This is a genomic window from Streptomyces sp. IMTB 2501 (assembly GCF_001953885.1).
Classification (GTDB): Bacteria; Actinomycetota; Actinomycetes; order Streptomycetales; family Streptomycetaceae; genus Streptomyces.
In genome coordinates this window covers 171,908-228,291 of the sequence record NZ_MQUS01000006.1, presented here as the reverse complement: position 1 = coordinate 228,291, position 56,384 = coordinate 171,908, and the positions used below count along the sequence as shown (strand labels likewise).

Sequence of the window (56,384 nt, the reverse complement as noted above, 5' to 3'; positions counted from 1 at the left end):
GAGCGTGCTGGGGGCCTCGAAGTCCTGGACGAAGAAGTATCCGCTGTCGTGCTGGAGGATGTAGCGCCCGGAGGCGGCCACCACCGCGCCGGTCGCGTAGAGGTGCTGGGAGGATCCGCCGGCGACCGGCGAAACGATGCCGTCGGATGTCTGGTAGGCCACTTGCCCGTTGCCGCGCGCGATGACCCCAGTGCCGTGCTGCGTGACGATGGTACGCGGCCCGACCTGCAGGGAGGAGCTGACGTCGCGCTCGTACACGGGGTCGGGCAGCGCCGAGTTGGACACCCAGTCGTCATTGGCCAACGTGCCCGCGCCCAGGGAAAGATCCCGCACCTGTGCGGGAAGCGGCGGCACCCGTTGTACGACGGAGCTTGTCGGCACCTGGCCGGAAGCCGCGCTGATCCTGCGGACCGCCCAGTCCTCGGAGCTGGTTCCGGCGGTGACCAGCACACTGCCGTCAGGCGCCGTCACCAAGTCCGGCTGTGCCCAGGGGAACAGCTTCTGAGCGGCCCCGCCACCGATCGGCACCGCCTGCAAGGCATCGCCGGGGGCCGTGTAGGTCGTGGTGATCAGGTGGTTCACGAGGATCCAGCCACCGGTCACGGCGATGTCGGCAACCCCTGCGTCATTGTTCGCGACGGCGGCCGGCAGGGGCGTCCGCGTCGGCGTCGCGCCGGGGTCGTCCCGGGGGACGGTGTCGACGTACGTGGGCCAGGAGTTCGGATAGGCGTACACGTGGCCCGCCGAAAGACCGATCTTCACCGAGGTGATGTCCGTCCCCGCGAAGATCTCGTGCACGGTCGCGGCAGCGTAGTCCACCAGGAACGGCAGCTCTCCGGAGGCGGTGCGCAGATACAGCACGGCGCCGGCGTCGTCCTGGGTCAGCACTCCGGCGAAACCGGTCACCTCCGGCGGGCACGGGATGGGCGTGTCGGTGACCTGGCCGTTCGCGGACCGCACCAGGTGCAGCACCTGCGGGCCGCTCTGCTGTGCGTGGGTGAGGACGGACGAGCCGGTGTAGGCGTGCGTCCACACCTGTCCCGCGGGCGGCTGGATGGAGGTGGTGGCCCGGGTCGCCAGGTCCTCGATGTGTACGACTGGGCTTCCCGGCTCCGGCACGATGCCCAGGCCGTCGTGGGGGGATTCGACCGCGGGCGTGACGGTGTAGGACTGCCCCGAGGCGTCGTCGGTCCACTGCGTCCCGGACGTGCCCTGCTGTGTGTGCAGATATCCGGTGTCACCCGCCGCCTTCACCGTGTCCTCGGGCGGCACGTATGCGGCATCGGCCGGTAGCACGACCTCGCCGGAGGTGTCCGCCTGCGCGGGCCCTGCTGCGAACCCGAGGCCCGGAACCAGGCTGAATGCTGCGGACGCGGCCAACAAGCCGCGTCTGAGGGCGCGTTGAGCCACCCATTCCTCCCCAAAGAGCAGCGCATGGCTGGATCACAGTGGCCCATACAGTCACAAGCAGCGCAAAGCGCGACCGTGAAAAGCGAATCAGAAAACCCCGGCTGGAGCCCCACCCATGCAAGTGGCTGGATCTTAGCGCTGCGCACTTGCTCCTGCGCGGAGTCCATCGCGGCAATCGACTTCTTCCTAGCCCTTCAGCGGAAGCCGGACGACCTCCGATGCATAGCGGGGCGGCAAAGTGGAGGCGACGCCCGCCTGGTGGCGACCCCCGTGCGTCACCAGGCGGGCAGGAGCGCGGTTGATCTCTCCGATACCGGAACTTACGATACATGCGACGCGGTATCAAGTGAGAGGTTAAAGTTCCCCTGTTCCCTTCCCGAGGTCAATCAGTGGCAGGAGTCCCGCATGCCCCCACGCCTCTTCGACGGCAGGCGCGTGCGCGCTGCACGTCGGGGGAAGGACCTCACCCAGAAGCAGTTGGGCGCGGCAGTTGGCGTCACCGGCACGGCAGTTGCGCGATGGGAGAGCGGCGAGGACTTTCCTCCGGGTGAGAAGCTGCCCGCCCTGGCCGCGGTACTGGGGGAGCCGATCGATGTCTTGTTCCCCCGGGACGGAATGCCGGACCTGGCGGACCTGCGGTGTGATGCCGGTCTGAGCCAGAGGGAAGCCGCTGAGGCCATCGGCGCCAGTCGCGTGCCGTTGAGCAATGCCGAGCGCGGCAAGCGCAAGCTCAACGACGCGTACATCGAACCTCTGGCGAACGCGTACAAGGCGACCACCGAGGAACTGCTGGCGGCGCAGGAGCGCTCCTTCGGCAACCTGGCGCCGGACGAGCCGTCGGCCGAGCAGCGGCCGATCCCGCGGACCCTCGCCGAGAAGATCACCTACATGATGACAACCTACCCGCCGGGCAACCAGCCCCCACAGGACGCGGAGATCGCCCAGGCCATCAACGCGAAGGCCGGACGGGATCTGGTCACGGTGGATGTTGTCCTGGCGCTGCGGACCGGCGCGCAGACCGTCGTCGGCCCGCAAAACCCCGCGGTACTCGAAGGCCTGGCCGAGGTGTTCGGCGTGCCGGTGATGTATTTCCAGCCAAACGAACAGGCGGCCCGACAGATCACCGAGGTCGCCGAGCTGCTGAAGGCGATCAACGATCGAAAGATCCTCGCTCTCGCCGCGCGCGGCAACGAGGACGGCCTGTCGCCGGACATGATCAGCATCGTGGCCGATCTGGCCGCTGGAATCCGCACGGGCACCATCCCGGGCGACGACCGGTAGCACCCCGGCGGCTCGGTCACCTCAGCAACACGCCCGCGTCAAGGCATCCCGAACAGGCGGCAGCCACGGTCTGCGTCACCGAGTCCAGGCCGGCGCCACGCGGCTCCAGCGGACGGCCGCGACCAGGGCATGGTCCAGCAGCCACCACGGCGAGCCGAACGCCGCGGCGGGATCCGGGCCATGCCCGGACAGTGCCGAGGCGAGGGCGGCTGTCACTCCCGTACAGTCCGTCGTGCCAGCGCTCCGTCAGCGGTTTACCAGGAGAAGAACCATGGACACCGAAGCCGGTCTCGGCTCCCTGCCCTACGTCCCTGGAACGGGGCGGCCGGTCCCAGAAGCCGAGCCTGGACTCGTGGAGCGGTGGCGTTCGCAGGGAGGCGAACTGGTCGAGCTGCTGACCCAGGTGCGTGAGCGGCTCGGCGGGATCGCCGCCTTCCGCCTCGGGCCGACTCCCACCGTTCTCGTCACCGACCCGCATGCGGTCCAGCACGTACTCGCCCGGCATCCGGAGCGGTACGTCAAGCGCTCCCACCGCGCCCGCCTGCTGATCGGCGACGGCGTCCTCTCCGCCACCGGTGCGGCCTGGAAGCAGCAACGCCGCCTGCTGCAGGGCCAGTTCACCGGTACCGGTATGCGCCGCTACGAACAGCGGATCACCGAGGCCGCCCGGACCACTGCCGAGCGCTGGGCCGGATACGCCCGGACCGGGCAGACCCTCGATGTCGGGCAGGAGATGCGCCGCTTCGCCCTGGACTCCATCTGGCGCTCCCTTACCGGGCATCCCCTCGATGATGAGACCGAGCGCCAACTGGCCGCAGTGGCAGCCGTGGCGGCCGCCCTTCCGACCCTGCCCGCTGATGTCAGCGACGCCCGGGACGCCGTTGCCGCCGATCTCGCCCGGATCGACGCGGTCGCCCTGCACGCCATCGAGGCCGCCCGCAGCGGGGCGGCCGGCCCCGACGGTCCCGGCTTGCTGCAGGTCCTGATCGACGCCGCCACCGAACACCCCGAGTACACCGACCAGCTGATCCGCGACGAGCTGGTCACGTTGCTCGTGGCCGGGCACGAAACCACCGCTACCACATTGACCTGGCTCTACCTGCTCCTCGACCGGTACCCCGCCGCCCGCGAACAAGCTCTCGCCGCCGGCGGCGAAGGCTCACCACAACGCCGCCAGGGCATTCAGGCCCTGGTCCACGAGACGCTCCGGTTCTACCCGTCCGCCTGGATCCTGCCCCGCTACGCCACCGAGGACGACACCCTCGGCGGCTACGCCATCGAGGCGGGCACCGACGTGCTGATCTGCCCGTACCTCACGCACCGCGATTCCGAACTGTGGCCGGCACCCGAGGACTTCGATCCACGGCGCTTCATCACCCCGGACGGCCGGCCTGCTCACCCGGGCGCCTACCTCCCCTTCGGCATCGGTCCCCGCGCCTGCCTCGGTATGCAATTCGCGCTCCGCGAATCGACCGTCCTGCTCGAACGCCTGCTGCCGGCCCACACCCTCGCCTTCCAATCCACCCCCACGAAGGCGGCGTACGGCATCACCGTCCGCCCCGACGGCCCCACTCCGGCAACCTTGGAACCGCAGCTCACCTGAAGCGTGCCTTCGCGCTGCCGCAGCACATCGCTGACAGTTCGAGCGACGTTCACACGGCGGGCTCCTGCTCGGCCTCGGCAAGCAACTGCCCGGCTTGGGCCGCTGTGATCGAGGCGTAGGCCTTCCGCACGCGCAGAAGCCACGATTCCTGGGCCCTGGTGTCCACGATCGGCTTGGTGGGCAGCGCGGCGGAGGCGACCTCCAGTCGCCGCCCGGCAGCCGCGGCCTGCAGCGCCGCCTTGATCCAGTAGGCCTCGGCGGCAGGCTCAGGGTCCGGGTGGCGCTCCGCGGCATCCTCAGCCACCGACAGCAACTCCGGCGGCGCGTAGTGGCGCAGCTTGTCCTCCACGTCGGTGATGTCCGCGACCCAGCGGTCGAGGCGGACGTCGACCGGCAGCGAGAAACGGGTGAGCTCGCGCAGCCGGGGGGCCGGCGGGGCGAAGGATGTGCCCGGAAAGGTCGTCACCAGATCGCGCCACAGCGGGTAGAGGCAGCGCAACGCGTTCCAGGCGCGCCAACGTGCCGCGACCGCACGGGTGGCGGGAACGCTTGTTCCCAGGGCGAGCATCAGGAAGAACACCTGGAACCACACCGCGGTCCACGTGACCACCTGCTGATCGGTGGCGTGACTCAGCGGAGCGGCTACGTCGATCCAGATCAACGCGATGCGGGCCGCCGTGTAGATGACACCCATCCACATGGAGACGGCCATCAGCAGCAGGCCCGTGCGCAGCAGCCTGGTCTCCGCGCGGCGGAAGGCGCCGGTCCACTGGTAGCCGGATGCCGTCGCGACAGCGATCGTGTAGAAGTAGAAGACGCTCAGGTAGGCCGCCGCTCCCCATTGACCAGTGTGGTCGGTCACGAAGTCGGCGCTCGGGCTCTTCCGGTCGACCACGGTGAAGAAGAACACGGTCATCAGGACCATGACGATCAGCGCGCCCTTGGGGGCGAAACGGGCCATCCAGCGCGAGGCGGCGATGTGCCGGGGGACCACAGGTTCGCTGGTTTTGCCGTAGCTGGTCGCGACGTACGTCACCATGGACATGAGCGCCACGGCGCCGACCAGGTGCTTGAGCAGGACCGACAGATCGACAACTGGCACAGCGTTCAGCAGGTGCATCACGCCTGGTGTACTGAGCCACAAGGTCACGGCGAAACCCGCGTAAATGCCCCACAGCGACCGTCGGTAGGCGTCGCCGTAACGGACAGCGGGGGCCCGCCACACGGCAACAACCGTCAACACCAGCGCAGCAAGATACTCAAGCAGGGCAAGCACGGCGAAGGACTCCTGACGAGGGGGGTTGTCCCAGCTCAGCTGGGGCGCGAAAGCAGTTACCGCGTCCCGCGGAGCCGCGGAGGGGCGACAGGGTGGGACAGGGAGTGCTCAAGAAGGCTGACCATGTCCTCGCCCACCGAGGGCCGTTGGCGGGCGATCCGCTTGATGAGCGAGGCCGAAAGCTCCGCCTCCTGCTCTTCGGGGGTGTCGTAGCGGGCCCGCGCCTGGACCACCGCACCGGGACCGAGACGGCCGAGGAGCCCTTGGTAGAGATCACCCGGGACGTACCGCTCGATCTCCTGCCGGCTCAAGGTGGTGCCGTGGTCGAACCACTCATGGCAGAGCTCATGGAGGATCGTGTGCTCGGTCCCCGTCTGCGTCGGCCGGCGCCGGTACAACACGTACGTGACCTGGTCGGTCCTGACGCGCAGACCGCACGCGGCGCGAGGCCCGCCCTCGGGCTCGGCAAGCTCGACCAGGTGGATGGAGCGGCCCCGCGCATCCTCCATGTTCCGCACCAGCGCGTCCACACGGAAAGGGCTGGGCATGGGCAAATCAGCAAGAAGCCGCACACACCGCTTGTGCAACGCGCGAGGCGACAACGGCGCTTTGCTGCGCCACCACATGTGCTCCTCCTGCGAGGCCCTGGGACACGGGCCAGCCGTCAGCGCGGCCGCACCCACGCAGTACCCGGGCTGACGTGTCGGTTTCGCGCCGGAGCTGGCGAAGAGGACAGTACACAGTCGGAATGACGACCCTCCTCCGGTTGGTCGCCTCACGTGAGACGCTCCATCACCTGCCGCTTCATGTTGATCACTGCAGTGACCTGGTCTTTTCGCGTCGCCACGCGACTACGAGACAGCAGCTGTTGATTACTCGGTGATGGCCAGGAGGTGACACACGGCCAAGACGTTATCGAAACGTTTTGTTGCCTGCAGTGACATATTCGGCCGGTCGGTGACCGGGCCCTCCCCGTCCACCGGGACAGAGAGGTCGGCCGCAGGTGGCTAGGCCCGCATCAGAGCCTGGATGGCGGTGGCGCTGGGACGAGGCTCGCGGTTGTGGTCGAACAGCCCGAAGGGGACGGAGAATCCGTCCAGCCACTCGTAGTTGTCCACCGCTGTCCACAAGTGGACACCAGCGATGTCCATACCGTCGGTGAGCGCATCGGCGACCTGGCGAAGCGCAGCGGTCAGGTAGGCGATGCGCTGGGTGTCGTCCTCGCCGCCGTAGCCGATCTCGGCCACCAAGTAGCGCTTGCCTGGCAGTTCTGCGCGCAGGCGGGTGAGGACCTGGCCCAGCCCCTCCGGCCAGACGACATAGCCTTGCGGGCCGACAGGTTCTCCGGCCGGATAGGGGATGATCTTCCCTTGAGCGGTGATGGCCGGGGCGTAGTAGTAGCTGAAGCCGTAGAGATCAAATGCGCTTTCGTACCGCGTCATGCGTGCGAGGGAGAGCCACGAGTCCCACACGGCCGCGTCCAGATCAGCAGTCGCCGCCGCAGCGGCCGCGCTGTCGTCGGCCGGGTGCAGCACGGCCAGCGACTCATTCGTGGCGGTGGGCCGACCGCCCTGGCGCAGGCGCAGGGCCGCCTCGAAGTCGGCCTGGTGGATGGCCTGAAGGACCGTGCGGAACTCGTCGCGCGAAGTGTGTCCTGGCGGGAACGTGCCGGCCAGGTACCCCTTCAGCGCGTAGCTGAAGGGGTTGTTGACCGGCATCCAGCCGTCGGCCAAGTCGCCGAAGGTCTCGCCGATGAAGTCGACGTGGCGGGCCCACGTGGCGCGAGCCGAGGGCGCGAGGAATCCGCCGTCGGCGGCGAACCACTTCGGCAAGGCGGTATGCAGGAGACAGACCCATATGCTCAGCCCCGACTGGCGGCCGGCCTGCAGGATCTGCCGGTAGTGCTCGATGGCCCGGGCGTCGTGCCGGCCTGGTTGCGGTTCGAGCCGAGCCCAGTCCAACGACAGCCGGTAGTCGCCGAATCCCCAGTCGGCCAGCAGGGCGAAGTCGGCCGCGTACCGGTCGTCGAAGCCGCTTCCGTCGCCGCTGGCGGGCGCCTTGCCGGCTTGCTCCCAGCCCCACCAGTTGTCTGCCGGAGTCGCGCCCTGAGTCTGGGTGGCCGAGCTGGAGGTGCCCCAGCGGAACCCGGTGGGGAAGCGCACAAGGCCGGCGGTAGGCGTCGTCAAAGCTACGGTCTCCTGATCGAGGCTGGCAGGGCGATCCGCAGAGCGTGACCGTGAGAGGCCCTGCGCCAGGACGGGCATCATCGCCGCGCACCCGAGCATGAAGGTCCGCCGGGTAGTTAAGTTGGCCTTCGACATGTGCAGCTTCAACCAGTTGCAGAACGCGCCACGGTCTTCTCCTTGCTGAGCGGTGCTCAGGGATGAGGTTACCTGGCGGAGATCTTGCAGAGCACGCCAGGCCCGTGCCGCGAGGACAACCTTCGCCATCGTCGGATCCGACGTTCAAGCCGGCACCAACGACGGCTGTCGGCCCATCCAGGCGATCCGGGGAAGCAAGCGCCCGAACGCATCACCAAGGCATCACTTGATCGAACCGGGCCAACACGCCAGGTCAGCAGCCCCCCGTACACCCGGTGCCGTCGCGGATGGAGTGGATGGAGGTGATGGCGGCTTGGCGGACGAGTCTGGTGAGGCTTCCGATGCGGCCGGCGCCGCTCGACGTGACGGCACGGTCTCCCGACGTGGCAGGCCCGGATGCTTGCACGAGAGCGGATACATGTTCCGCGGAGGCGTGATCAGGCCCGGAGGGCCGCGGGACGCCGGCCGGGTCAGCGCCCGATGGTCTTCCACCAGGGAGCGGCTGAACCGCCCCGAGAAGTTCCGCATCCACGACCTGGACGCGGGGGAGGACCCCGGGGAGGTCTCGGTCAATGTGACACGTCACACGTCGGATGGCCCAGCATGGCAAGCGCCGGGTCGAAGGGGCCCGCAGGCCGGCGTCCGGGGCGGCTCGGCGCATCGTGCTGGAAAGGATCACATGAGCCGTCTGGCCGGTTGGTCACGCGTTGGCCGCATTGGCACCGATTCCGCGCATCGTCCCAGGTAAGAGCAGAAAACCGAAGCAACGGCCGGGGCCGCCACCCCCCACAGGAGAGGCCCCGGCCGTCGCGCTTACGGGCCGCGCGCGGCCCGTACTTCCTTCAGCGCCGTGAGTGCGTTTTCTGTCACACCCCGGCCACGCTCGGCCCTTACCCTGCGCACACCCGCACCTTGTCACGAGTTAGTTGCATCTTCTACGGACGTGGACGAGGCGCGGTTTCACGCCGTAACGTGCCTTTCGCGCCGGACCGGAAACAGGCGTAAAGGGAGTCAGGTGCTGGGGGACGACGCGGAGCTGACCGCCGCGGTGCGTGCGGCACAGGACGGAGACGAGACCGCGTTCCGTACGGTGTACCGCGCCGTGCAGCCGCGGCTGCTCGGATACGTACGTACGCTGGTCGGTGATCCGGACGCCGAGGACGTCGCGTCCGAGGCCTGGCTGCAGATCGCCCGCGACCTCGACCGGTTCAGCGGGGACGCCGACCGCTTTCGCGGCTGGGCCGCCCGGATCGCCCGCAACCGTGCCCTGGACCACATACGGATGCGCGGCCGCCGCCCCGCCATAGGCGGCGACGAGACGGAACTGACCGGCCGGGCCGCCGAGTCCGACACGGCCGGCGAGGCCATCGAGGCCCTGGCCACCGACGGCGCCCTCTCCCTCATCGCGCGGCTTCCGCAGGACCAGGCCGAGGCGGTCGTCCTGCGGGTCGTGGTCGGCCTCGACGCCAAGAGCGCCGCCGAGACGCTCGGCAAACGCGCCGGTGCCGTACGCACCGCGGCGCACCGCGGACTGAAACGGCTCGCGGAGCTGCTCCGCGAGGATCCGGAATCGCCGGGCGCGCTGGACGCGCTCCCACCCCAGAGAGAACCGCGTGGTCGCGCGGTGTCGTCCGCAACTGTGACGGATATGCGTGCGCGGACGCAGAAGGACATGTGATGGCCGACGAGCAAGGCAAGTGGCTGAACCGTGAGACGGCGGAACGTCTGCTGCGCGGTGAGTCGCTGGAAGCCGTCGACGCCTCCGCATGTGACCAGGCCGAACGCCTCTCCCAGGTGCTCGGCGCGCTGTCCGCGGAGGCGGCCCCCGCCACCGGTGAACTCCCCGGCGAACAGGCCGCCCTGGCCGCGTTCCGCAAGGCCCGCGAGGCCGCCGACGCCGAACGGACCCTCGCCGTCCGCGCCGCCGGCACCTCCGCCCTGCCCAGACCCGGCGGCGACGCCGGTCTGGTCCGCATCGGCGCCCCGGCCCGTACCGGAATCCAGGACCGGCGGCCCCGCTGGGCCCGGCCGGTGCGCCTGGCGCTCGCCGCCGCGCTGGCCGTGGGCACGCTGGGCGGGGTCGCCATGGCCGCCGGCACCGGGATGCTGCCCACGCCGTTCGGGCCCGCGCATCCCCACCCAGCCGTCTCCGTCTCCGCCGGCGGACCCTCCGCAGGGCCGCCCGCCTCCGACTCGCCGCAGGGCACCACGAGCCCGACTCCGGGCCCCGGCACCCCGAGCGGCAGCGCGGGCACGCGCGGCGGCGCATCCGGCCAAGCCTCCGGACCGGACGGCCGCCCGAGCGGCAGCGCCTCTCCGGGCGCCGGCGACCTCTCCGGCACGCCCGGCAGCTGGTGGAAGGACGCGGCCGCTTCCTGCCGCGACATCCAGGGCGGCAAGAGCCTGGACACCGGGCGCCGGCGCGCGCTGGAGAACCTGGCGGGCGGCAGCGCCCGGGTGAGCGGGTTCTGCAAGGTCGTCCTGACCGCCGTCGGCTCGGCCGACGGCCAGGGGAACGGCGGCCAGGGTGACGGGAACGGCGACAGCGGCGGCAACGGCAAGGGCAAGGACAAGGGCGGCAAGGGCGACGGGAACGGCCAGGGCGGCGACGGCGGCGGCCAGTTCGGCGAGGGCAACGGAAAGGGCAATTCCGGCGGCGGCGGCAAGGGCTCGCACGGCGACGGTGCCGCGCCCCTTCCCTCGGCCCTCGCTCCGGTTCCCCCGGCCCTCGCTCCGGCGCACCCCGCCCGCACGACCGGCGCCGGGCCCGTCCCGGCACCAAGCCCGACGTACACCGCGCTCTGAGCCCGCGGCGCCGGAAGTGCGCCCCCCTCCCACCCATCTGACCTGCGGTTTCGTGGCCCGCGAAAAATAGTCCGCGCGGGGTGTGACGTTTTTGGCGCCCCGTACGCAGTACTGAGTGAGCCGACTGGTCATCGGCCGTCGCACTGAGCCGGGGTTCCCCCCGTACCCACGGCTCGTGCACCTGGCGCGGGCGGGACACGTTCCCCCGGTCCCGCCCGCGCCCCGCAGCCCGTCTCCCCGGTGGACGACGATTCTCACCGGACGGCTCTCACCAATGGACGACGACCTTGTCGCCCACCCGCACCTGCGCGAACAGCTGCTGGATCGCGGCCTGGTCCCGGACGTTGACGCACCCGTGCGAGCCTCCCGCGTATCCGCGCGCCGCGAAGTCGTACGAATAGTGCACGGCCTGGCCGCGGCTGAAGAACATCGCGTACGGCATCGGCGAGTGGTAGAGCGTCGACACCCAGTTCCGCGCCTTCCAGTAGATGTGGAAGACGCCCTCCCGGGTCGGGGTGTACTGCGTCCCGAACCGCACAGCCGTCGTCGTCACGGTCCGGCCGTCGACCATCCAGCGCAGGGTCCGTGTCGTCTTGTCGATGCACAGCACGCGGCCGGTCAGACAGCGCGGGTCGGGCGGGCCGGCCGGCTGACCGCCCATCAGATACAGCTCCCAGGTGCCGGGTGCGTGGGTCATGGCCACCAGCCGCTGCCAGGTGACGGTGTCCGTCCGCCCGGTCTGCGGCAGCCCGCGCTTGCCCTGGAAGCCCCGGACACCCTGCTCGGTCAGCTCGCCGTACGACCCCGTCGGCCCCTCGGACAGCCAGTCCAGCTGGCGCAGCCGCGCCTGCAGCTCCCGTACGGCGGGCCCGCTGTCGCCGCGCGACCACAGGACGCGGGGAGCGGACGCGGGCGCGGGCGCGGACAGTGACGGTTGGGCCGTTCGGGTGGGATCCGTGGGCAGGCTCTCCGGGGTCTGGGGCACGCTTTCCGGGGTCTGGATGTGCAGCGGAGCCCTGGCTTTGCCATCGGCGTCCGTGGGCTGCACGGTGCAGCCGCAGAGGGCGGCGAGGGCGGCGGCCGAGGCGAGTACGGCGGCAGGTCTTCCCGAGTTCCTCATGCCGGGGATGTTTCCCAGCGTGACCGCCGTCGAACGACGGGGCATGGTGAGGGTGACAGGACGTAGTGCGGAGGCATCCATGGCGCGTGAGTCGGAGTCGGGGCTGCCGATCGAGCCGGTCTACGGACCCCAGGCGCTGGACGGCTGGAACCCGGCCGGGAAACTGGGCGAACCGGGCGCGTACCCCTTCACCCGCGGGGTGTACCCCACCATGTACACCGGCCGCCCCTGGACCATGCGGCAGTACGCCGGCTTCGGTACGGCCGCCGAGTCCAACGCCCGGTACCGGCAGCTGATCGCCCACGGCACCACCGGCCTCTCGGTCGCCTTCGACCTGCCCACCCAGATGGGCCACGACTCGGACGCCCCGCTCGCCCACGGCGAGGTCGGCAAGGTGGGCGTGGCGATCGACTCGATCGAGGACATGCGGGTGCTGTTCGACGGCATCCCGCTCGACCAGGTCTCGACATCGATGACGATCAACGCCCCGGCGGCCCTGCTCCTCCTGCTCTACCAGCTGGTGGCGGAGGAGCAGGGGGCGCGGCCCGACCAGCTGACGGGCACGATCCAGAACGACGTGCTGAAGGAGTACATCGCACGGGGGACGTACATCTTCCCGCCGAAACCGTCCCTGCGCCTGACGGCGGACATCTTCAGGTACTGCACCGCCGAGATCCCGAAGTGGAACACGATCTCGATCTCCGGCTACCACATGGCCGAGGCGGGAGCGTCACCCGTTCAGGAGATCGCTTTCACCCTGGCGGACGGCATCGAGTACGTCCGTACGGCGGTCGCGGCCGGCATGGACGTCGACGGCTTCGCCCCCCGCCTGTCCTTCTTCTTCGTGGCCCGTACGACGCTGCTGGAGGAGGTCGCCAAGTTCCGCGCGGCGAGGAGGATCTGGGCGCGGGTGATGCGCGAGGAGTTCGGGGCCCGGAACCCCAAGTCCCTGATGCTCCGTTTCCACACCCAGACGGCCGGCGTCCAGCTGACGGCCCAGCAGCCCGAGGTGAACCTGGTCCGGGTCGCCGTCCAGGCCCTGGCCGCGGTGTTCGGCGGCACGCAGTCGCTGCACACCAACTCCTTCGACGAGGCGATCGCCCTGCCGACGGACAAGAGCGCACGGCTGGCGCTGCGCACCCAGCAGGTGCTGGCGCACGAGACGGACGTGACCGCGACGGTCGACCCCTTCGCGGGCTCGTACGCGATGGAGCGGATGACGGACGACGTCGAGGAGGCGGCCGTCGACCTGATGCGCAGGGTCGAGGACCTGGGCGGAGCGGTGGCGGCGATCGAACGGGGATTCCAGAAGGCCGAGATCGAACGCAACGCCTACCGGATCGCCCAGGAGACGGACTCCGGAGAGCGGGTGGTCGTGGGTGTCAACCGCTTCCAGCTCGACGAGGAGGAACCGTACGAGCCGTTGCGGGTCGACCCGGCGATCGAGGCCCGGCAGGCGGGCCGCTTGGCCAAGCTGCGGGCCGGACGGGACCAGGGCGCGGTGGACACGGCACTGGACGCGCTGAAGAAGGCGGCCGAGGGAGAGGAGAACGTGCTGTATCCGATGAAGGAGGCGCTGCGGGGGAGGGCGACGGTGGGGGAGGTGTGCAACGCGCTGCGGGGGGTTTGGGGGGCTTACGAGCCTTCGGAGGTGTTCTGAGCTGGGCGGTTACTCCGTATGAGCGATCACGAGCGGAAGCGGCACGTACCCGGTTACGCTCGTGAAAAGTGGGCCCCGAAGAGGAGGACGCCATGGCCGTACTGCAGCAGGAGCTGACCCTGGGCGAGGCTGCCGACCAGCTTGCCCGTGCACTGCCTGGCCACCGCGTGGAGATTCTCCAGGGGAGGCTCACTGTGACACCGCCGCCGGATGGTTCGCACGCTCTGTCGCTGACGAAACTGGGCAGGGCTTTCGATCGGGCGGGGCTCGTTGAGGCGGGGTATGAGTACGTCCAGGGCGTCGGGCTCTGGTTGCCCACCTTGCCCGAAGACTTCGCGATCCCTGACTTCTCCGTCGTCGACCCGGACTTCCGCGACGCCCATGTCAAGAAGAACTACTACGCACCGAACGTCTTCCGCATGGTCGTGGAAGTGACGTCCTCGAACTGGTCCGACGACCTCGGTCCCAAGGTCGAGTGCTACGCCCAGGCCGGCCTCCCCGTCTACCTCATCGCGGACCGCAAGCACGAGGAGGTCCTGCTGTACACCGGCCCAACCGACGGGAAGTACCCCGACCCCGTCCGCTTCAAGCGTGGCCAGACCGTCCCCGTCCCCGAATCCGTCGGCGTCACCCTGGACCTCTCCGTCGACACCCTCCTCGACGGCGACGACTGACCGTCTCACCCCGAGAAGTGCCCGAGATACTCCCTGGCCCCATCCGACGAGTCGCCCGCCCAGCCCACATACCCGTCCGGGCGGATCAGGAAGACGCCCGGGCCGTAGGACTCCGGGGCCGCCGGGAGGGCTCGGACGCCGGGGAGGGAGGTTTCCGCGCCCAGGAGGGTCCAGTGCGGGCCCCGGAGCGCGTCGAAGAGGCGAATGCCGGACACCATGCCGTCAGGGGCGCGGTCGCCCGCCTGGACGGCTGGCGGGTTCTTCCGCGTCTCCGCGCTCAGGGACGACTCCCGGTAGCCCAGGCCCAGCTGTACCGTCGCCTTTCCGCGGCGTACCTCGCCGCGGTGCACCCCCGTCGACAGGTCGAGCATGGCCGCCGCGTTCACCCGGCGCTCCTCCTCGTAGGTGTCGAGGAGCGAGTCAGGCGCTCCGGCGCGCAGCACCGCGCCCAGCTTCCAGCCCAGGTTGTAGGCGTCCTGGACGCTGGTGTTCAGGCCCTGGCCGCCGGCCGGTGAGTGGATGTGTGCCGCGTCGCCCGCGAGGAGGACCCGGCCCACCCGGAAGCGGTCCGCCAGCGCCGCGCGGGGCCGGAAGTCCGAGACCCAGCGCAGCTCCGTGACGTCCTCTGCGCCGAGGTGCGTGTAGGCGGCGACCAGCTTGCGGATGCCGTCCAGGGACAGGTCGGGTTCCGTGCCCTCCGCGAGGCGCACCTGCATCTGGAAGGCGTCGGTGCCGGCCAGCGGGCACAGGGCCACGGCGCTGCCGTCGTCCTTGGGGAACTCGTGCCAGTAGTCCCGGTCGAGCCCGTTCACCCGCACGTCCGCCACCAGGAACGGCGCCGGATCGACCGTCTCCCCGGCCATGCCGACGCCCAGCGCACGCCGGACGGCCGACCGGCCGCCGTCGGCGGCGACGACGTACGCCGCGCGCGCGGTCGTACCGTCGGCGAAGTGTGCGGTCACGCCCTCCGCGTCCTGTCCCAGACCCGTCACCTCGCGCCCGAAGGCCACCTCGCCCCCCAGCTCCGTCAGCCGGGCGTGGAGGACCTCCTGCGTGCGCCACTGCGCGACCATCAGCGGCTCGGTGTACGGCGCGCCCTCGTCCGCCTCCACCGGCTCGAACAGCGGCTGCTCTCCGACCCGCTCGCCGTCCTTCCAGATCATCCGGTGCGGGTAGGGGCCGCCGGCCGCCCGGATCGCCTGCAGTACGCCGAGGTCGTCGAAGACCTCCTGGGTACGCGGCTGGATCCCCTTGCCGCGCGAGCCGGGGAACAGCCTCTCCGCCCGCTCCACGACCAGCGCGTCCACGCCGCGCCGGGCGAGGTCGATGCCGAGGGCCAGGCCGGTGGGGCCCGCGCCCACGATCAGGACATCCATGACTTATCTCCTTAACGTCGTTAAGTGCCGTCGCTCATGAGCGTGCCCTTAACGCTGTTAAGCTGTCAAGTGTGAGCCCCGAGAAACGCGTCCCCCTGGACCGCCGCCGCGTCGCCGACACCGCCCTGCGGCTGCTGAACGAGGTCGGTCTGGACGGCCTGACCCTGCGTGCCATCGCCAAGGAACTGGACGTCAAGGCGCCCGCGCTGTACTGGCACTTCAAGGACAAGCAGGCGCTGCTGGACGAGATGGCGACGGAGATGTACCGGCGGATGGTCGCCGGTGCCGCGCTCGATCCCGCCGACACCTGGCAGGAACGGCTGCTGAAGTCGAACCGCGGACTGCGGGCCGCGCTGCTCGGCTACCGCGACGGGGCGAAGGTCTTCAGCGGTTCACGTTTCACGGGCACGGAGCACGCCCCCGCGCTGGAGGCGAACCTGCGGCTGCTGACGCAGGCCGGGTTCACCCTCGCCCAGGCCGTCCACGCGGGCCGTACGAGCAGCGCGTACACCGTCGGCTTCGTCATCGAGGAACAGGGCGTGCAGCCCCTCCCGGGCGAGCGCCGGGAGGGGTACGACATCGCTGACCGCGCCCGGCGGCTGGCCGAGTACCCGCTGGCCGCCGAGGCCGGGCAGCTGCTCTTCGACGGCTATGACGCGCAGTTCGAGGAGGGGCTGGCGATCGTCGTCGCGGGTGTCGGGGCGCGGTACGGGATCGGCTGAGCCGTAGAGCCTGTGTCACATCCCGCGCGCTGGTCCGGCCGGGGATGTGACACAGGCTCTCACTTCCGGGCGGCGCGGGCGTTGCGGATCGCCCTCGTGACCACCGGCGGGAGGAGATCGACGGCGACCTTGCGGGCCCGGCTCGTGCTCCGGCGCGGTGCGGGCCGGGCCGGAGACGGCGCGGGAGCGGGCTTTGGTGCCGCCGGCTCCTGCGGCACCGGCTCCTCGGTGGCCTCCGCGTGCTTGGCGGGCGGGAAATCCGGTGCCCGCATGCCCTTCGACTTCAGCCGGACGATCCGGTGCCCGGCGGCCTCCTGGACGCTCAGATGGCAGTCGGACCGCTCCCGCACCATCGCCAGCAGCTCTTCCTGGACCGGCTCCGGGTCGCCCCAGGTGCCGTACAGCTTCTGGGTGCTCAGACAGACGGGGCGCAGGCCGCGGTTGAGCACGGCCTCCCAGGTCGCTATCGAGACTCCGGGGGTGTGCTCGGAGCGGAAGTCGTCCAGGACGACGATGCCGTCCGGGAGCAGCAGATCGTGCGCGGCCCCGATGTCGCCGTGCACATGCTCGTACAGGTGAGAGGCGTCGATGTGCACGAACCGGCAGGAGCGGGGCGCGACTTCGGTGGGGACCACGGAACTGGGCCCCTGGAGCACCCGGGGCAGCTCGTCGTGGAACGAGCGGTAGTTCTCCTCGAAGACGCGCCGGGTCAGCGCGCTGTACGACTTCGTCGACTCGGCCCGGTTGGCGTCGTCCGGGGCGTCGCCCTCGAAGAGGTCGCACACGGTGTACCGCTCGGCGGGCTGCTGGTGCCGCCCTATGAAGATCGCGCTCTTGCCCATGTAGACGCCGACTTCCAGCAGATCACCCCGCATCCCGGCGGTTTCCTGCCGGTTCAGGAACCAGTCGAAGAGCAACTGGTCGAGCACCGGGAACCAGCCGGGGACGTCATCGAGACATCGGGGCGGTCGCGTCGTTTCCTGGATGGTGGCCATGCGGAGTGGGCACTCCCTTGTACGGCGTCTGTGGGATCCCTGCGGGGGGCCTGTGAGGGCGTGGGCTCTACGGTGCCTGCCCGCAGGGTCCCTTCAAAACCCAAGCCCGGATGAACGACTGGCCAACTTCCGCCCCTTCAGCGCCCTCTTCAGACGCGGGCCGAACGGACGCTCCACGAACCGGTGGATCAGCCACGCCAGCCCCAGCATCCCGAGCACGGTCACGGCGAGCGTCGGCCACGCGGGCAGGCCGAGACTCCGGTGCAGCACCCGGATCGCGAACCAGCCCAGGTGCTCGTGGATCAGGTAGAAGGGGTACGTCAGCGCGCCGGCCGTGACCAGCCAGGACCAGGAGGCCCACCGCGTCCAGCCCAGCGCCACGACGGCGACGGCCGCGAAGGCGACGGTGACGATCAGGATGACGACGTACGGGTCGCGGTGCGGATGCGGGCCCCACAGGCCGAGGGTGGCCTCCCGCTGCGCGAGCAGCCAGGACATGGCGACGATGCCCCACGTCAGCAGGTCGCTGCCGAAGCGGTGGATCAGATACAGCGCCAGACCGCCGATGAAGAATGGGGCGTACTGGGGCATGACCACCTGGTTCAGCAGGTTGTTGTTCGTGCTGTGGCAGAGCACCGACGCCAGTGTCCAGACGCAGGCGAACAGCACCACCCGGCGGTAGGTCACCCCGCGCAGGACGACGAGCAGCGCGAACAGCACATAGAAACGGACCTCGACCCAGAGCGTCCAGCACACGCCGAGGACCCGGGTCGCGCCCATCGGCTGCTGGAGCATCGTCAGGTTGACCAGGAACTCGTCCAGCCGGACCGCGTGGACCACGACGGGCAGGGCGAGGGACGCGCCCGTGACCAGGACCAGCGCGACCCAGTAGGCCGGGTAGAGGCGCGCGACGCGGGAGCGGAAGAAGTCGCCGAGGGTGCGGCCCCAACTGCTCATGCAGATCACGAAACCGCTGATGACGAAGAACAGTTCCACGCCGAAATTGCCGTAGACGGCCGCCCCGGACAGGGTCGGGAAGAGGTGGGCCGGACTCCCGTGCCAGGACGCGGAGACCACACCGCCGCGCCCGACGTAGTGGTAGAGGCAGACCATCAGCGCGGCGACGAGCCGCAGACCGTCCAGGGCGAGCAGACGGCTCCCGCGCCCGCCGGCCGCGGGGCCGGGCGCCGCTTGGGGTATGAGGGGACCGGGTGCGGTGGCGAGGCCGGGAGATGATGCAGCAGCCATGTGCGGTTTCCTTCCTGGTTCGGGTCTTCACGGCGCAGCCGCTGATGGCTCCTGCCGCGGCAACGCTTCCCGCCCGGCTAGCCGCGTACGCGCTGACGCAGGCTGCGCGCCGTGCGGGCCACCCGGCGGACCGTCGCGTTGCGCGGGATGAACGCCAGCTGGGCGGGGACCCCACCTGGCAGGGCCAGCGAGGACAGCCGCCGGCGCTTGAAGTAGCGCACGGTGCGCCCGTTCAGGTTCTTGGCGAGCCAGGTCTCGGCGTGCTCGCGCAGGCCCGGGTAGATCTTCGGCTGCATCGCGAAGCCCACCGCACGGATCAGCTCACCGAGCACCTCGACGTCCATGCCGGCGCGCTGCTCGGTCACCCCGGCGTGGTCGCCGAGTTCGGGCAGCAGCGCGTCGACGATGGTCACCGGGACCCGGTTGCTGTTCTCGTACGGCGCCAGATGCTCCAGCAGCGGCTCGGTGCCGATCCGGGCGACAGGCAGGCCGTAGAGCGCCCTCGCCGTGAGCAGGGCGGTGGAGAAGCAGCCGACGACCAGCGCGGGACGCATCCGCTGGAACAGCACCTCGGCGAGGACCGGCGTGTCCACCACGGTCAGCTCGACCTTCAGCTTCTCCGCCTCCTGCTCCAGGGAGCGGGTGAAGCTGGGCGGGGCGGACGGGTGCGGCTTGAACACCACCTTGCTGTGCCCGAGTGCGGCCGCGCCCCTCAGCATCCGCAGATGCAGGTTCTCCTCCTGCTCGGCGGTGAGGATGTCCAGCGCCGACAGATACTGGCCGAGCAGCAGCGCGGGCTCCTCGACCTCAGGCAACTCGGCACCGGAGGGCGCGAGCGCGGCGAGCACCTTGGTGAACGCGGCCGTCGGCACGATCTCGCCCGGCACGTCGAACTCGGTGAGCAGCAGCGGCTTCAGGCCCGGCACCAGGTCCAGGTGCAGCACCCGGTCCACCCGGGTGCCGACCAGCGGGTCGATCTTGTTGCGGGTGGGGCCGTAGCTCATCAGGCCGTCGGCGTAGACCGTGACCGGTGCGCCGGTGAAGATCTGGCCGAGCGCCAGGGACGGGTTGACCTGGATCGACTCGACGGCCAACTCCACGTCGTCGTCGCCCAGTTGCCACTCGTGCCGCAGGAAGCGTTCCCACAGCGGCATGTCGTCCACGCGGGGTGCCCAGCCGCCCGGGTGGAACGGGAAGATGGTCTCGTTGTACGAGATCACCTCGTCGAAGCGGTCGCGGAGCTTCTCGAAGCCTGGCGCCTCGTCCAGCGCCGGCGTGGTCTCGGGCGAGGCCGCGTTGTTGCAGACCAGCAGGATCCGCCGGTCGGCCGGGCCGAAGCAGCCGGAGTCCAGGGCGGCGGCGAGGGTGGCCGTGCCGTACAGGGTGGACGCCTGGAAGATCTGAGTGGTCACGCGGCGGCCCCGGCGGAGGCGGGACGGCGGCGCAGCCGGCGCAGCTTGCCGGCGCGCTGGATGTCCATCGAGTCCAGCGCGTCGTCCAGCACGTCCTGCGGCATGCGCCGCAGGGCCGCGGCACTCATGGATTTCAGTTTTCTCGCCACCGGGGGCTCGAACCTTTCGATGGATCCCAGATGATGGGAAATGATGGCGCAATAGGTGCGGACCGCCTTCGGCAGCAGTTCGTCCGCATCCCGGTCCTGAGCGGTTTCCGCGACGACCTGATCGAATGCCCGAATGAAATCGAGTTGCCGGACATCACCGATCTGGGTGAGTGACGAGGCGACCCCGCGCCGGTAGAAAACACCCAGCATGCTCACCGCGGCGAAGGATTCCGCCTCCCGGTGCAGCTTCCAGATCCACGGCCGGTCCTCGGCCGTGCGCAGCCCGTCGGTGAAGTGCAGCAGGCCCTTGTCCACCAGCCGCCGGTGGTAGATGCCCGCCCAGGCGTACGCGTAGTCCACGGACGTCGACCGGTCGGCGGGCAGGATCGCCTCGCGCGGGCTCAGCACCACGCCCCGCCGGCCGACCGGCACCCGGAACACCTGGCGCGAGCGCGCGGTGCACTGCACATGGTCGGTGCGGATGAAGTCGCAGCCCAGCTCGTCTATGGCGGAGACCAGTTGCGGGAAGTAGCCGGGCGCGAGCCAGTCGTCGCCGTCCAGGAAGGTCAGGTACTCGCCGCGCGCTCGGTCGATACCGGTGTTGCGCGCGGTCGCCAGCCCCCCGTTCTGCTCGTGCCGGACGAAGACGGCCCCGGGCAGCTCGCGCTCCGCGCGCGCGAGAATCTCCGGTGTCCCGTCGCGGGAACAGTCGTCGACGAGAATGAATTCGAAGTCCTCACGCGCGTTCGCCACAAGGCTTCTGAGCGTGTCGGGCGCGTATTGCTGCACGTTGTAGAACGGCACGATGACGGAGAGCTTGACCACCTCAGGGACGTTAGGGGGAAGCCCGTCATTCGTCTTGACTGTCTGCTTGATGCTGGGTGAACGGCACGTGGCGAAGCTGTGAACCAGCCTCTTTTCCCATGCCTTGACGGCCCGATTCGCCATTCGGCGATGTGCTGTTAACCGTTTGTTGCATCCGGGTTGGGCGGAACCTCGGAATGGCTTTCTAGCGTCTTCGGCGTGCCAGCAAGTGCTACGAAGTCCCTGCGGGTCGCCGTCCTCGCCGATTCGGACACCCGGTGGAAGTGGGGTGCGCTCACCGCCAGTCGCCTCGCTCCCACGGACGCCGAGATCCGGCTCGACGGCTACCTCCTGCGGGGGCGCGCCACCCCGACAGCCCGCCAGCTGAAGGAGGTCGGCGTCCGGTCCGACTCCCTGCGTGAGGTCACCGGCGTCGAGTTCCTGCGTGCCATGGGTGGAACCGGCGAAGACCCGTACGACGTACTCATCCTCGCGCTCGTAGGCGGCGGCGTCCAGGCCATGCTGCACGGCCTGCGCGCCACCTGGGCCGGTGCCGGCAGGCGTCCCGCCGTCGTCACCGGCTATGTCGGTGTCGTCTACGAGAAGCTCGCCGACGGACTGCTGCTGCGGCACGGCGCGGACCTCGTCCTCGCCAACTCCCGGCACGACGCGGACCGGTTCCGGGCCGTGTACGAGGGCGTGGGCGCCGACGCCTCCTCGGTCACCGAGGTCGCCCTGCCCTTCCTCGGCGGGGCGCCGTACAGCGGTGAACACAGGCCGTACACCGTGGTGTTCGCGGCCCAGCCGTCCGTCCCGGAGAGCCGCAAGGACCGCACGTACCTGCTGAACCGGCTCATCCAGCACGCCCGTAAGCACCCCGAGCGCGAGGTGCTGCTGAAGCTGCGCTCCAAGCCGGGTGAACACACCACCCACATCGAGGAGTTGCCGTACCAGAAGCTGGTCCAGGGCAGGAACCTGCCCGCCAACTTCCGTCTGGTGTACGGCCATATGGGCGGGGTGCTGGACCGCACCGACCTGCTGGTCACAGTCAGCTCCACGGCCGCCCTGGAAGCCCTGCACCGCCGTATCCCCACGGTCGTCCTCACCGACCTGGGCGTGCGCGAGGTGCTCGGCAACCACCACTTCACCGGCTCCGGCTGCCTCGCCTCCTGGGACCAGCTCGACGCCGGGCACCGGCCGGCGCCGGACGCGGAGTGGGTGTCCCGGCAGGGCGTCGCCGCTGGGGGTACCCCCTCCGGGGGAGGCACCTACGCCACCGCGTTCGACACCGCCCGTGAACGCATCGCCAAGCTGCTGGACCGACCAGGCGGGCTGCCGCCCCTGAACCCCTATTACACCCCCGAGACCGCACCCGGCTATCTGCCCGGCATCCTCGCCCGGCACCACCTCGGCCCCGACGGCGTCCCGCTGCCCGGTGCGCCCGCCGCCGACAAGGAGCCCGGACCGGTCCGCCAGATCGTGCGCCGCGCCGCGCGTGGCGCCTACCGCCACGGCGTGCAGCGGGTCGCCCCGGTGATCCGGCGGATGGGGGACCTGTGATCTTCCAAGGAGACCCCATGTCCAACCCGGAAGCGGGCCAAGGCGCTTCGGTGCGCCGGGTGCTCGCGGTGATCCCCGCACGCGGCGGCTCCAAAGGCGTGCCCGCGAAGAACCTCGCGCCCGTCGGCGGCGTCCCGCTGGTCGCCCGCGCGGTCCGCGAGTGCCGGGCGACCCGGCTGGTGACCGATGTCGTCGTCTCCACCGACGACCAGGCCATCGCCGCCGCCGCCCGGGAGGCCGGCGCCGAGGTCGTGCTGCGCCCGGCCGCCATCGCCGGGGACACGGCGACCTCCGAGGCCGCGGTCCTGCACGCCATGGACGCCCACGAGGCGCTGCACGGCGCGGCCGTCGACGTCGTCCTGCTCGTACAGTGCACCAGCCCGTTCATCGTCCGCGAGGACATCGACGGGGTGGTCGGCGCGGTCGTGGAGAACGGCGCGGACACGGCGGTCACGGTGGCCCCCTTCCACGGGTTCATCTGGCGCAACGGCGCGGACACCCCGGGCGCGCCGGCCGGCGGCTTCGGCGTCAACCACGACAAGTCCTTCCGCCCCCGCCGCCAGGACCGACCGCAGGACCTGCTGGAGACCGGCGCCGCCTACGCGATGGACGCGGCCGGCTTCCGCAAGCACCAGCACCGCTTCTTCGGCCACACCGAGCTGGTCCGCACCGACCCGGCGCGCGTGCTGGAGATCGACGACCCGCACGACCTGGCCCGCGCCCGCGCCCTGGCCCCGCTCTTCGACGCGGACCACCCCGGTTCGCTGCCGACCGCCGACGACATCGACGCGGTCGTACTCGACTTCGACGGCACCCAGACCGACGACCGGGTGCTGATCGACTCCGACGGACGGGAGTTCGTCTCCGTGCACCGCGGCGACGGCCTCGGCATCGCGGCCCTGCGCAAGAGCGGTCTGAAGATGCTGATCCTGTCCACGGAACAGAACCCCGTGGTCGCCGCCCGGGCCCGGAAGCTCAGGCTCCCGGTGCTGCACGGCATCGACCGCAAGGACCTCGCGCTGAAGCAGTGGTGCGAGGAGCAGGGCATCGCGCCGGAGCGCGTGCTCTACGTCGGCAACGACGTCAACGACCTCCCGTGCTTCGCCCTCGTCGGCTGGCCCGTGGCGGTCGCGAGCGCCCACGACGTCGTACGCGGCGCCGCACGCGCGGTCACCACTGTCCCCGGCGGTGACGGCGCGATCCGAGAGATCGCCAGCTGGATCCTCGGCCCCTCTCTCGATTCCCTCCCCAAGTAAGGACATCTCCCCCATGAGCAGCAACTCCCGCACCCGTTCCTTCGGTTCGCGCGAGGTCGGCCCCGGCCGTCCCGTCTACATCTGCGGCGAGATCGGCATCAACCACAACGGTGAGCTGGAGAACGCCTTCAAGCTGATCGACGTGGCCGCCGAGGCGGGCTGCGACGCCGTCAAGTTCCAGAAGCGCACCCCGGAGATCTGCACCCCGCGCGACCAGTGGGACATCGAGCGCGACACCCCCTGGGGCCGGATGACCTACATCGACTACCGCCACCGCGTGGAGTTCGGCGAGGACGAGTACCGCCAGATCGACGAGTACTGCGAGGAGAAGGGCATCGCCTGGTTCGCCTCCCCGTGGGACACCGAGGCCGTCGCCTTCCTGGAGAAGTTCGACGTCCCCGCCCACAAGGTCGCGAGCGCGTCCCTGACGGACGACGAGCTGCTGCGCGCCCTGCGCGCGACAGGCCGCTCCGTCATCCTCTCCACGGGCATGTCGACCCCGAAGCAGATCCGCCACGCGGTCGAGGTCCTCGGCTCGGACAACATCCTGATGTGCCACGCCACTTCGACGTACCCGGCGAAGGCCGAGGAGCTGAACCTCCGCGTGATCAACACGCTGGAGAAGGAGTACCCGAACGTCCCGATCGGCTACTCCGGCCACGAGACGGGCCTGCAGACCACGCTGGCCGCCGTCGCCCTCGGCGCCACCTTCGTCGAGCGTCACATCACACTCGACCGCGCGATGTGGGGTTCGGACCAGGCCGCCTCCGTCGAGCCGCAGGGCCTCACGCGCCTCGTCCGCGACATCCGCACCATCGAGGCCTCCCTCGGTGACGGCGTCAAGAAGGTCTACGACTCCGAGCTGGGCCCGATGAAGAAGCTGCGCCGCGTCGCCGGCGTCGTCGCCGAGGCGGAGATCGCCGCGGCCGCGGGCGAGCCGGTCACGGTCTGAGTGTTCTGATCGCTCAACTGGTTCCCTCACGGGTTTCCTTACGACGGGACGGTCGTACGCCGATGAGCCCCCGCGCCGGTCACGCCGGCCACCCTCCCCGCACGCTCGCCTTCGTGGAGAGCCCGGTCCAGCTGCTGAACGTGCTGGAGTGGGCGCATCTGCAGGGCCTGCGCGGCGCGCAGCCGGAACCGCTGGGATCCGTGCCCGCGCAAGTGAGGCGGACGGTGGCCGGCGACTCGCCACCGGCCGGCGCGGACCTCACGGTCGTCGTCCTGTCCCCGACCGACCCCATGAGCCGGGGCCAGCTGCGCCGCATGGCGGACCTGGCCCGGGACGAGGGGTACCGGGTGCGCTGGGAGAACGCGCGGGGCGGTACGGCCGCGCCCTTCTCGACGATCGGCGGCCTGGCGGGGGCGCTCCGCCGGGCCGACCGCATCGTGATGGGAGACCCCTTCTCCCGCTACGTACAACTGCTGCTGACGATCACCCGGGCCCGCGACCTGGTCGTCGTGGACGACGGCACGGCGACGATGGAGTTCGTCGCCCAACTCGCCCGCGGCGAACGCCTGGTCCGCTGGCACCGCAAGGGCGGCCGCCGCGGCGCTCGTGACCTGCTCTTCGCTCCCGTCTCCTCGTCGGCCCGCCGCCGCCTCACGCCGAGCGCCCGCCGCCGGGTCGAGGTCTTCTCCTCCATGCCGGTGACGGAGACGCCGGACGGAGTGACGGTCACGGTCAACGACTTCGCCTGGACCCGGGCCCGTTTCGGCCCGCCACGCATCACCAAGGGTTCGGACATGGTGGGCACGTCCCTGGTGGAGACGGGCGTCGTGGACGGTGACCGCTACGTGGAAGCGGTCCGCACCCTCTCCAAGGCCCATGGCGCGACCCGCTACTTCGCGCACCGCCGGGAGAGCGCGCAGAAGCTCCACCGCCTGGCCGCCGAGACCGGCCTGGAGATCGTCCGCCCGGACCTCCCCCTGGAACTGATCGCCCGCCGCGGCCCCATCGGCCGTACGATCCTCAGCTTCCCGTCGACGGTCGTCCACACCCTGCCGCTGGCGCTGGCCGGAACGGGGGTCCGCGTGGCGGTCTGCGACATCGACCCGACCTGGCTGACCGAGAACGCCTCCCCCCGGGCCCAGGGCTTCCTGTCGGGCGTCACCGGGACGGCCCGGGACGTCCACCGGCTGGCGGCGGTGACCACACCGGCGTAGGGGCGTTGGCGTCCCTTGACTGAGCGGGGGGGGGCCGGGTCACCCACTGTTGCGGATCGGACAGGCGTCTTACAGCCCATTCGATCCAGGTGCGTGAGTTGTTGGGTCGGCCAAGACCGGGTGGTCCCTGGCGTCCGGAGACGGCCTCAGCCGATTTGCCACGAGTCGTTGCTGATGCCCAGGTCTTCTCGTGCCCGGTCGTGATACGTGTTCAGGAGTTCGTGAAATTCATCGACATCGGCCACGGACGGAGGGTCATGCCGGCGCGCCCGGTCCAGCCTCTCCCACAGAGCCACGTTGATTACATGGGCTGCTTCAATGGCTGGAGGAGCTGCCAGCAGCATGAGCGTTTCGAAGAGCGCCGAGCGTCTGAGCTCGCCTTCCTCCATCGCGGCCATGAACTCCTTGTGAGCTTCTGAGCCTTCCTCGGCCCGGCGAGCGGATTTCGCAACGCCAACCACCTCCTTCACACACGTGGCGTACTCGACGTACGCGTTGAGCTTCCGTTCGTCCCAGCGGGTTGCCATCGAGCGGCGATGCCTGGTCCGCTCGGCCACGGTGACGGACAGGTACGAGGTCAACGCTCCCACCAGCACGCCCACCAGCGTCACTATCTGACTGATCACGGCGTTGACCGTATCCGCACCGGACGGTGCCTAAGGCTGCTGCGTCTCTTTCAGGGATTGGATGAACGGGGCGAAGGCTTCGGTGGGGATGGTGAGGGTTGCTCTTGCCGGGGCTTTCGAGTCGCGGACGGCTATGTGGGTGTCGAGGTCCGCGATTTCGACGCAGGTGTTGCCGTCGCCTCCGCCGGAGTACGACGACTTCTGCCAGCGGACGGCCTGGGTCATGCGGGGCGCCTCACAGTTCCTTCGTCATGCGGTGGATGAAGTCCCGTGACGTCACGGGCTCCAGTGCTGCCTTGCCCACCTTATTGAGCAGGGCCCGGAAGCGCGCCAGTTGGGATTCGGCATCGATGAACGCAGTGCCGTGCGGGGCGTCGCGTAGCACGGTATCCAGCCGGGTAAGTGGACCTCCCACGTACATCATCTCGATCCCGGCACCGGCGAACCCCTCTCTGGCGAACGGGATGACACGCACAGTGGTGTGCCCTCGCTCGATCGCGCCCAGAATCTCAAGGAGTTGAACGCGAGCGGTACGACGGTCCGAGACCAGAATGCGCAGGGCCGCCTCGTGGACGATCGTCTCGTAGGGGACCGGGGTGTCCCGTTCCAGCACCGATCTGCGCCTCATCCGGTGCTCGACTCGCGGTAGCAGCTCGCTCTCCGGCAGCTCAGGAACCATGTAGCCGAAGACGGCGCGGGCGTAGTCCGGAGTCTGGAGGAGGCCGGGGACGTGGCTGGTGACGACCTCGCGGAGGAACGTGCCGTGGTGCTCCGTCTCGGCTACGTCGAGGAACACGGGCGGCAGCACTCCCCGGTACTCCTCCCACCATCCCTGCGTGCGGTCGGTGGCCATTGCTGCCAGGGACTCGACGTATGCCTCGTCGGGGCAGGCGTAGTGGGCTGCGAGTCGCCGTACTCGCTCCTCGCTGACGCCCGCGAGCCCCGCCTCGACCTGGCTCATCTGGGCGGAGGTGGAACTGAGCAGCCCGGCTACCTCGCGGGCTTTCAAGCCGGCTGCCTCTCGCAGTCTGCGCAGTTCGCTGCCCAGGCGCACCTGACGTGCCGTGGGTTGGCTTCTCGGCGCCATTTGTTCCTCCGCCTTCAACCGCCTTGCTGCGGTGCCTCGTTCGGGCGTCAGATTACGCGACTCACTTGCGGGGGGAAAAATTTTTGCTCTACCGTCAGTGATGCAACGCACACGCAGCGGAAGCGCACCGCTCCGCCCCGCCATGACGGCTGCGGCATTGCCACCGCGCGCAAAATCCCCTCCCATGTACCGGAGTTGATGACGCATGCCCGAAAACGAAGCCTGGGACTACACCCTCTACATCCCCAACGACCTCAGAGCCGTCACCGTCTGCCGCCGCACCCTGCGCCTGATCCTCACCCTGCACGGGCTGATCGGGATTGTGGACACCGCCGAACTCCTCGCGACCGAGTTGGTCTCCAATGCCGTACGCCACACCAAGGGGCCCGCCGCCCTCAGGGTCCGCCGTACCCCGGAGGGCACCGTGTGGATCGGGGCCTGGGACACCGATCCCGCCCCGCCGGACCCGCCACGGCCGCTGGAGCAGGTGGCCGAGCTGGAGGACGGTAGAGGGCTGGGGCTGGTGAAGGCCTGTGCGGAGTACTGGGGGTGGCAGCCGACGGCTCGGTTCGGGGATCGGGGGAAGTACGTGTGGTGTGAGCTGGGCGCCGCGTGACCGTGGCAAACGCCGTAGTCCGGTCCCGCGACCAGGCGAAACCCGGTCGTGGCGTCCACGGCCCAGTGTGCGAGTCGTTCATCCTGTCTGATCCGAACAGTCGGTCGAGGGACAAGAGGACGGCGCATGGAGTCGAACGGCGGCACGCTTCGGACGTCGCGGCGTGGGTTCCTCGTGGCAGGCGGCGTGCTGGGCTCCGCGTTGGCCGAGGGGCCCGTGGCGCAGGCTCTCGACCGGCTCGGGGAGGACGGCCGCGGTGACGTAACCGAGTCGCTCCAGTACCCCGTCGTGACCCTTCCGGCGGACTGGCGGGCCGTGGCCGAGGAGCTGGACGGGGTGGGTGGGCTGGGTGCGGACGGGGTCGTGTACCGCTTGACGTTTCCCCGCTATGACCTGGATCTGTCCTCGCACGGGGTCGGCGGGCTGGTGGAGGCGTCGTTCGCGGCGTTCGCCCGCTACCCGGACGGCCGCACGATGCTCATGGGCGACGTGGTCGCCACCGAGGGCGAGCTGCAGCGGGTCACCGATGCCCTGCAGGATCATGGTCTGGCGCAGACCGCGATTCACAAGCATCTTCCCGCCCATCGGCCCCAGCTGTGGTGGACGCATGTGCATGGGGTCGCCGTCGATCCGGTGGCCCTCGCCCGCGCCATGCGCGCCGGCCTGGACGCCACCGCCACCCCCGGGCCCCGTCAGCCCGACACGGCACCGCCGGCCGGCCTCGACACCGCCGCCATCGACGCCGCGCTCGGCGCCAGGGGCAGGAGCGAGGACGGCTACCGTTTCTCCTTCGCCCGCCAGGAGACGGTCAGCGACGGCGGCCGTGTCGTGCCGGGCGCCATGGGAGTCACGACTGCTGTCACCTTCTTCCCGGTAGGGGGTGGGCGTGCCGCCGTGACCGGGGACTTCGTCATGATCGCCGACGAGGTGCAGCGGGTCATCAAGATCCTGCGGAGCGGCGGGATCGGCGTCGTCGAGCTGCACAATCACTTTCTGAACGACCAGCCCCGCCTCTTCTACCTGCACTTCTGGGCCGTAGGCGACGCCGTGCCCCTGGCCCGGACCCTCCAGACCGCCAAAGCGGCCACGAACCTCGCGTCCCGGTCCTGACCGGCCCGGCTCAGGCCTCGGCGGCGGGTCTGCGGGCCAGCACGAACGCCCGGGCCAGGGTCTCTTCAGCGGTCGGTTCCCGGCGTACCGTCGCCACCAGCTCCAGGCCCGCCTCCGTCAGCAGGGCGCTGACCTGGTCCGGAGTGCGCCAGTAGTAGTCCAGGTCGATCTCGTGGCCGAAGCGCTCCGGCAGGTGTCGCCGGCCGGGTTCCGTGGCGGTCTGGAAGGCGAGGAGGGCGTGGCCGCCGGGCAGCAGGGTGCGGCGGAACTCGGCGAAGGCCGTCGGCAGGTGGGCGTCGGGTACATGGATCGTCGAGTACAGGGCGAGGATGCCGCCCAGGGTGGCGTCCGGCAGGTCCAGGGACGTCATCGAGCCGATGTGGAAGCGCAGTTGGGGGTATGTGTCGCGGGCCAGCGTCACCATCGCGGGGGAGAGGTCGACGCCGAAGACGGGCACGCCCAGCTCGTCGAGGAGCGCGGTGACGTGGCCGGGGCCGCTGCCCACGTCGGCCACCGGGGCCGTGCCGTGCTCGGTGACCAGCTCGGCGAAGGCGGTGATCAGGGTGCGGTCGAACGGATGCCAGCCGCCGGCCGGGAACCGGGCCGCGTAGTCCTTGGCGATCGCGTCGTAGGAGCTGCGGGTCGTCCGCAGGAAGGTCTCGGTCACGGCTGCGGACCTTACCGACAGTGAGACCGGGACGGGGTCCGGTTCCTGGACATGTTGAGCGAGACTGTAGCGAGGCGTGGTATGCGTGGAAGGAGAAACAGAGGTTGTACCCATCCGAGTCCGCCGCCATGCGTCCGCCGGTCAGATTTTCTTCCCCTAACGGGCTGAACTTTTGTTGATCGAGGGGTAGTTGACCACCCGGGCGTCCTACCCTTCAGAGGGTGAAGCAATTGATGTCCCTAGAGTCCGAGGCCGGCCTCGCGGGGGATGTGCTCCCCGGCGTGCTGAGCGAAGCCCTGCACGCCGAACTCATCGCCTTCCGTCGCGACTTGCACATGCACCCTGAGCTGGGCAATCAGGAGTTCCGTACGACAGCCGCGATCAAGGAGCGGCTGGAGCGGGCCGGGCTTCGGCCCCGGGTGCTCGCCAAGGGAACCGGACTCGTCTGTGACATCGGTGTGGCCGAGGGCGAGCGCTCGGCCGTACCCCTGTTGGCCCTGCGCGCGGACATCGACGCCCTGCCCATCCCGGACACCAAGACCGACTGCCCGTACCGGTCGACCGTGCCCGACCGGGCGCATGCGTGCGGACACGACGTGCATACGACCGTCGTGCTCGGGACCGGGCTCGTGCTCGCCGACCTGCACGCCAAGGGCCTGCTGCCCCGCCCGGTGCGACTGCTCTTCCAGCCCGCCGAGGAGGTACTGCCCGGCGGCGCCCTGGACGCCATCGAGGACGGCGTGCTGAAGGGGGTCGGGCGGATGCTCGCGGTGCACTGCGACCCCCGCGTCGACGCCGGGAAGATCGGGCTGCGGCACGGGCCGATCACCAGCGCCTGCGACCGGCTGGAGGTCGCCCTGGACGGGCCCGGCGGGCACACCGCCCGGCCGCATCTGACCACCGACCTGGTGACCGCCGTCGCCCGCGTCGCCGTCGACGTGCCCGCGGTGATCGGCCGCCGTGTCGACGCGCGTGTCGGCCTGGTCCTCACCTGGGGCCGGATCGAGTCGGGCCACGCGCCGAACGTGATCCCGCAGCACGCCGAGCTGTCCGGGACCGTGCGCTGCCTGGACCTGGACGCCTGGCGGCAGGCCCCCGACATCGTGCACGCGGCCATCGACGAGGTCGCCACCCTGCACCGGGCCAAGTCCGAGATCACCTATGTGCGCGGGGTGCCGCCGGTGGTGAACGACAAGGAGTCCACCGAGCTGCTGCGCCGGGCGATGGTCGCGCGGCGCGGCCGGCGCTCCGTCGAGAGCACCGAGCAGAGCCTCGGCGGCGAGGACTACTCCTGGTATCTGGAGCATGTGCCGGGTGCCATGGCCCGCCTCGGTGTACGACGCCCCGGCGAGCTCGTCGTGCGCGACCTCCACCAGGGGGATTTCGACGCCGACGAGCATGCGATCAAGGTCGGCGTGGAGATGTTCACGGCAGCGGCCTTCCTGGAGCCGAACGGCGTACAGGGCTAGGGCCTTTCAAGATCTAAAAGAGAGAACCCGGGCGCGTGGCCCCCGCGGGGGCCGTTCCCCTGACTGGCGCAACACGTTCTTGAGCCATTTGCACATCGTGTGCAACAGCGGCGTGAGCGGGCTAAGACCGCGAGTTCAGATGCTGTTTGCCTCGAATCGATAACGGCTTCGAGAGAGGGTTTTTTGCGACATCTACGCGCGTTACGATGCCGCGAAGCCGACGCCGCCGGGGCGTTTCGGCTCGAGCACTGGCATGGTGCTCACATCAAGCGCCTGCAAGGCGCTCAGGTCAGGTGAAGGAGCCTCCCGTGCGCCGGGTAGCCAAGCTTTCAGCTGCGTGTATCGCCACCGCAGCACTCGCCATGACTGCCACCGCGTGTGGCAGCACGTCCTCCGACAACACCACCTCGTCCTCCTCCACGGGCGGCGGCAAGGGTGTCAAGATCGGTCTCGCCTACGACGTCGGCGGCCGTGGTGACCGTTCCTTCAACGACTCCGCCGCGCGCGGTGCCGACAAGGCCCAGAAGGAGTTCAGCGGTTCCATCAAGGAGCTGACCGCCAAGACCTCCGACACCGAGGCCGACCGCGAGCAGCGGCTGTCGGACCTGGCGGACGCCGGTTACAACCCGATCGTCGCCGTCGGTTTCTCCTACGCCCCCGCCGTCACCAAGATCGCCGCGAAGTACCCGAAGACCAACTTCGGCATCGTCGACTCGGTGGTGGACGCCAAGAACGTCAACAGCATCACCTTCACCGAGGAGCAGGGCTCCTACCTGGCCGGTGTCGCCGCCGCGCTGAAGACCAAGAAGGACCACGTCGGCTTCATCGGCGGTGTCGACAACCCGCTGATCAAGAAGTTCGAGGCGGGTTACGTCCAGGGCGTGCACGACACCAACCCGAAGGTCAAGGTCGAGGTCCAGTACCTGTCCCACGGCCAGGACTTCTCCGGCTTCACCAGCCCCGACAAGGGCAAGCAGGCCGCGCAGGGCATGCTGGACAACGGCGCCGACGTCATCTACACCGCCGCCGGCTCCTCCGGCAACGGCGCGATCGAGGCCGTGCACGGCGCCAAGGGTGCCTGGGCCATCGGCGTGGACTCCGACCAGTACAACATCCCGGGTCTCGCCCAGTACAAGAGCGCGATCCTGACCTCCATGGTCAAGAACGTCGACGTCGGCGTGTACGACTTCATCAAGTCCGTCCACGACGGCAAGGCGCTCACCGGCAACAACGTCTACTCGCTCGCCAAGGGCGGTGTCTCGCTCGCCACGAGCGGTGGCTTCATCAACGACATCCAGCCCAAGCTGGACGCCGCGAAGCAGAAGATCGTCTCCGGCCAGATCAAGGTCAAGACCACCCCGTGACCTGACGGTCCGGCCGAGTCGTCGTCACCGACAGCCGTCGTGACCGACGGTCCCGGCCGGACCGGGAGAGTCTGAGGCTCGGCGCGGGGCGCCTTCGGGAGCCCCCGCCGAGCCATAACAATGTGTCAACTCTACGCGTGTAGCGTGGAGTTGCCGCGCTAGCGTCGCCGACGCCTGCCACCTCCCCTACGCAGCCCCTTTCCCCGAGGAGAGTGCGCCATCAACGCGTCCAGCCCTCCCGCTGCCGTCGAACTGCGCGGCATCACCAAGCGTTTCCCCGGTGTCGTTGCCAACAAGGACATCGACATCACCGTCCGCACCGGGACCGTCCACGCCCTGTGCGGTGAGAACGGCGCCGGCAAGTCGACCCTGATGAAGATCCTCTACGGCATGCAGCAGCCGGACGAGGGCACCATCACCGTGGGCGGCGAGCAGGTCGTCCTGCACAATCCCGGCGACGCCATCGCCCGCGGCATCGGCATGGTGCACCAGCACTTCATGCTCGCCGACAACCTCACCGTGCTGGAGAACGTCGTCCTCGGCGCGGAGAAGCTGTACGGCATCGGCGCCAAGGCCCGCGCCAAGATCAAGGAGATCTCGGACGCGTACGGCCTCAACGTCCGCCCCGACGTCCTCGTCGAGGAGCTGGGCGTCGCCGACCGCCAGCGCGTGGAGATCCTCAAGGTCCTCTACCGCGGCGCCAAGACCCTCATCCTGGACGAGCCCACGGCCGTGCTCGTGCCGCAGGAGGTCGACGCCCTCTTCGACAACCTGCGTGAGCTGAAGGCCGAGGGCCTCACCGTCATCTTCATCTCCCACAAGCTGGGCGAGGTGCTCTCCGTCGCCGACGAGATCACCGTCATCCGGCGCGGTACGACGGTCGGTACGGCCGAGCCGTCCAAGACCACCTCCAAGCAGCTCGCCGAGATGATGGTCGGCAGTGAGCTGCCCACCCCGGAGACCGCGGAGTCCACCGTCACGGACGTCCCGATGCTGAAGGTGGACGGGCTGCACCTCGCGCAGACCGACCTCGAAGGTATCGAGCGGATCGTCCTGGACCAGATCTCCTTCACCATCCACAAGGGCGAGGTCCTCGGCATCGCCGGTGTGGAGGGCAACGGCCAGTCCGAGCTGGTCGAGGCGATCATGGGCATGCGCGACCCCGACGCCGGCGTGATCACTCTCGACGACGCCGACATCTCCCACGCCCCCACCCGCCACCGCCGCGAGTCCGGCATCGGCTACATCCCCGAGGACCGCCACCGCCACGGCCTGCTCCTTGAGGCCCCGCTATGGGAGAACCGCATCCTCGGCCACGTCACCGAGAAGCCCAACTCCAAGGGCGGACTGCTCGACACCAAGGCCGCCCGCGCCGACACCGAGCGCATCGTCCAGGCGTACGACGTCCGCACCCCCGGCATCGAGGTCACCGCGGCCTCGCTCTCCGGCGGCAACCAGCAGAAGCTGATCGTCGGCCGCGAGATGAGCCACAACCCCAAGCTGCTCATCGCCGCCCACCCCACCCGCGGTGTGGACGTCGGCGCCCAGGCGGCGATCTGGGACTACATCCGCGAGGCCCGCCGCGAGGGCCTGGCCGTCCTGCTGATCTCCGCCGACCTGGACGAGCTGATCGGGCTCTCCGACACCCTGCGGGTGATGTACCGCGGCCGTCTGGTCGCCGACGCCGACCCCGCCACCATCACCCCCGAAGAGCTGGGCTCCGCCATGACGGGTGCGGCCACCGGCCACCTGGAGCACACAGAGGACGACGAGCGATGAACAAGCTGACCTCACGGATCGACAAGGAGCGGCTGTTCCTCGGCATCGCCGCGCCGGTGCTGGCGGTCGTCGCCGCGCTCGTCGTCACCGCCCTGGTGATCCTCGCGACCGGCAAGAACCCCGGCCCCGCCTTCAATGACATGCTGACCTACGGCTTCGCCAGCGACAGCCAGGTCTACATCCTCAACAAGGCGACCACGTACTACCTCGCGGGTGTCTCGGTGGCCATCGGCTTCCGGATGAACCTGTTCAACATCGGTGTCGACGGCCAGTACCGGCTCGCCGCCTTCTTCGCCGCCGTCCTCGGCGGCGCGCTGACCGTGCCCGGCTGGCTCGCCATCCCGCTGATCCTGATCTGCGCCATGGCGACCGGCGCCCTGTGGGCGGCCATCGCCGGCATCCTCAAGGTGACCCGCGGCGTCAGCGAGGTCATCTCGACGATCATGCTGAACTCGATCGCCACCGCGATCATCGCCTACCTGCTCCAGCCCGGAAAGCTGGCCCAGCTCCAGCAGGGCGGCACCGTCGTGGCCACCAAGCCGCTGCCGTCGGGCTCGCACTTCTTCAGCATCAACACCGGCCCGGCCGGCGACCTGTGGGGCTTCATCTTCCTCGCCGCGGCCGTCGGCATCACGTACTGGTTCGTGCTCGGCCGCACCCGGTTCGGCTACGACCTGCGTACCGTCGGCCAGTCCGAGAGCGCGGCCGCCGCGAGCGGTGTCTCGGTGAAGAAGATGATCGCCACCAGCATGATCATCTCGGGTGCGGTGGCCGGCCTGATCGGCATGCCGACCCTGCTCAACGACAGCTACCAGTTCAGCAGCGACTTCCCGACGGGCATCGGCTTCACCGGCATCGCCATCGCGCTGCTCGGCCGTAACAACCCGATCGGTATCGCGCTCGGCGCCCTGCTGTGGGGCTTCCTGGAGCGCACCACCAACCACCTGGAGTTCCAGGGCTACGACAAGGAGATCCTCGGCGTCATCCAGGGCGTCATCGTCCTGTGCGTCGTCATCGCCTACGAGGTCGTACGCCGCTACGGCCTCAAGCGCCAGCAGCAGAAGGTCGGCGCCGAACTCGCCGCCCAGGCCGCCGCCCAGTCGAAGAAGCAGGAGGTGGCGTGATGACTGCCACGATGACCGACACGCCGCCGCCCGCGGCGCCCAAGGCGGCGGGCGCGCCGCAGCGCTCGGGCCGCTCGCTCGGCCAGATCCTCATGCTCGTCGCGGGTGCGCTGCTGCTCCTGGCCGCTGTCCGCGTGATCACCGGCACCCAGGACCTCGACTCCGCCGGGCAGGTCAGCGCTGCCCTCGGCCTCGCCGTGCCGATCGGTCTCGCCGGTCTCGCCGGCCTGTGGTCCGAGCGGGCCGGTGTGGTCAACATCGGCCTTGAGGGCATGATGATCCTCGGCACCTTCGGCGCCGGCTGGATCGGCTGGCAGACCAACCCCTGGCTCGGTCTGCTGATGGGTATCGGCTTCGGCGTCATCGGCGGCCTGGTGCACGCCGTCGCCACCGTCACCTTCGGCGTCGACCACATCGTCTCCGGTGTCGCGATCAACCTGCTCGCGCTCGGCGCCACCCAGTACCTCGCCAAGCTGTTCTTCGCCGGCGGCGCGGCGGCCAACGCGGGCGGCAACCCCAAGCAGTCCCCGCCGGTGTCCTCGCTGCCGGACGTGACCGTGCCCGGCCTCTCCGACGGCCTGCAGACGATCGAGAACCACCACTGGTTCCTGATCTCCGACATCGCCGGCATCCTCGGCGGCCTGATCACCCACCTGTCCGTGATCACGGTCCTGGCCGCGGTGCTCTTCGTCGCCAGCTGGTGGATCCTGTGGCGCACCCCGTTCGGCCTGCGGCTGCGCTCCTGCGGCGAGAACCCGACCGCCGCCGAGTCCCTCGGCGTCAACGTCTACACCTACAAGTACGCGGCCGTCGCAGTCTCCGGCGGCCTCGCCGGACTCGGCGGCGCCTTCCTCGCCCTGGTCACCTCACACACCTACCTGGAGGGCCAGACCGGCGGCCGCGGCTACATCGGTCTCGCGGCGATGATCTTCGGCAACTGGCGTCCGGGCGGCCTGGCGATGGGCGCCGGCCTGTTCGGCTACTCCGACGCCCTCCAGCTGCGCAACGGCGGTACGACCGTCCACGCGCTGCTGCTCCTGCTGGTGGTCCTGCTCGTGGCCCTGGCAGGCTGGAAGCTGTACCGCAAGGCGGCGCTGCAGGGCGTGATCAGCCTCGTCATGGCCGCGGTGATCCTGGTCTGGTACCTGCTCACCGACACGGTCCCGAGCGACTTCGTGGGTGCCACGCCGTACGTCGTCACCCTGCTGGTGCTGTCCGTGTCGGCGCAGCGTCTGCGGATGCCGAAGGCGGACGGTATGCGCTACCGGAAGGGCCAGGGCAAGTGACACGGCAAGCCGCCGAGTTCGACTGGGAGGCGCTGCGGGAGGTGGCGCGGGAGGCGATGTCCCACGCCTACGCCCCCTACTCGGGCTTCCCGGTCGGCGTGGCGGCCCGGGTCGACGACGGCCGCACGGTCACCGGCTGCAATGTGGAGAACGCCTCCTACGGTCTCGGACTGTGCGCCGAGTGCGGCCTGGTCTCGGATCTGCAGCGCTCGGGCGGCGGCCGCCTCACGCACTTCACCTGCGTGGACGGCGAGGGCGCCCTGCTCGTGCCGTGCGGCCGCTGCCGCCAGCTGCTGTACGAGTTCGGCGGCCCGGACCTCCTCCTGGACACCCCCGCGGGCGTCCTCCCGCTGTCCGAGATGCTGCCCCACGCCTTCGGCCCGGACAATCTCACCAAGTAGCAACGCCGTACGGCCCCCCTGACCCGCATCCGCGCAGGGGGGCCGTACACCTTCGCACCTCCCGGAAGGAAGCCCACAGATATGGCCATGGACGCCATCTCCGTCATCCGCACCAAGCGGGACCGCGGCGAGCTGACCGACGAACAGATCGACTGGGTCATCGACGCGTACACCCGCGGCGAGGTCGCCGACGAGCAGATGTCCGCGCTCGCCATGGCGATCCTGCTCAACGGCATGAACCGGCGCGAGATCGCCCGCTGGACGGCGGCGATGATCGCCTCCGGCGAGCGCATGGACTTCTCGGCCCTGTCCCGCCCGACGGCCGACAAGCACTCGACGGGTGGCGTCGGCGACAAGATCACGCTCCCGCTGGCCCCGCTCGTCGCGGCCTGCGGCGCGGCGGTCCCGCAGCTCTCCGGCCGGGGCCTCGGCCACACGGGCGGCACGCTGGACAAGCTGGAGTCGATCCCGGGCTGGCGCGCCCTGCTCTCGAACGAGGAGATGCTGCACGTCCTGGACACGACGGGCGCGGTGATCTGCGCGGCGGGCGACGGCCTGGCCCCGGCGGACAAGAAGCTGTACGCGCTGCGCGATGTGACCGGCACGGTGGAGGCGATCCCACTGATCGCCTCGTCCATCATGTCGAAGAAGATCGCCGAGGGCACGGGCTCGCTGGTGCTGGACGTGAAGGTGGGCAGCGGCGCCTTCATGAAGACGCTGGACGACGCCCGCGAACTGGCGTCGACGATGGTCGGCCTCGGCACCGACCACGGCGTGAAGACGGTCGCACTCCTGACGGACATGTCGACCCCGCTGGGCCTCACGGCGGGCAACGCCCTGGAGGTCCGCGAGTCGGTGGAGGTCCTGGCGGGCGGCGGTCCGGCCGACGTCGTGGAGCTGACGATCGCCCTCGCCCGCGAAATGCTGGACGCGGCGGGTGTGAAGGACGCCGACCCGGCGAAGGCCCTGGCCGACGGCTCCGCGATGGACGTCTGGCGCCGCGTGATCGCGGCCCAGGGCGGCGACCCGGACGCCGAACTGCCCACGTCCCGCGAACAGCACGTCATCAAGGCCCCGTCCTCCGGTGTCCTGACCCGCCTCGACGCCTACGACATCGGCGTCGGTGCCTGGCGCCTGGGCGCCGGCCGCGCCCGCAAGGAGGACCCGGTGCAGGCGGCGGCAGGCATCGAACTCCACGCCAAGCCGGGCGACACGGTGACCGAGGGCCAGCCTCTCCTCACTCTGCACACGGACACCCCGGAGCGCTTCGAGTACGCACTCCAGGCGGTGGAGGGCTCTTACGACATCGCGGCCGCGGGGACGGACTTCACGCCGTCGCCGGTGGTGCTGGAGCGCATCGCCTGACCAGGTGATGTCGGGTGAACGGGATCGGCGGACCGGCGCCGGTCCCGTTCGGCGTTTCCGGCGGGCCCATCGCCGGTGAGCCGATGAGTTCGCCTCGGAGTGGCGGTCTACCGCTCGTGGAAGCCGAGAGGTCTGCCGTGCTCGTGCTGCCCGGCCCCGTCGCCCGGGGCGAGGCGGCGGGGCTGTGTGAGCAGGTGCGGATGATGCTGGCGGGTGGCGGGGAGCGTGTCGTCGTGTGCGATGTGGGCGGGCTCGGGCCGCCGGGGCTGGGCGTCGTGGATCTGCTGGCGCGGCTGGAGCTGACCGCCCGCCGGGACGGCGGGCGGATCCGGTTGCGGGACCCCGACCCCGCGCTACTCGCCCTTCTCGACCTCGTCGGGCTCCGCTTCCAGGTGGAGGGGCAGGCCGAAGAGCGGGAACCACCGCTTGGTGTCGAGGAAGCAGTGGAAACCGGTGATCCGGCCGTCTGACACCTCCAGCACCTGCACGGCCCAGGGACTGAAGCCGCCCTTCTCCTCGTCCGGCTTGTAGTGCGCGAACCCCGGCAGGCCGTTGACCTGCACCGGCAGCAGCCGCGAGCCGGCGCAGGAGGCACCGAGCGTCGTCATGAAGCCGGTGATGTCGGCCGGGCCGCGCAGCCACAGGTCGAACGGCGGCATCGTCATGACGGCGTCCTCGTGGAGCAGGGCTGTCAGCGCCGTCATGTCGTAGCCCTCGAAGGCCTTGACGTACCGCTCCAGGAGCTTCTGCTGCTCCTCGTCCAGCGGGTCCGACACCGCGCCCTCGTCACCCGCGTCCGCGCGCTCCGCGAGCGTGGCCCGCGCCCGCTGCAGCGCGCTGTTGACCGACGCGACCGAGGTGCCCAGCAGCTCGGCGACCTCGCTCGCCTTCCAGGCCAGCACCTCGCGCAGGATCAGCACCGCCCGCTGCTTGGGCGGCAGTTGCTGCAGGGCCGCCATGAAGGCCAGCCGGACCGACTCCTTGGCGACCGCCGCCTCCGCCGGGTCGCCGGCCGTCGGCAGCACCCGCGCGTCCGGCATCGGCTCCAGCCAGGTGTTGTCCGGGCGGGGGGACAGCGCCACCTGGGCGAGCGGCGTCGACTCGGTGAGGTCCATCGGCCGCGCCCTCTTGTTGCCCGCCGTCAGCATGTCCAGGCACACGTTCGTCGCGATCCGGTACAGCCACGAGCGCAGCGAGGAGCGGCCCTCGAACTTGTCGTAGCTCCGCCAGGCCCGCACCAGGGTGTCCTGCACCGCGTCCTCAGCCTCGAAGGAGGAGCCGAGCATCCGGTAGCAGTACCCGGTCAGCTCGGTCCGGTGTTTCTCCAGTGCGACGTCGAGGTCCGCCGTCGCCGTGCCGTTTCCCATCGTCCACCCACCCCTGTGGCCGGTCCTGTGACGCTCCTACGCGCCACTTGGGAAGCTACCGCAGGGCACTGACAATGGCGCCTGGAGCGCGCAAAAGCGCAGGTCGTGGAGGGGGCGCCTCAGTGGGCGTCGGCCGCGAGCGGACCCCGCGCCGCCACCCGAGCCGCCCGCGTGCCCAGCACCGTGATCGTCACCACGCCCAGCACCGCCAGCAGTCCGACCCCGACCGTGCCCGCCCAGCCGTCCGCGTGGAACGCCATCGCGCCCACCGTGCTGCCGACGCTGGAGCCGATGTAGTACATGGACTGGTACAGGGCCGAGGCCTGGGCGCGGCCGTGGGCGGCCGTGTTGCTGACCGCCGAGGATGCGACCGCGTGGCCCGCGAAGAAGCCCGCCGTGATCAGCACCAGGCCCAGCAGGACCAGCGGCAGCGCGGGAGCCAGGGAGAGCAGCAGACCCGTCGCCGTCGTACCGCCCGCCAGATACAGCGCGCCCCGGCGGCCGAGGCGGCCCACCAGCCGGCCCGCCACGGAGGCGGAGACCGTGCCCACCAGATAGACCAGGAAGATCGAGCCCGCGATGCCCTGCGGCAGCCCGAACGGCGCCTCGGTCAGCCGGTAGCCGATCACCGTGTAGACCCCGCCGAACACCGTCATGAACAGCGCGCCGATCGCGTACAGGCGCCGCAGCAGCGGGTTCGCGAGATGGTCGCGGACCGTGCCGAGCAGGATCCGGGGCCGCAGCGAGCCCGCCTTGAAGTGCCGCGGAGCCGGCAGCAGCAGCCGGAACGCCACCGCGCAGCCCACGGCGATCACGCCGATCACCCCGACGGCGACCCGCCAGCCCCACTCCTGGGCCACCCAGCCGGTGATCACCCGGCCGCTCATGCCGCCGACGCTGTTGCCCGCGACGAACAGGCCGATCGCCGTGATCAGCGCCTTCGGCCGGACCTCCTCGGCCAGATAGGCCTGCGCCGAGGCGGGCAGACCGGCCAGCGCCGCGCCCTGCACCGCCCGCAGCACCACCAGCGCGCCGATCGACGGCGCGAACGGCACCAGCAGCCCCACGGCGACCGCGACCGCCAGCGAGGCCGTCATCACCGTACGGCGGCCGTAGCGCTCCGACAGGGCGCTCATCGGCAGCACGAACAGGGCCAGCCCGCCGGTCGCGGCCGCCACGGTCCAGCTCGCCTCGCTCGCCTCGACCCCGAACTCACCGGAGATCAGCGGGAGCAGGGCCTGGGTGGAGTACAGGAGGGCGAAGGTCGCGACTCCGGCGAGGAAGAGGGCGAGGCTCATCCGGCGGTAGCCGGGGCCGCCCGGGGTCATTCGGGTGTCGGAATCGGTGGCGTCGACGGACGGGACGGGCGTTGCGGCGTCCACGGTGGTGGACGCCCCGGTACTGGCGGGAGACATGCCTCGACCGTATGTACGGCCCATTCATCCGTCCAATGCATGGAACGGCCATAATCGTTCCCATGGCGCATCAGCAAAGCTCACAGCCTCGCCTGTCACTGAACAGTGACACAGAAGACATGTCTGAGATGTCGAGGGTGCTCGCGCCCCGCCTCGCGTACTTCGCCGGCGTGGCCCGCACCGAGCACGTCACCCGGGCCGCCCACGAGATGAACGTCCCGCAGTCCACCCTCTCCCGTGCGATGGCCCGCCTGGAGCAGGACCTGGGCGTCGACCTGTTCGCCCGGCACGGCCGTACGGTGTCCCTGACCCCCGCCGGCCGCACGTTCCTCGGCTCCGTCGAACGCGCCCTCGCCGAGGTCGAGCGGGCCGCCGAGGAGGTGCGCGCCGACGCCGACCCGGCCGCCGGAAAGGTCGCCTTCGGCTTTCTGCACACCATGGGCGCCGAGACGGTCCCGGGCCTCCTCCACGCCTTCCGCGCCGACCACCCGCGCGTCCGCTTCAGCCTGGTCCAGAACTACGGCGAGGCCATGCTGGAACGCCTGCGCGCCGGCGAACTCGACCTCTGCCTCACCTCACCGGTGCCCGACGCCCCCGACCTGGTCGCCCGCCGCCTCGACGAGCAGAAACTCCGCCTGGTCGTCCCCGCCGACCACCGCCTCGCCACCCGCCGCCGCGTCCGCCTCGCCGAGGCGGCCGAGGAAACCTTCGTCACCCTGGAACCCGGCTACGGCTTGCGGCGCATCTTCGACGCCTTGTGCCAAGAGGCCGGCTTCCGCCCCCGCGTCGCCTTCGACGGAGAGGAGGCCGAGACGCTGCGGGGCTTGGTGGCGGCGGGCCTGGGGGTCGCTCTCCTGCCTCCGCCCACGGTCCCGAGACCGGGGGTGGTGGAACTGACGGTGACAGCCCCGAGGGCGGTCCGGGAGATCGGCGTGGCGTGGCTGGCAGGCCGCCCGGACACCCCACCGGTGGCCGCGTTCAAGAAGTTCCTGCTCTCCAGAAGGGGCAACCTGCTGCCGGCCTGACACCACAGAACAGCCCGGGCCCTACCGCTTCAGCGACTTACCGAACCCCACAGCCAACGGCATCCGAAGCCCGATGGGCGGCGGAGCGGCCAGCGCATCCTCGACAGGCCGCGACACATGGTGCCCGAACAGCGCCCCCATCATGAAGTCGACCGCCAGACAGCCCACTTCATCCCGATGACCGCTCATCCCGTGTCCATCGGAGTGCACTTCGAACCGGCACACCTCCCGGTTCGCCTTCTTCGCCCGCTCCGCGTACCGGAACGACAGCTCGGGATCGGTCCGTTCGTCGTTCGTGCCGTGCACGATCAGCACCCGGCGGCCCGCCAGCTGCCGCACCGGCTCGGCGGGCGCGGCCACATCGTCCTCGGGGAGCCAAGGAGCCAGTGCCACAACGGAGTTGACGGCTTCGTGGCCGCCCGCCCGCAGCGCCGCCCGTCCGCCCATGTCCAACCCGACCAGGCATACGGGAACATCGCCGTACCGTCGTACGACCTCGTCGGCGGCCCACTCCGCGTCCGCCGCCAGATGGGCCTCGCTGCCGTTCCAGCCCCGGTACCGGTAGTGGACCGTATGGACAGCCAGCCCCTCCACCCGCCCTGCGCGAGCGAGCCGTCGGCCCAGTGAGCGCAGCGTGATCGTCGCCCATACAGGGGACGGCCTGCGGGCGGAGATCTCCTCCCCGCCGGGGAGCAGCAGGACCGCTCCGCTCACCGCCGTCGGCGCCGTGCCGACCGCCTTCCCCAGCCCGGCCGTTCGGACCGGTGTCGCTTGCTGTCCCATGACAGAACAGTGTCAGAAGGTGCGGTGTCCGAAACCCGTACATGCGGTCACCGTTGCGTATCGACGGGAAAGCGTCGGAAAAGTGCTGTGAAAGAGCCGACGCGTTCACCGGGCCCTCTACGCGCGTAGGCGTTACAGTGCGGAGATGACGAGCGAGACCGCACCGACCGGGGCCGTCTCGGCGAGTGTCCCGGCGCACGTTCCGACGCCGGACCAGATCCGCCGCGCGCCCAAGGTTCTGCTGCACGATCATCTCGACGGCGGGCTCCGCCCCGGAACCGTCGTCGAACTCGCCCAGGAGAGCGGCTACTCGGAGCTTCCCGAGTCCGATCCGGACAAGCTGGGCATCTGGTTCCGCGAGGCCGCCGACTCCGGCTCGCTGGAACGGTATCTGGAGACCTTCAAGCACACCGTCGCCGTGATGCAGACCCGGGAGGCGCTCGTCCGCGTGGCCCGGGAGTGCGCCGAGGACCTCGCCGAGGACGGTGTCGTCTACGCCGAGGTGCGCTACGCCCCCGAGCAGCACCTGGAGGGCGGGCTGACCCTGGAGGAGGTGGTCGAGGCCGTCAACGAAGGGTTCCGGCAGGGTGAGCGGCTCGCCCGGGAGGGCGGCCACCGCATCCGGGTCGGCGCCCTGCTGACCGCCATGCGGCACGCGGCCCGCTCCCTGGAGATCGCCGAACTCGCCAACCGCTACCGGGACTCCGGCGTCGTCGGCTTCGACATCGCCGGCGCCGAGGCCGGCTACCCGCCCACCCGGCACCTGGACGCCTTCGAGTACCTCAAGCGCGAGAACAACCACTTCACCATCCACGCCGGCGAGGCCTTCGGACTGCCGTCCATCTGGCAGGCGCTGCAGTGGTGCGGTGCCGACCGGCTCGGGCACGGCGTACGGATCATCGACGACATCGAGGTCCGTGAGGACGGCTCGGTGCGGCTCGGCCGGCTGGCGTCGTACGTCCGCGACAAGCGGATCCCGCTGGAGCTGTGCCCCAGCTCGAATCTGCAGACCGGGGCCGCGCCCTCCTACGCCGAGCACCCGATCGGGCTGCTGCGCCGGCTGCATTTCCGGGCCACCGTGAACACCGACAACCGGCTGATGTCGCACACGAGTATGAGTCAGGAATGCGCGCATCTCGTCGAGGCCTTCGGTTACACGCTCGACGATCTGCAGTGGTTCTCCGTCAATGCCATGAAATCGGCGTTCATTCCTTTCGATGAACGGCTGGCGATGATCAATGACGTGGTCAAGCCCGGATATGCGGAGCTGAAATCCGAATGGCTGTTTCAGCAGACGGTCTCGACCAGGGCTTCTGGCGGGGTTGAGGGATAAGAGCGGTGGGGCGGGGTCCGGATTGTGAACAAGGCATTCACAACCCGTCCGCATTTCGGTGTTTGCGGCGGCTGATCGGGCCTGTTTACGGTCGAGGACCGTTCATCGTTTTTGTTCGCCCGTCCCCTCGTTTCAAGGATGCATTTACCATGAAGCACTCCGCTGCCAGGACCCTCGGTGTCGCCGCTCTCGGTGCCGCCTTCGCCGCGCTCGGTGCGGGCGCGGCCAACGCGGCCGCGGCCGTCCCGAACGCGACCCCTGCGCTGGACACCGTCACCCAGAACCTGCCGGGCGAGAACGTCGGCATGGCACAGCCGGCTGCCGCCGACGCCCTGACGAGCCGTGGGCAGGACGCCATCAGCCGTGGGCAGGACGCCCTGGGCGCCGGGGTGGCCGCCACGCAGCCCGCCGTCGAGAACGCGCTGCAGGGAGGGCCGGCCACGCCGCTCCACAGCCGCATCGGCGGACTGTCGGCGCCGAACGTGTCGGCGCCGAATCTGCCGACGCAGGGTCTGCCCACCCAGGGTCTGCCCACGCAGGGGCTGCCGAAGGCGGTCTCGCTCGGCTGAGGCTCATCGCCTGCCGTCCTACGCCGTCGGGGCGCTCCGGTCCGGTCCGGGAGCGCCCCGACGGCGTTGGGCGCACGGCGGTCACCAGGCGGTACGGGTCTTGTCCTCGGCGGGCAGCAGGATCCACAGCGCTATGTAGAGCAGGAACTGCGGGCCGGGCAGCAGGCAGGACAGCAGGAAGATCACCCGCATCGTCGTCGCGGAAGTGCCGAAGCGCCTGGCCAGCGCTGCGCACACTCCGCCGATCATGCGGCCGTGGGTGGGACGGGCAAGGGCGGTCATGACGGCTCCTCCGTGGTCGTCGATTCGCTGTCCTTCAGCTGTTTTCGACGATACGGAGACGAAGCGGACGAAGCGTCACTCTACGGAGCTATTCCGACCCTGGGAATCGTCGGGGTACGCCCCTGAGACAGCTCCTCCTGGACGGTTCCGGTCCGGTTCCGGGCCTCGGCGTCGTCGGCGCTCAACTGCCGTGCCCGCCTGCGCAGCCGGGCGCGGCCCGCGGGGACGACGAGCAGGTGGGCCAGGAGGACGCCGGCGGTGTTGAGCAGCAGCGAGTCGACGTCCACCACCCTGCCGGGCACGCCGGTCTGCAGCAGGGCGATGCCGGTGGAGACCAGGGCGCCGGCGGCGGTCGTACGGATCAGGGAGGCGAGCGGCGAGACGGTGAGCCTGCCGTGGGTCATCGGCAGCAGTACGCCCAGCGGGGCGAGCAGGGCCAGGCCTTCGCCGATGGGCCTCGCGGCCCGCGGCCAGCCCAGCGCCAGGTCGGCGCGGATGCCGGCCAGCGGATGCACGTTGGGAGGTGTCACCCAGGGCACGTTCAGGGGGCGCAGCATCAGCCAGGCGACTAAAGCGAGGTGGGCGACGAGGAGGATGCCGCCTGTCGCCCTGATGCGGATCGCGGCGCTGTCGCCGATGGAGCCTTGAAGCTGCACGCCAGCCAAGACGCGGCGCTCGGCCTTGGCGGTTCCGGGGAAGCCTGCACTTCTTGGGTACCCTGCGCTGCGGCTGGGCTGGGCTGGGCTGGGCTGGGCTGGGGTTGCTGGGGGGCGCTGGTCGTCGGCGACTGTGGGTGTGTGGTGGCTGGTCGCGTCCGCGTGGCGGTGGCCGCATGTCAAACACGGCCCCCGTCGGCCTGGGAACCCTGCTACCTGCCCGCGACCTCGCCGGACGGCGGGGGCGTCCTGCCGGGGCGGTCGCGGACGTCGGAGGTGCACTCGTAGCGGTGGAGGGGGCCGGTGTCGGGGCCGCCCAGGATGACCGAGCCGTCGCCCTCCGTCGCCGCCGAGTCGGACAGGGTGCACACCAGCTGGGCCAGGGCGTAGGAGGGGAGACGGGAGGGCGGCGTGCTCAGGCGGAGCGCGTCCTCGGGGTCCCCGCGGTGCGGTCCGCTCACGCTCAGGGCGCCCGGAACGTACGTCGTGTAGCCGGCGGAGCGCTCCGCGGCCGACGGGGACGCCGCGAGCTGGTCCAGCATGCCCTGCGCCACGATCACCCGGCGCCGGGCGTCCGGGGTGCCCACAGGGACGCGTACCGTCCGGTCGACGGCCACCAGGGACGACCCGCAGAGCAGGAAGACCTGCACGGGCACGCCCTGCGGGCCCTGCGTGGAGCGCTCAGGTCCGGCCAGCGAGCACGGCACCCGCGAGGGCGCGGCGCCGAAGTCGGTCGGCACCTGCGTGGCCCGGATGCCGCAGCCACTGAGCAGCAGGCCGAGGAGGGGCAGCGCCAGCATGCGTCGTACGGTCATGACCCCTCCTCTCCTGAACATCCCGAGCCTCCCGTGTTTCCGGTGCTTCCCGGATTTCCTGACTTCCCTGAGTTTCCCGAGCTTTCTGAATTCCCCGTGGCGCCGCTGTCGGTCTTCCCGCCGTCGTCGGGTTCCTCCGTCAGCCGGGAGGCGTCCCGCGGCAGTCGCAAGGTGAACACCGCGCCGCCGTCGGGCGAGTTGGCGGCGGTGATCTCGCCGCCGTGGATGTGGGCGTTCTCCATGGCGATGGACAGGCCCAGACCGCTGCCCTCGGAGCGCGGCCGGGAGGCGCTCGCCTTGTAGAAGCGGTCGAAGACGTGCGGCAGGACGTCCTCGGGGATGCCGGGGCCGTGGTCGCGGACCTGGATCACCATGTCGTCGTCTGCCACCCGCACCGACACCCGCACCGGCGACCCGCCGTGCTTGAGCGCGTTGCCGATCAGGTTGGCGAGGATGACGTCCAGCCGGCGCGGATCGAGCTGGGCGTGGATGCCGCGCTCGGCGTCCAGTTCGACGGCGTCCAGCCAGGCGCGGGCGTCGATGCACGCGGTGATCTGGTCGGCGACGTCGACATCGTCCAGGACCAGCCGGGCGGTGCCCGCGTCGAAGCGGGTGACCTCCATCAGGTTCTCGACCAGGTCGTTGAGGCGGCGAGTCTCGCTGACGACCAGCCGGACGGCGGGCTCGATCATCGGGTCCATCGACCCCGACTCCGCCTCCAGCTCCTCCTCCAGCACCTCCGTCACCGCGGTGATCGCCGTCAGAGGTGTGCGCAGCTCATGGCTCATGTCGGCCACGAAACGGCGGGACGCCTCGTCCCGCGCGGCCATCTCCGCGACCCGCTGCTCCAGCGCCTCGGCCGCGTTGTTGAACGTCCGTGAGAGATCGGCGAGTTCGTCCGTGCCGGACACCCGCAGCCGGGTGTCCAGCCTGCCCTCGCCGAGCCGCCGGGCGGCGACACCCAGCCGGTGCACCGGCTTCAGCACGGTCGTGGCGGCGGCCTGCGCGAGCAGCGCGGCACCGATCAGCGCGAGCCCGGTGGCGATGCCCAGCGACCAGGCCAGCGAGTCGAGGTCCTTCGCCTCCGGCTCCAGGGACTTGGCCATGTAGCCGGTCGGACCGCCGCCGATCACCTTGGAACCGGCCACCAGGTACGGCGTGCCGTGGTCCACGACCCGCTGCCAGTACAGGTGGTACGGATCCTTGTTGGTGTCGGACACCGTCTGCTGCTTGTTCACGGCCTTGCGCAGCGACTTCGGCACGTCCTCCAGCGAGAAGCCGTTGATGCCGCCCGAGTTGCCGTACACGGTCTTGCCGTGGGCGTCCTCGGCGACCAGGAGCACGCTGAAGCGCTGGCTGCTGGCCGCCATCTGGCCCGCAGCACGCTGGAGTTGGTCCTGCGTGGGGTGCTCCGGCAGCGCGCCCGCGCGGTTCTGCATCTCCTGCCGGAAGTCGCGCAGCACCGCGTCCTGGGCGCGGGTGAGCACCGCCTCCCGGTTCAGCCAGTAGGCGATGCCCGACGCCGACACGGCGGCCGTCAGGGCCACCAGTCCGAAGACGACGACCAGACGCAGCCTGAGGCTGGTGAACCTGAGCCGCGACAGATTTCCCTTGCGCCCCGCGGCCCAGCCGCGCAGCCCCCCTTGCCTGTCGGTCACTGAGGAGTGTCCAGGCGGTAGCCGACACCACGGACGGTGCGGATCAGGGTCGGGGACGACGGCACGTCCTCCACCTTGGCGCGCAGCCGCTGCACACACGCGTCCACCAGACGCGAGTCACCCAGATAGTCGTGCTCCCACACCAGCCGCAGCAGCTGCTGGCGGGACAGCGCCTGACCGGGCCGCCGGCTGAGCTCCAGCAGCAGCCTCAGCTCGGTCGGGGTCAGCTGAAGATCCTCGCCGTTCTTCGTCACGGTCATCGCCGAGCGGTCGATGACCAGGCTGCCGTAGGTCGCCGAGTCGCTGGACTCGCGCTCCCCGCGCCGCAGCACGGCCCGGATCCGGGCGTCCAGGACCCGGCCCTGGACGGGTTTGACGACGTAGTCGTCGGCCCCGGACTCCAGTCCGACCACGACGTCGATGTCGTCGCTCCGCGCGGTCAGCAGGATGATCGGCAGCTGGTCGGTGCGCCGGATGCGCCGGCACACCTCGAAGCCGTCGATGCCGGGCAGCATGACGTCCAGCACGATCAGGTCGGGCCGCTGCTCGCGGAGCAGTTTCAGACCGTCCTCACCGCTGGCAGCGGTCGCCACCCGGTGGCCCTGGCGCGTCAGCGATAGCTCCAGGGCCGTCCGGATCGCGTCGTCGTCCTCGATCAGCAACAGGGAAGGCACCCGCTCATTCTGGCCCATGGACCGGGTGTCGTACGACCTGCACGCACCAGGCCTTTCCTGCCGCCACGATCTGTGCGCCTCCTGTGACGGTCCTGGGCGGGGCCCCTGTGACAGGTCTGTGACAGTCGACGGACACGGCCATGAAGTCACCCCGGCAGTCTTTTGGTCACGGGCAGGGCGGGCGACCGAACCGGCCCGGCGAGACCGAACCACCGCAAGTCCACGACGGGGAGCGCGAGATGAACACGCTGCACAGCATCAGCACCAGCGCCGTAATCACGCGTCTGCACGACGTGCACCGGGGTTCCGAGAAGTCCGGTGCCGTGAGCGGGCGGGGGTGCGCTCGCGGCACCGGGCGTCAGCACACCGCGTACATGACGGTGGTTGACACGCACACGGGGGAGACGCACGGGGGATCCGCGTACAGGGAGGACTCGGGGGAGCAGCGCCGTTCCCTGACGGAGGCGGAGTTCACCGCCTACGTCCAGGAGCGCCGCGCCTCCCTGTACGCCACCGCCTACCACCTGACGGGTGACCGCTTCGAGGCCGAGGACCTGCTGCAGAGCGCGCTGTTCTCGACGTACAAGGCGTGGGACCGGATCAGCGACAAGGCGGCGGTCGGCGGATACCTCCGCCGCACCATGACCAACCTGCACATCAGCGCCTGGCGGCGCCGCAAGCTCAACGAGTACCCGACCGAGGAACTGCCGGAGACGCCCTCCGACACGGACGCGATGCGCGGCACCGAGCTGCGCGCGGTCCTGTGGCAGGCGCTGGCCCGGCTGCCCGAGCTCCAGCGCACCATGCTGGTCCTGCGCTACTACGAGGGCCGTACGGACCCGGAGATCGCGGAGATCCTCGACATCAGTGTCGGCACGGTGAAGTCCAGCATCTGGCGATCGCTCCGCCGGCTGCGCGAGGACGAGGTCCTCAGCTTCGGCCGTGACGAGGAAAACGCCTTCGGCGAGCTGGTCGCCTGAAGGCCGGGGTCACTGGGGGGTGACCCGGGGGGACACGGGGGAAAACGGGGGCCACTGGGGGGTGGACCCACGGGGGACGGACGAGGGAGGGGAACGGGGGAGACGGGGGAGCAACAGGAGCGGGACTGGAGGGCCGGGGGGCCTGTCCAGTCCCGCTTCGCGCGCAGGGGGCGGCCTTACGCCACCGTCTGCTGACGCGCCTGCCGACCTGCCGCTGCCGCCGCCAGCCGGCCCAGCGCCTCGTCCCGGCCGCACGGATGCGCGCCCAGGGACACCTGGCGGGCGACGATCGACCGTTCCGTGCGCATCAGCCGCCAGCCGCGGCGCAGCAGGAACGGCACCGACTTGCGCCCCTCCTTCAGGTCGCGCAGGAAGCGGCGGCGGAAGGTGGTGACGGAACCCCGGGTCAGACACAGCGCGTCCGCCAGCAGCCCCCGCTCACGGCAGCGCTCGACGATCTCCGCGGCGAAGATCCCTTCCGCGACGAACAGCGGGGTACGGCCGATGTGCAGCGTCTCTTCGCCCGTACGGGCGCTCTGCGCGATGTCGTACACCGGTATCGGCGTCGACCCGGTGGCGCACAGCCGGGCGATGGTCTCGACCGCCACGTCCGCGTCCCAGGATCGCGGGTGGTCCCAGTCGATGTCCGAACTCCCGTCCACGAGTGGCAGAGTCGGGTCGTCGCCCTCCTTGTAGAAGTCGTCGAGGCGCAGCACGGGGAGCCCGGAACGGGCGGCGACGAGTGACTTGCCCGAGCCCGAGGGACCGCACAGCAGCACGACACGGGCGGTTATGGGCGGCTGGGAAGCCAATTCAGCGATCCTTCTCACCTGCGGTCTCGTCTCCCGGCCCTGGCGGTGCTCCCGCTCCCGCCGGCCGGCTCCGAGCCATTATCCCCGGTTCGAGCCGCTGTGCGTCCCGTCCGTCACGAGGCGACCGGATCCGCGTCGGGCCGGACCACCGGTTCGGGGGCGGCCGTGCGTCGGTTGATCACAGGGGCGAGGGAGCCCACGGCGAGCGCGGCGCCCACGCCCGCGATGGCGCTGAACCACCACAGGACGGCGGGCGCGGCATGGGCGTAGACGGCGGTGCCCACGGTCAGGGCGAGGAACCGGGCGATGCCCCAGGACCACTGGAAGGCGCCCTGGTAGCGGCCGCGGGCGTGGGCGGGGGCGATGCTCTGGACGATCGAGGCGTGGATGCCGCCGATGGACGCCTCGCCCATCGACCACACCACCACGGTTGCCGCATAGGCCCAGGTGCTGTTGGCGACGCCGGTCAGGGCCACGCCGACGGCGATGAGGGAGCTGGCCGTGACGTACACCACCAGCTGAGGGATGCGGGAGAACAGGGACGTCGCGAGCGGCTGCAGCACGACGACCAGCACGGCGTTGAGGGTGGCCATCAGGCCCAGGGTCGTGGGCGGCAGCCCGTCGTCGCGGATCGCGAGCGGCAGGCCGGCCTCGGTCAGCGAGTAGATCGCGATCGTCACGCCGAACAGCGGGAGCAGCATCCGCATCAGCGGATCCCGGAAGACCACCCCGTATCCGGCTCCCCCGGTGGCGGCCGCGGGCCTGGTCCGGGACCCGGCGGGCAGCAGCGTCGCCGCGATCACGGCGTAGGCGAGCGAGCCGGAGGCGTCGACCAGGAACAGCAGCCAGTAGCCCTGCGTGGCGAGGAAGCCGCCCAGCATGCCGGCACCCGCGGTGCCGATGTTGACCGCCCAGTGGACCAACGAGAACGCCGCCCGGCGGCGCTCCTCGCCCACCGACTCGGCGACCATCGCGGAGGAGGCCGGGCTGACCATGCTGCCCATGCTGCTGAGCAGGACGGCCGCCAGGGCGAGGAACACGACGTTCGGCGCGGAGAACAACAGCCCGTGCGAGACGGCCACGCCGACCAGCCCGGTCACCATGGTGGGCCGTCGTCCCCACCGGTCCGCCAGGAACCCGCCGAGCATCGGGCCGACGAGGTTGCCCGCGCCCAGGGCGCCCAGGACGTAGGGGACCTGCGAGGTGCTGATCCCCCGCGAGCCCAGGTAGTACACGAGGAACGGGGTGACCATGAAGCCGAGCCGGTTGACGATCGTGCCGGCGAAGACGATCCAGGCCGTCCGGGGCAGGCCGCTGAAGGTGGAGAGCATGCCCGGGATCATTGCCGCGCGTTACGCTGACCGCCATTGATTCGGAGATGCCTGAATCCACGGGGACACCGAGTCCTGAATCCACGGGGGTGGTCGCGCTGGCGGAGCTGGCGTTCTCGGCGAGCGATCTGGCACAGATGCGGTTCGCCGTCTCGCCGATGTGGGAGGTCGTGACCAGCTTCCGGTTGCTGCGCTCCCACGTCGCGCACCCCGTGCACCGGACCTGGGCCGAGCAGGTACGGCCTCGGGTGGCTGCGGCCGGGCTCGACCAGGGATGGCTCGCCGAACTGATCCCGCCCTCGGGGTATCTCCCCGACTTCCTCAACCCGGCCCCCGCCGGGCCCGCCCCGACCCTCGCGGAGGAGCTCAGCGAGATCCTCGCCGTCCCCGACCTGCGGATCCGCCAGGACCTCGATCACCTGCACGGCCATCGGGGCGCCCCGGGGGCCCGGCTGCGGAGCCTGCACGACGACCCGGCGGCCCGCCTGCCCCGCGTCGCCGAAGAGATCGAGCAGTACTGGGAGTTGGCGCTCGCACCCTACTGGGCCCGGATCCGGGCCGTGCTCGACGCCGACGTCTTCCACCGGGCCCGGCAGGTCGCCGAGCACGGTGCGGGACACCTCTTCAACGATCTGCACGACTCGGTGCGGTGGGACGACAACGCGCTGCGGCTGGTCCGCCGCCGGCGCCGGCTCACCCGGCAGACGGCGGGTGCGGGGCTTTTGCTGGTTCCCTCGGCCTTCGCCGGTCCGGGCCTGCTCACCCGGGTGCGGCTGCCGGAGCCGCCGCAACTCGCCTATCCGGCACGCGGCGTCGGTGCCCTGTGGGACTCCCGGCCCGTCACCAGGAGCGATGCTCTCGCCGCCGTACTCGGCCGCTCGCGCACGCTCCTGCTGAGCGAGCTGGCGGCCCCCGCGTCCACCACTGAACTGGCCCGCCGCACCGGGCTCTCGCCCGCCGCGGTGTCCCAGTACCTCACGGCGCTGCGGGACGCCGGACTCGTCAGTGCCCACCGGGCGGGCCGCTTCGTGCTCTATGCCCGCACATCGGTCGCCGAGTCACTGCTTTCTGCTGTTTCTCCATAGGATTCGAGGGAGTTGCCCCGACAGGAATGGCTGGTCCACCGTGACATCCGATCGACTCGCTCACCAGCTCTCGGCCGTGGTCGGACCGGCCCACGTGCTGAGCGACCCCGCCCTGCGAGCCGCCTATGAGACCGACTTCACCGGCCGTTACGCCGGCCGTTCCCGGCTGGTGGTCCGCCCCGCCGACACCGCCGAGGTGGCCGAGGTGGTGCGGATCTGTCTCGATGGCGGAGTCCCGGTCGTCCCCCAGGGCGGAAACACGGGGCTGGTCGGCGGCTCGGTCCCCGGCCCCGCCGGCACCGAGGTGGTCCTGTCGCTGCGGCGGCTCGACGGCATCGGACCGGTCGACACCGCGGTGCGGCAGGTGACGGTGGGCGCCGGCACGGTGCTCGGCGATCTGCAGCGGCAGGTCGCCGCCCAGGGCCTGGAGTTCGGAGTCGACCTCGCGGCCAGGGACTCGGCGACCCTGGGCGGCATGATCGCCACCAACGCGGGCGGGGAGCGCGTCGTACGCTACGGCGCCACCCGCGCCAACGTGGTCGGGCTGGAGGCGGTCCTGGCCAACGGCACTGTGCTGGACAGGCTGCGCGGGCTGCCCAAGGACAACACCGGATACGACCTCACCAACCTGCTGGTCGGCAGCGAGGGCACGCTGGCCGTGATCACCCGGGCCCGGCTGCGTCTGGTGCCGCACCTCCCGGAGCGGGTCACCGCCCTGGTGGCGCTGGATTCGCTGGAGTCGGCCGTCGCCCTGGTGTCCCGGCTGCGGGCGTTGGACTCGCTGGAACGACGGACTCGGCGAATTCGCCCAGAACCGGAAACTCGAAGACGCTGCGCAGTGGAATATCCACGCCGAACCGGCTGCGCAATACCGCCACGATTCGGGTGGCCACGAGCGAATCCACGCCGAGTTCCAGGAAGTTGTCGTAGAGACGAACCTCGGAAACATTCAACGCCTGTGCGCAGGGGCGGTGATCTGCTGATCAAGTTATGAGGCGATCGAACGGGTCAGCAAGCGCTGCCGGACACGAAACTCGGCATAAACATGCCACCGGCAGCCCTGGTGTCGCGCTGGAGGATCAGTTCAGGGAGAGCAGGCCGAGTTCCGCGGACCTCAGCCCTGCCTCGAAGCGGGTGTTGACGTCCAGGGTCTTCAGGATCGCGGCGACGTGGCGGCGATAGGTGCGGACGGACATGTTCATCTGGCGGGCGGCGGTGTCGTCCTTCATGCCCGAGCCGAGCATCCGCAGGACGCCCAACTGGATCTGGTCCATCTGTGGCGAACGGGCGGGGCGACCGGCCGGAGCCAGCTCGGCGGCGTGCCCCCACAGCACCTGCTGGTACTGGTGCAGGGCGGCCGTGGCCTCCCGGCGGGCGACCAGGATCTGCGGATGGCCGTCGCGAGCGCCGGCGTGCACGAGGGCCAGTTCGGTGCCCAGGAAGGCAAGGTGGGGCACCGGTGCGGAGGAAACGCGTACGAACGCGTGCCCGTTCCCGGCGAGACATCGCAGGGAGCGGCCGCCCAGTTCCATGGTGTCTGCCCGGGTGAGCAGCAGCCGTAGGCCGTGCCCCTGTTCGATGATTTCGGTGCGCACGAAGCGGGAGAAGTCGGAGGCCGGATAGGTGACGGTCTCGACGGCGAAACGGCCCGCAAGCAGCACACCGGAGCGGGTGTGCGGTAAATCGGCGAGCCCGCGCTTCAGTTCCTCGCAGACCGCGGTGGGGTCGGTCATTGCCACGAGGTCGTTGGCACCCCAACGGACGGTCAGATCGGATTCGGTCCTACGTTTTTCCCTGTATTGTTCGATACTTTGATCGACTGTCTGCACAGTCATGTCCCCCGACACAATATCGAAGCCCATCTGAGTTTGACGGGCTGTTGTTTGGTGGGACGCGGTCGCGTCCCGCCTCGTGTCCAGTGCGAGAGCGTAAGGCACTTGAGGCGGTAAGTCGACTGGATGATCCCTGGATTCCGGACCCACGTGTCCATGATCACTTCAGTCCGTGCGTCGACTTTGCGCGCACGACTCTCTCAACTACCCTTCGTATCGACCGCATTACTCAGTGCATCCAAGGGTGGCACCAGCAATGTCTCAACACATGTCCTGCAAGAACCCGACTGCCTGGCGTGCCCTGATCGCCCTCGCGACCGCGGGCGCGGCGCTGGGCGCGGGCGTGGCGACAGCGTCCGCGGACGCCGCTCGCGCCACGGACGCGGCCGGGCAGCCCGCCTCGCTCGGGGCGATGGCCCCGCAGGCCGGCACCCAGGTGCCGGGGCTGACCGACTACGCCGCCGTCCCCCTCCAGGCGCTCCAGTACACCCCGGTCGCCCACACCCGGGTCCTCCCGGTGGACGACGGCGACCTCGGCAGCCTGACCGGTCCGCTCGCCCGGACGGGTCCGATCGGTGTCGCTCCGGTGGCGGAGGGGCTCGGCGGAGTGCTGGGCGGCATGGCAGGAATGGAGTAGCGGTCCGCGGACGAGAGAGCCGCGCCTTCCCCGGACGGAGGGAAGGCGCGGCTCTCGGTCGTGCGGGCCGTCGTACGGCCTCGGTGTGGACTCAGTAGGACGAGCCGGACGCGCCCAGCGACCCCGTCGGGTGCCAGACCGTCTTGGTCTCCAGGAACGCCGTCATCCGCTCGATACCCGGCGTCTCGACGTAATCCACAGGCTGTGGACGGAGCACCCGCTTCAGGTTGTCGGCCGCCGCGATCTCCAGCTCCTTCGCCAGCGCCTCGTCGGCGCCCGCGAGGTCGATCGCGTTGACGTCCTGGTGGGCGGCGAGCGACGGCGCGATCTCCGCCGTACGGCCGGACAGGACGTTGACCACGCCACCGGGGACGTCGGAGGTGGCCAGCACCTCGGCC

At 70.3% G+C, this 56,384-nt stretch carries 55 protein-coding genes and 1 pseudogene (2 of these 56 running past the window's edge); 28 read left to right on the top strand and 28 right to left on the bottom strand.

The window, feature by feature from the left end; translation table 11 throughout:
* Positions 1-1,410: the 5' end (the start) of an FG-GAP-like repeat-containing protein gene (locus AV521_RS13210; RefSeq protein ID WP_143658603.1), read on the bottom strand. Its footprint begins 1,536 nt before the window's first position; the window shows 1,410 of its 2,946 coding nt (coding positions 1-1,410); it begins with the start codon at positions 1,408-1,410; its stop codon lies off the left edge, out of view.
* A gap of 405 nt (positions 1,411-1,815) precedes the next feature.
* Here AV521_RS13210 and AV521_RS13205 point away from each other — a divergent pair, with 405 nt between their 5' ends.
* Positions 1,816-2,691 carry a helix-turn-helix transcriptional regulator gene (locus AV521_RS13205; protein ID WP_076087822.1) on the top strand — a complete coding sequence of 292 codons (876 nt, stop codon included), beginning with the start codon at positions 1,816-1,818 and terminating at the stop codon, positions 2,689-2,691.
* 75 nt (positions 2,692-2,766) lie between these two features.
* Here the strand turns inward: AV521_RS13205 and AV521_RS49255 are convergent, their stop codons facing one another.
* Positions 2,767-2,907, bottom strand: a complete 141-nt coding sequence (locus AV521_RS49255; protein WP_179023053.1) for a hypothetical protein — start codon at positions 2,905-2,907, stop codon at positions 2,767-2,769.
* A 55-nt stretch (positions 2,908-2,962) separates the two neighbouring features.
* Between AV521_RS49255 and AV521_RS13200 the strand changes: the two genes are divergently transcribed.
* Entirely contained in the window at positions 2,963-4,294 is a 1,332-nt protein-coding gene (locus tag AV521_RS13200) for a cytochrome P450 (protein ID WP_076087820.1), read from the top strand.
* 49 nt (positions 4,295-4,343) lie between these two features.
* On the opposite strand, the gene AV521_RS13195 is transcribed toward AV521_RS13200, so the two are convergent.
* The 3 genes from AV521_RS13195 to AV521_RS13185 form a co-directional block, all read right to left on the bottom strand.
* Positions 4,344-5,537 carry an MAB_1171c family putative transporter gene (locus AV521_RS13195; RefSeq protein ID WP_371917033.1) on the bottom strand — a complete coding sequence of 398 codons (1,194 nt, stop codon included), beginning with the start codon at positions 5,535-5,537 and terminating at the stop codon, positions 4,344-4,346.
* Between the two features lie 89 nt (positions 5,538-5,626).
* Positions 5,627-6,118: a hypothetical protein gene (locus AV521_RS13190; protein ID WP_179023051.1), complete on the bottom strand. Its 492-nt coding sequence runs from the start codon at positions 6,116-6,118 to the stop codon at positions 5,627-5,629.
* A 459-nt stretch (positions 6,119-6,577) separates the two neighbouring features.
* Complete coding sequence (locus AV521_RS13185; protein ID WP_079249234.1) at positions 6,578-8,020, bottom strand: family 1 glycosylhydrolase; 1,443 nt, start codon at positions 8,018-8,020, stop codon at positions 6,578-6,580.
* 886 nt (positions 8,021-8,906) lie between these two features.
* Between AV521_RS13185 and AV521_RS13180 the strand changes: the two genes are divergently transcribed.
* Both AV521_RS13180 and AV521_RS13175 read left to right on the top strand, forming a co-directional pair.
* Positions 8,907-9,569, top strand: coding sequence for an RNA polymerase sigma factor (locus AV521_RS13180; RefSeq protein ID WP_076087815.1), 663 nt, complete (start codon positions 8,907-8,909; stop codon positions 9,567-9,569).
* On the top strand, positions 9,569-10,696 hold the full coding sequence (locus AV521_RS13175) for a hypothetical protein (RefSeq protein WP_076087813.1): 1,128 nt from the start codon (positions 9,569-9,571) through the stop codon (positions 10,694-10,696). Before AV521_RS13180 ends, AV521_RS13175 begins: the two co-directional genes overlap by 1 nt.
* A 268-nt stretch (positions 10,697-10,964) precedes the next feature.
* Here AV521_RS13175 and AV521_RS13170 read toward each other — a convergent pair whose 3' ends face one another.
* The gene (locus tag AV521_RS13170; protein WP_076088037.1) at positions 10,965-11,816 is read right to left on the bottom strand and encodes a L,D-transpeptidase family protein; all 852 of its coding nucleotides are present in this window, start codon (positions 11,814-11,816) and stop codon (positions 10,965-10,967) included.
* Between the two features lie 79 nt (positions 11,817-11,895).
* On the opposite strand from AV521_RS13170, the gene AV521_RS13165 reads away from it, so the two are divergent.
* Positions 11,896-13,476: a methylmalonyl-CoA mutase gene (locus tag AV521_RS13165; RefSeq protein ID WP_076087811.1), complete on the top strand. Its 1,581-nt coding sequence runs from the start codon at positions 11,896-11,898 to the stop codon at positions 13,474-13,476.
* 92 nt (positions 13,477-13,568) lie between these two features.
* Positions 13,569-14,150 (top strand): Uma2 family endonuclease, encoded by a 582-nt coding sequence (locus tag AV521_RS13160; protein ID WP_076087810.1) that lies wholly within the window; start codon positions 13,569-13,571, stop codon positions 14,148-14,150.
* Positions 14,151-14,155: 5 nt separating this feature from the next.
* Here the strand turns inward: AV521_RS13160 and AV521_RS13155 are convergent, their stop codons facing one another.
* Complete coding sequence (locus AV521_RS13155; protein WP_076087808.1) at positions 14,156-15,526, bottom strand: FAD-dependent monooxygenase; 1,371 nt, start codon at positions 15,524-15,526, stop codon at positions 14,156-14,158.
* Positions 15,527-15,597: 71 nt separating this feature from the next.
* Here AV521_RS13155 and AV521_RS13150 point away from each other — a divergent pair, with 71 nt between their 5' ends.
* Positions 15,598-16,248, top strand: coding sequence for a TetR/AcrR family transcriptional regulator C-terminal domain-containing protein (locus AV521_RS13150; protein ID WP_076087806.1), 651 nt, complete (start codon positions 15,598-15,600; stop codon positions 16,246-16,248).
* Between the two features lie 59 nt (positions 16,249-16,307).
* Here the strand turns inward: AV521_RS13150 and AV521_RS13145 are convergent, their stop codons facing one another.
* From AV521_RS13145 to AV521_RS13130, 4 genes are all read right to left on the bottom strand, one after another.
* Positions 16,308-17,243, bottom strand: coding sequence for a class I SAM-dependent methyltransferase (locus AV521_RS13145; RefSeq protein ID WP_076087804.1), 936 nt, complete (start codon positions 17,241-17,243; stop codon positions 16,308-16,310).
* Positions 17,244-17,336: 93 nt separating this feature from the next.
* A complete protein-coding gene (locus AV521_RS13140; protein WP_179023049.1) occupies positions 17,337-18,491 on the bottom strand; it encodes an acyltransferase in 1,155 nt (384 codons plus the stop codon).
* 77 nt (positions 18,492-18,568) lie between these two features.
* Positions 18,569-19,903 (bottom strand): alpha-2,8-polysialyltransferase family protein, encoded by a 1,335-nt coding sequence (locus AV521_RS13135; RefSeq protein ID WP_076087803.1) that lies wholly within the window; start codon positions 19,901-19,903, stop codon positions 18,569-18,571.
* The gene (locus AV521_RS13130) at positions 19,900-20,877 is read right to left on the bottom strand and encodes a glycosyltransferase family 2 protein (protein ID WP_076087801.1); all 978 of its coding nucleotides are present in this window, start codon (positions 20,875-20,877) and stop codon (positions 19,900-19,902) included. The genes AV521_RS13135 and AV521_RS13130 overlap by 4 nt, the downstream gene beginning before the upstream one ends.
* A 198-nt stretch (positions 20,878-21,075) precedes the next feature.
* Here AV521_RS13130 and AV521_RS13125 point away from each other — a divergent pair, with 198 nt between their 5' ends.
* From AV521_RS13125 to AV521_RS13110, 4 genes are all read left to right on the top strand, one after another.
* Positions 21,076-22,416: a DUF6716 putative glycosyltransferase gene (locus tag AV521_RS13125; protein ID WP_076087799.1), complete on the top strand. Its 1,341-nt coding sequence runs from the start codon at positions 21,076-21,078 to the stop codon at positions 22,414-22,416.
* A gap of 17 nt (positions 22,417-22,433) precedes the next feature.
* Positions 22,434-23,672, top strand: a complete 1,239-nt coding sequence (locus AV521_RS13120; RefSeq protein ID WP_076087797.1) for an N-acylneuraminate cytidylyltransferase — start codon at positions 22,434-22,436, stop codon at positions 23,670-23,672.
* 13 nt (positions 23,673-23,685) lie between these two features.
* A complete protein-coding gene (locus AV521_RS13115; protein ID WP_076087796.1) occupies positions 23,686-24,624 on the top strand; it encodes an N-acetylneuraminate synthase family protein in 939 nt (312 codons plus the stop codon).
* Between the two features lie 62 nt (positions 24,625-24,686).
* Positions 24,687-25,838 (top strand): hypothetical protein, encoded by a 1,152-nt coding sequence (locus tag AV521_RS13110; RefSeq protein WP_076087794.1) that lies wholly within the window; start codon positions 24,687-24,689, stop codon positions 25,836-25,838.
* A 146-nt stretch (positions 25,839-25,984) separates the two neighbouring features.
* On the opposite strand, the gene AV521_RS13105 is transcribed toward AV521_RS13110, so the two are convergent.
* From AV521_RS13105 to AV521_RS13095, 3 genes are read right to left on the bottom strand one after another with little or no spacing between them, the layout of a single operon-like run.
* Positions 25,985-26,464 (bottom strand): hypothetical protein, encoded by a 480-nt coding sequence (locus AV521_RS13105; protein WP_076087792.1) that lies wholly within the window; start codon positions 26,462-26,464, stop codon positions 25,985-25,987.
* 30 nt (positions 26,465-26,494) lie between these two features.
* A complete protein-coding gene (locus tag AV521_RS13100; protein ID WP_076087790.1) occupies positions 26,495-26,689 on the bottom strand; it encodes a DUF397 domain-containing protein in 195 nt (64 codons plus the stop codon).
* Between the two features lie 10 nt (positions 26,690-26,699).
* Positions 26,700-27,551, bottom strand: a complete 852-nt coding sequence (locus tag AV521_RS13095) for a helix-turn-helix transcriptional regulator (RefSeq protein ID WP_076087788.1) — start codon at positions 27,549-27,551, stop codon at positions 26,700-26,702.
* Between the two features lie 205 nt (positions 27,552-27,756).
* Here AV521_RS13095 and AV521_RS13090 point away from each other — a divergent pair, with 205 nt between their 5' ends.
* Together AV521_RS13090 and AV521_RS13085 are read left to right on the top strand one after the other, a co-directional pair.
* A complete protein-coding gene (locus tag AV521_RS13090; RefSeq protein ID WP_076087787.1) occupies positions 27,757-28,167 on the top strand; it encodes an ATP-binding protein in 411 nt (136 codons plus the stop codon).
* A gap of 126 nt (positions 28,168-28,293) precedes the next feature.
* A complete protein-coding gene (locus AV521_RS13085; protein WP_076087785.1) occupies positions 28,294-29,277 on the top strand; it encodes a DUF1259 domain-containing protein in 984 nt (327 codons plus the stop codon).
* 10 nt (positions 29,278-29,287) lie between these two features.
* Here AV521_RS13085 and AV521_RS13080 read toward each other — a convergent pair whose 3' ends face one another.
* Positions 29,288-29,944: a class I SAM-dependent methyltransferase gene (locus AV521_RS13080; RefSeq protein ID WP_076087783.1), complete on the bottom strand. Its 657-nt coding sequence runs from the start codon at positions 29,942-29,944 to the stop codon at positions 29,288-29,290.
* A 233-nt stretch (positions 29,945-30,177) separates the two neighbouring features.
* Between AV521_RS13080 and AV521_RS13075 the strand changes: the two genes are divergently transcribed.
* From AV521_RS13075 to AV521_RS13040, 8 genes are all read left to right on the top strand, one after another.
* On the top strand, positions 30,178-31,413 hold the full coding sequence (locus tag AV521_RS13075; protein WP_179023047.1) for a M20 family metallopeptidase: 1,236 nt from the start codon (positions 30,178-30,180) through the stop codon (positions 31,411-31,413).
* Between the two features lie 308 nt (positions 31,414-31,721).
* Positions 31,722-32,777 carry a BMP family protein gene (locus AV521_RS13070; RefSeq protein ID WP_076087781.1) on the top strand — a complete coding sequence of 352 codons (1,056 nt, stop codon included), beginning with the start codon at positions 31,722-31,724 and terminating at the stop codon, positions 32,775-32,777.
* A 252-nt stretch (positions 32,778-33,029) separates the two neighbouring features.
* A complete protein-coding gene (locus AV521_RS13065) occupies positions 33,030-34,556 on the top strand; it encodes an ABC transporter ATP-binding protein (RefSeq protein ID WP_076087779.1) in 1,527 nt (508 codons plus the stop codon).
* Positions 34,553-35,680: an ABC transporter permease gene (locus AV521_RS13060; protein WP_076087777.1), complete on the top strand. Its 1,128-nt coding sequence runs from the start codon at positions 34,553-34,555 to the stop codon at positions 35,678-35,680. Before AV521_RS13065 ends, AV521_RS13060 begins: the two co-directional genes overlap by 4 nt.
* On the top strand, positions 35,680-36,966 hold the full coding sequence (locus AV521_RS13055; RefSeq protein ID WP_076087775.1) for an ABC transporter permease: 1,287 nt from the start codon (positions 35,680-35,682) through the stop codon (positions 36,964-36,966). Before AV521_RS13060 ends, AV521_RS13055 begins: the two co-directional genes overlap by 1 nt.
* Positions 36,963-37,367: a cytidine deaminase gene (locus AV521_RS13050; RefSeq protein ID WP_076087773.1), complete on the top strand. Its 405-nt coding sequence runs from the start codon at positions 36,963-36,965 to the stop codon at positions 37,365-37,367. The genes AV521_RS13055 and AV521_RS13050 overlap by 4 nt, the downstream gene beginning before the upstream one ends.
* Positions 37,368-37,454: 87 nt before the next feature.
* The gene (locus tag AV521_RS13045) at positions 37,455-38,732 is read left to right on the top strand and encodes a thymidine phosphorylase (RefSeq protein ID WP_179023044.1); all 1,278 of its coding nucleotides are present in this window, start codon (positions 37,455-37,457) and stop codon (positions 38,730-38,732) included.
* A gap of 83 nt (positions 38,733-38,815) precedes the next feature.
* Positions 38,816-39,202: an STAS domain-containing protein gene (locus AV521_RS13040; protein WP_076088032.1), complete on the top strand. Its 387-nt coding sequence runs from the start codon at positions 38,816-38,818 to the stop codon at positions 39,200-39,202.
* On the opposite strand, the gene AV521_RS13035 is transcribed toward AV521_RS13040, so the two are convergent.
* Together AV521_RS13035 and AV521_RS13030 are read right to left on the bottom strand one after the other, a co-directional pair.
* Complete coding sequence (locus tag AV521_RS13035) at positions 39,086-40,099, bottom strand: sigma-70 family RNA polymerase sigma factor (RefSeq protein ID WP_076087769.1); 1,014 nt, start codon at positions 40,097-40,099, stop codon at positions 39,086-39,088. The two genes, AV521_RS13040 and AV521_RS13035, sit on opposite strands and share 117 nt — an antisense overlap.
* Before the next feature lie 119 nt (positions 40,100-40,218).
* On the bottom strand, positions 40,219-41,514 hold the full coding sequence (locus AV521_RS13030) for an MFS transporter (RefSeq protein ID WP_079249231.1): 1,296 nt from the start codon (positions 41,512-41,514) through the stop codon (positions 40,219-40,221).
* 62 nt (positions 41,515-41,576) lie between these two features.
* Between AV521_RS13030 and AV521_RS13025 the strand changes: the two genes are divergently transcribed.
* Positions 41,577-42,539, top strand: coding sequence for a LysR family transcriptional regulator (locus tag AV521_RS13025; protein ID WP_076087768.1), 963 nt, complete (start codon positions 41,577-41,579; stop codon positions 42,537-42,539).
* Between the two features lie 21 nt (positions 42,540-42,560).
* Here AV521_RS13025 and AV521_RS13020 read toward each other — a convergent pair whose 3' ends face one another.
* Positions 42,561-43,322: an alpha/beta fold hydrolase gene (locus AV521_RS13020; protein WP_076087766.1), complete on the bottom strand. Its 762-nt coding sequence runs from the start codon at positions 43,320-43,322 to the stop codon at positions 42,561-42,563.
* Positions 43,323-43,467: 145 nt separating this feature from the next.
* On the opposite strand from AV521_RS13020, the gene AV521_RS13015 reads away from it, so the two are divergent.
* Positions 43,468-44,655: an adenosine deaminase gene (locus AV521_RS13015; RefSeq protein ID WP_076087764.1), complete on the top strand. Its 1,188-nt coding sequence runs from the start codon at positions 43,468-43,470 to the stop codon at positions 44,653-44,655.
* 149 nt (positions 44,656-44,804) lie between these two features.
* Complete coding sequence (locus AV521_RS13010; RefSeq protein ID WP_076087762.1) at positions 44,805-45,224, top strand: hypothetical protein; 420 nt, start codon at positions 44,805-44,807, stop codon at positions 45,222-45,224.
* Between the two features lie 81 nt (positions 45,225-45,305).
* Here AV521_RS13010 and AV521_RS13005 read toward each other — a convergent pair whose 3' ends face one another.
* The 5 genes from AV521_RS13005 to afsQ1 form a co-directional block, all read right to left on the bottom strand.
* Entirely contained in the window at positions 45,306-45,506 is a 201-nt protein-coding gene (locus AV521_RS13005; RefSeq protein ID WP_076087760.1) for a PspC domain-containing protein, read from the bottom strand.
* A gap of 80 nt (positions 45,507-45,586) precedes the next feature.
* A complete protein-coding gene (locus AV521_RS13000; protein ID WP_076087758.1) occupies positions 45,587-46,162 on the bottom strand; it encodes a VanZ family protein in 576 nt (191 codons plus the stop codon).
* A gap of 212 nt (positions 46,163-46,374) precedes the next feature.
* Entirely contained in the window at positions 46,375-46,977 is a 603-nt protein-coding gene (locus tag AV521_RS12995; RefSeq protein ID WP_076087756.1) for a hypothetical protein, read from the bottom strand.
* A complete protein-coding gene (locus AV521_RS12990) occupies positions 46,974-48,635 on the bottom strand; it encodes a HAMP domain-containing sensor histidine kinase (RefSeq protein WP_256725530.1) in 1,662 nt (553 codons plus the stop codon). Before AV521_RS12990 ends, AV521_RS12995 begins: the two co-directional genes overlap by 4 nt.
* Positions 48,632-49,309, bottom strand: a complete 678-nt coding sequence (gene afsQ1, locus AV521_RS12985; protein WP_107480897.1) for a two-component system response regulator AfsQ1 — start codon at positions 49,307-49,309, stop codon at positions 48,632-48,634. The genes AV521_RS12990 and afsQ1 overlap by 4 nt, the downstream gene beginning before the upstream one ends.
* A 239-nt stretch (positions 49,310-49,548) precedes the next feature.
* Between afsQ1 and AV521_RS12980 the strand changes: the two genes are divergently transcribed.
* Entirely contained in the window at positions 49,549-50,289 is a 741-nt protein-coding gene (locus AV521_RS12980; protein ID WP_076087752.1) for a SigE family RNA polymerase sigma factor, read from the top strand.
* 176 nt (positions 50,290-50,465) lie between these two features.
* On the opposite strand, the gene AV521_RS12975 is transcribed toward AV521_RS12980, so the two are convergent.
* Both AV521_RS12975 and AV521_RS12970 read right to left on the bottom strand, forming a co-directional pair.
* Positions 50,466-51,101, bottom strand: a complete 636-nt coding sequence (locus AV521_RS12975) for a uridine kinase (protein ID WP_256725529.1) — start codon at positions 51,099-51,101, stop codon at positions 50,466-50,468.
* Between the two features lie 113 nt (positions 51,102-51,214).
* A complete protein-coding gene (locus AV521_RS12970; protein WP_076087748.1) occupies positions 51,215-52,432 on the bottom strand; it encodes an MFS transporter in 1,218 nt (405 codons plus the stop codon).
* Positions 52,433-52,479: 47 nt separating this feature from the next.
* Between AV521_RS12970 and AV521_RS12965 the strand changes: the two genes are divergently transcribed.
* Together AV521_RS12965 and AV521_RS52650 are read left to right on the top strand one after the other, a co-directional pair.
* Positions 52,480-53,517, top strand: a complete 1,038-nt coding sequence (locus AV521_RS12965; RefSeq protein WP_256725528.1) for a DUF5937 family protein — start codon at positions 52,480-52,482, stop codon at positions 53,515-53,517.
* Positions 53,468-54,082: pseudogene (locus tag AV521_RS52650) on the top strand (FAD-binding oxidoreductase); the annotation flags it as partial. The gene AV521_RS12965 and the pseudogene AV521_RS52650, both read left to right, overlap by 50 nt.
* 142 nt (positions 54,083-54,224) lie before the next feature.
* Here AV521_RS52650 and AV521_RS52645 read toward each other — a convergent pair.
* Both AV521_RS52645 and AV521_RS12955 read right to left on the bottom strand, forming a co-directional pair.
* On the bottom strand, positions 54,225-54,422 hold the full coding sequence (locus tag AV521_RS52645) for an acyl carrier protein (protein WP_371917032.1): 198 nt from the start codon (positions 54,420-54,422) through the stop codon (positions 54,225-54,227).
* Positions 54,423-54,596: 174 nt separating this feature from the next.
* Entirely contained in the window at positions 54,597-55,250 is a 654-nt protein-coding gene (locus AV521_RS12955; protein ID WP_076087744.1) for a response regulator transcription factor, read from the bottom strand.
* Positions 55,251-55,605: 355 nt separating this feature from the next.
* Here AV521_RS12955 and AV521_RS12950 point away from each other — a divergent pair, with 355 nt between their 5' ends.
* Complete coding sequence (locus AV521_RS12950) at positions 55,606-55,986, top strand: hypothetical protein (RefSeq protein ID WP_076087742.1); 381 nt, start codon at positions 55,606-55,608, stop codon at positions 55,984-55,986.
* Between the two features lie 91 nt (positions 55,987-56,077).
* On the opposite strand, the gene AV521_RS12945 is transcribed toward AV521_RS12950, so the two are convergent.
* Positions 56,078-56,384, bottom strand: partial view of an aldehyde dehydrogenase family protein gene (locus AV521_RS12945; RefSeq protein ID WP_076087740.1) — the final stretch only. It continues 599 nt past the right edge of the window; only the last 307 of its 906 coding nucleotides appear in the window; the start codon falls outside the window, past its right edge; it ends in the stop codon at positions 56,078-56,080.

Bases quoted from the DNA above. Each gene is read 5' to 3' on its own strand.
- AV521_RS13205 (WP_076087822.1), top strand. From the start codon at position 1,816: ATGCCCCCACGCCTCTTCGACGGCAGGCGCGTGCGCGCTGCACGTCGG.
- AV521_RS13200 (WP_076087820.1), top strand. From the start codon at position 2,963: ATGGACACCGAAGCCGGTCTCGGCTCCCTGCCCTACGTCCCTGGAACG.
- AV521_RS13190 (WP_179023051.1), bottom strand. From the start codon at position 6,118: ATGCCCAGCCCTTTCCGTGTGGACGCGCTGGTGCGGAACATGGAGGAT.
- AV521_RS13185 (WP_079249234.1), bottom strand. From the start codon at position 8,020: ATGGCGAAGGTTGTCCTCGCGGCACGGGCCTGGCGTGCTCTGCAAGAT.
- AV521_RS13175 (WP_076087813.1), top strand. From the start codon at position 9,569: ATGGCCGACGAGCAAGGCAAGTGGCTGAACCGTGAGACGGCGGAACGT.
- AV521_RS13170 (WP_076088037.1), bottom strand. From the start codon at position 11,816: ATGAGGAACTCGGGAAGACCTGCCGCCGTACTCGCCTCGGCCGCCGCC.
- AV521_RS13165 (WP_076087811.1), top strand. From the start codon at position 11,896: ATGGCGCGTGAGTCGGAGTCGGGGCTGCCGATCGAGCCGGTCTACGGA.
- AV521_RS13160 (WP_076087810.1), top strand. From the start codon at position 13,569: ATGGCCGTACTGCAGCAGGAGCTGACCCTGGGCGAGGCTGCCGACCAG.
- AV521_RS13155 (WP_076087808.1), bottom strand. From the start codon at position 15,526: ATGGATGTCCTGATCGTGGGCGCGGGCCCCACCGGCCTGGCCCTCGGC.
- AV521_RS13145 (WP_076087804.1), bottom strand. From the start codon at position 17,243: ATGGCCACCATCCAGGAAACGACGCGACCGCCCCGATGTCTCGATGAC.
- AV521_RS13140 (WP_179023049.1), bottom strand. From the start codon at position 18,491: ATGGCTGCTGCATCATCTCCCGGCCTCGCCACCGCACCCGGTCCCCTC.
- AV521_RS13120 (WP_076087797.1), top strand. From the start codon at position 22,434: ATGTCCAACCCGGAAGCGGGCCAAGGCGCTTCGGTGCGCCGGGTGCTC.
- AV521_RS13115 (WP_076087796.1), top strand. From the start codon at position 23,686: ATGAGCAGCAACTCCCGCACCCGTTCCTTCGGTTCGCGCGAGGTCGGC.
- AV521_RS13110 (WP_076087794.1), top strand. From the start codon at position 24,687: ATGAGCCCCCGCGCCGGTCACGCCGGCCACCCTCCCCGCACGCTCGCC.
- AV521_RS13100 (WP_076087790.1), bottom strand. From the start codon at position 26,689: ATGACCCAGGCCGTCCGCTGGCAGAAGTCGTCGTACTCCGGCGGAGGC.
- AV521_RS13095 (WP_076087788.1), bottom strand. From the start codon at position 27,551: ATGGCGCCGAGAAGCCAACCCACGGCACGTCAGGTGCGCCTGGGCAGC.
- AV521_RS13090 (WP_076087787.1), top strand. From the start codon at position 27,757: ATGCCCGAAAACGAAGCCTGGGACTACACCCTCTACATCCCCAACGAC.
- AV521_RS13085 (WP_076087785.1), top strand. From the start codon at position 28,294: ATGGAGTCGAACGGCGGCACGCTTCGGACGTCGCGGCGTGGGTTCCTC.
- AV521_RS13075 (WP_179023047.1), top strand. From the start codon at position 30,178: ATGTCCCTAGAGTCCGAGGCCGGCCTCGCGGGGGATGTGCTCCCCGGC.
- AV521_RS13060 (WP_076087777.1), top strand. From the start codon at position 34,553: ATGAACAAGCTGACCTCACGGATCGACAAGGAGCGGCTGTTCCTCGGC.
- AV521_RS13055 (WP_076087775.1), top strand. From the start codon at position 35,680: ATGACTGCCACGATGACCGACACGCCGCCGCCCGCGGCGCCCAAGGCG.
- AV521_RS13045 (WP_179023044.1), top strand. From the start codon at position 37,455: ATGGACGCCATCTCCGTCATCCGCACCAAGCGGGACCGCGGCGAGCTG.
- AV521_RS13040 (WP_076088032.1), top strand. From the start codon at position 38,816: ATGAGTTCGCCTCGGAGTGGCGGTCTACCGCTCGTGGAAGCCGAGAGG.
- AV521_RS13035 (WP_076087769.1), bottom strand. From the start codon at position 40,099: ATGGGAAACGGCACGGCGACGGCGGACCTCGACGTCGCACTGGAGAAA.
- AV521_RS13030 (WP_079249231.1), bottom strand. From the start codon at position 41,514: ATGTCTCCCGCCAGTACCGGGGCGTCCACCACCGTGGACGCCGCAACG.
- AV521_RS13025 (WP_076087768.1), top strand. From the start codon at position 41,577: ATGGCGCATCAGCAAAGCTCACAGCCTCGCCTGTCACTGAACAGTGAC.
- AV521_RS13020 (WP_076087766.1), bottom strand. From the start codon at position 43,322: ATGGGACAGCAAGCGACACCGGTCCGAACGGCCGGGCTGGGGAAGGCG.
- AV521_RS13015 (WP_076087764.1), top strand. From the start codon at position 43,468: ATGACGAGCGAGACCGCACCGACCGGGGCCGTCTCGGCGAGTGTCCCG.
- AV521_RS13010 (WP_076087762.1), top strand. From the start codon at position 44,805: ATGAAGCACTCCGCTGCCAGGACCCTCGGTGTCGCCGCTCTCGGTGCC.
- AV521_RS13005 (WP_076087760.1), bottom strand. From the start codon at position 45,506: ATGACCGCCCTTGCCCGTCCCACCCACGGCCGCATGATCGGCGGAGTG.
- AV521_RS12995 (WP_076087756.1), bottom strand. From the start codon at position 46,977: ATGACCGTACGACGCATGCTGGCGCTGCCCCTCCTCGGCCTGCTGCTC.
- AV521_RS12980 (WP_076087752.1), top strand. From the start codon at position 49,549: ATGAACACGCTGCACAGCATCAGCACCAGCGCCGTAATCACGCGTCTG.
- AV521_RS12970 (WP_076087748.1), bottom strand. From the start codon at position 52,432: ATGCTCTCCACCTTCAGCGGCCTGCCCCGGACGGCCTGGATCGTCTTC.
- AV521_RS12965 (WP_256725528.1), top strand. From the start codon at position 52,480: ATGCCTGAATCCACGGGGACACCGAGTCCTGAATCCACGGGGGTGGTC.
- AV521_RS12955 (WP_076087744.1), bottom strand. From the start codon at position 55,250: ATGACCGACCCCACCGCGGTCTGCGAGGAACTGAAGCGCGGGCTCGCC.
- AV521_RS12950 (WP_076087742.1), top strand. From the start codon at position 55,606: ATGTCTCAACACATGTCCTGCAAGAACCCGACTGCCTGGCGTGCCCTG.